Below are 46,809 nucleotides of genomic sequence, written 5' to 3' on the forward strand. Positions count from 1 at the left end.
AAGTCGATACGCATATTGGTACCCACTATTGTATGTTTTAGCTTTTTACCTTTGGTATCTGTAACGGCTTGAATATCGAAACCTAATACACTGTCTTCCATAAACTGTTGTCTACGTAATGTCCCTAAACTCAATTTGGCCGGTTTATCGCCAGAAGAGTTCGAGGTACCGCCACTTCCAAAAGTGCTCGTCATGGCATCCATTGAATCATTACGAAATTTATTCTGATCTAATTGCAACCATAGATATTTAAGAGTGTCGGGAGAATTGTTGTGGTAAGTAATCTCTTGGCTTGCTTCTAATCGACGTTTATCTTCGTCCAATTTAGCCCTAATTTTATAATCAACTTGTTGTTGCCAATATTCATGACCCGGCTCACCAGCCGCATTTCGATAAACGTTAGGCGTAGGCAGTGTTTCATCCAATTGACGAAACTTATCTTCAAAATTGCCCTTGGTTTGACTAATGGCTGCATTTGCGGCCCCAATAGTGGTAAACGACAGCACAGCTATCGTAATGAGTTTTCTAAACATAATGTTCCCTAGTTATCGTAAAAATAAACCGATGATGCTGTTATTATTTTTATTTGCTATCTAACATTTTATAATAAATTTATTAACAATTCTTAGGGAAATTAACCTGTATTAAGAAGGTTTGTTTGTATTATTAGGTCAAAACTACTGTTTTTGAATGATTTGCTTGGTTATTATTTCATTTTTAAACCATAGCTTATAACTACAATAGCTTGTTAATCGGTTGTTTTATCGTAATCTAGAAACAAAATGTAGCGAGGAAAAGTATGTATCAGGCCAATTGGAAGCGGGCAGTCATTAAAGTCGGAAGTAGCCTAATTGCGCCTAACAATAATCAATGTAGCCAAGAGTACCTTGGGCCTATCGCAGAATTTATTAGCACCAGCCGCAAACAAGGAAAACAAGTGATTTTGGTTTCTTCAGGCAGTGTTGCGGCGGGAAGGGGTAAAATTAGGCATAAACACCGTCCTTCAATCACTGAAAAGCAAGCCATGGCGGCTATTGGTCAAACCCAGATGATGGCCAATTGGGCCGGTTTGTTTGATTTTGATTGTGCCCAGATGTTATTAACCTCCGACGATTTACACAATCGTAGCCGTTATGTAAATATCAAAAATACCTTGCGTGAACTACTTAAAAATCATGCACTACCTATAGTGAACGAAAATGACACTGTGGCCATTAACGAACTTAAAGTGGGTGACAACGATAATCTGGCCGCCTACACCGCTTTAGTAGCAGAAGCCGATACTCTTATTATTTGTTCTGATATCAATGGGTTATATGATGCAGACCCCAGATACAACACTAATGCGCAGTTAATACCTGAAGTTGCCACTATTGATAGTCGCATCTACCAGTTAGCGGGCGGTGCTGGCAGTGATATGGGTACAGGTGGCATGCAAACTAAAATTCAAGCGGCGCAAAAGTGTGTGGACTCAGGCATTCAAACCCTAATTGTTAACGGTCGCGATAAAAATGTGTTTACTGAGTTGGCTAAAGGACGCTCACCCGGCACCTTGTTTATTCCCAACAAAAGTTTAGATAATGCCCGTGACAACTGGCTCAGGCATACCTTAAAAGCCAAGGGCAGCATAGAAATCGATCAAGGGGCGCAGCAAGCCTTGTTGCAACACGGAGCGTCTTTGTTGCCATCGGGTATTATTAAGGTAAGCGGCCAATTTTCATCGGGCGAAGCGGTGAACATTACCTACAACAATACCGCTATAGCTAAAGGTATTGTGCTGTATGGCGCCACCGATTTAGCGGCAATAAAGGGCCTAAACAGCCAAAACATTGAAGCAAGCTTGGGGTATTTTTTGGGTGAAGTGGCCATTCATCGTGATGACTTAGTATTACTTTAAATATCACCCTTACCTGTTAGATAAAATTTTTAAATAAGGATCAAGACGATGAGTTTTTCAATTGCCGATGCGGCGCACAGTGCCAAAAGGGCTGCTCGACAGGTTGCTAACTTGTCGGCGCCACAAAAAAATCAACTATTAGCCGACATTGCCCAAGCACTGGTGGCTAACACTCATAGCATATTGATTGCCAACAATAAGGACGTAGCCTTAGGGAAAGAAAACGGCCTAGATGAGGCCATGTTAGACCGGCTGGCACTTAATGCCGAGAGTATTCAAGGCATTGCCGATGCAGTACTTGAGATTGCAGGTCAAGAAGATCCTGTGGGCAATATCGCCAATATCAAACGTATGCCCAGTGGCATTCAAGTGGGTAAAATGCGCATTCCCCTTGGCGTGATTGCGATGATTTATGAATCACGACCTAATGTGACCATAGACGCCGCAGCTTTGTGTTTAAAGGCGGGTAATGCAGTGATTTTGCGCGGAGGTAAAGAATCCCTGCATTCTAATTTAGCCTTGGCGAAATGTATCGAAATGGCTTTAGCTAAGCAGCAACTAGACCCTGCGGCTGTAGTGGTAGTGCCAGACACAGACCGAGCAGTAATGAACGAGTTAATGACCCTTAACGAGTCCATTGACTTAATTATTCCAAGAGGGGGCGAAGGGTTAATTCGCTTTGTATCCGAAAACAGCCGCATTCCGGTTATTCAGCATTTTAAAGGGGTGTGCCATTTGTATGTCGACAGCGCAGCCGATGAAGCCAAAGCCTTAGCTTTACTCGAAAATGGTAAAACCCAACGCACAGGCGTGTGTAATTCTCTCGAAACCTTGTTAGTACATCAAGATATTGCCCCTAGGTTTTTGCCTAAAGCCGCAGCCTTGTTAGCCCAGCACCAAACCCTTGTTCATGCTTGTGAGAACAGCATTAGCTACTTCAATGGCGCACAACACGCCACTAAAGAAGACTGGCATGCCGAATATCTCGCCATGGAAATAGCAGTAAAAGTTGTGGTGGATTTTGACCAAGCCATCGCTCACATAGAAGAATATGGTTCGGGCCATACTGAGGTGATTGTCAGCCAAGATTACTCAAAAACCCAAGCCTTTATCCGCAGAGTTGATTCGGCCGTAGTGATGGCCAATGCCTCGTCGCGTTTCTCGGATGGTGGGCAACTTGGTCTAGGCGCTGAGATTGGTATCTCCACCAGCAAATTGCATGCGTATGGGCCTATGGGTGCGGAATCTCTTACCACTGAAAAGTTTATTGTGATGGGTGATGGTGAAGTACGTAGCTAACTTATTGGCTACCTCAAACATTTATATTGACTCATAAAAAAAGCCCCACCAAAAGGTGGGGCAAAAGTACCTGAGGACACAATTCAGGGTTTAGACACACTTAATATTATTCGAAACGATACGTCACGCGAACACCATAAGTGCGTGGATCAAGGTAAGTTGGTGTGCGGTAACGACCGACTAAAGAGTTGTCCACACCTAAGCCTGTGATGGACGCTTCATCTGAGACATTTTTAACGTAAAGTTCAAACTCCCACTTTTCGTTTGCGAGATCGCGCACAGTTACGCTAACGTCTGACTGAGACCAATCATCTTGCTTATCGGTCTTGATGTTATACAAACGAGAGTAATAGCTATCTTGCCAGTATGTTTGCGCGCGATAGGTGATGTCCCAGTTATCACTTAATTCATGACTGTACTGGATGCCAAATTGCACAGAGCTTTCAGGCGAATACTGTAAAGAATTCCCTTGTAAGTTGACTGGCCCTGAGCCTGAAGGTGATGAAATATCCGGCGAAGTTAGGAAATCATCGACAATTTCAGAATCAAGTAATGAGAGATTAAGGTTAACCCGAAATCCATCAATAGGCGCTGCAACAAATTCAAATTCTGCCCCTTTAACTTCGGCATCAACGTTAGTGTTAAATGTGGTGCCATCACCTAAAATACCTCCAACTTGCAACCCATCATACTTATACATAAATGCGGTTACGTTGGCTTGAAAGGTACGATCTAATAACGTGTTTTTGGTCCCTACTTCTAACGCATTGATATATTCAGGATCAAAGGTTGGGAAAGACGAGTCACTGGCGCCAGGGTTTATACCGCCGCCTTTATAGCCTCGAGATAAGGTACCGAAAAACAAGGTTTCGTCTGTTGCTTCTATATCAGGGGTATAGGCAAAACCAAGCTTACCGGTAAATTCTTCCCATTCGCCTTCACCGTATTTAAAGGTGCTTTCCATATCAAAGTCACTGGTTAGGTATGAGCCCGGTGCCATTGGAAAAACATCTAGGGAAGAATAGGTCCTCGTTTTTGTATACTTCTCTTCTTCAGTGTAGCGGATACCGACAGTTAACTTGAAATCTTCAGAGACATCATAATAACCTTCAGTAAATATTGCCCAAGAGTCTGTTTCGACTATAGGCGTATCAAAGGTAAAGGCGCCAAGTTCATCAGGTAACGCTTTAAATGCTGCAATAGCCGTCACTTCTGGGATATGAAACTTAATTAAGCTTTCGCCTTCATATTTTAGATAAAAGGCGCCGGCAGTATAGTTAAACGGTCCGTCTAAATATGACGCAACCCTAAATTCTTGGCTCCATTGCTTGCTTGCACCGCCATCGGTACGGGTTGAACTATGGCGGGTGGTGAGCTCAGTGCGCCCTTCTGGTAGCAACAACGTCTGAGGAACCAGCATCGCATCTGAACCATCAGAGTTATCAAAATCTCGATAAGCTAGATCTTCTCTATCATGGTAAGCCGATACTGAGGTAAAGACGTAATCACTAAATTCATAATTAAATTCAAATGAAAGGAGCAGGTGTTCGCTATTAAAAGTCGGTTGGTAGTCTGTCCCTACTTTTCTTGGATCGCCGCCGGTAGTTTTGGCAGAGCCATCGAGGTTGGTATTCCAAAAGTCTGGTCGAGTGCCGTAACCAAGAGAAGCATACAATCCAGCTAACGCACCATTGGCTAATGAGCCATCTGTGAAACTTGTGTTAGGGAATTCGTTGCCAAGCGTTTCACTGTTGTCACAACCCAGTACAGGATCGGCTTTACACAATACACCCACAGTACCACTGCGATCACTATGCTCTCTAAAATATTGAGCAAATAAAAATCCTTCAGCTTGATCGCTAAATTCGAACGAAGTTGAACTTCTAACCGACCATTGGTCGCGGCCATCAAGCGTGTCGAAGTCAACATCTTTAGCAATGGTTTCGGAATAACCATCGCGCTTGACTGTATTGAACGCAAAGCGTTGTAACACAGTGTCACTCAAAGGAACATTGACAAAACCTTTGGTTCTTAGGCCATTGTAATTTGCGATATCCGTTGTAATTGATGCTTCAAGTACATCGGTCGGGCGTTTTGTAATAGTGTTAACCACGCCAGCAGTGGTATTACGGCCAAAAAGTGTGCCTTGTGGACCACGTAACACTTCAACTGCCTGTACATCGTAAAACTCATTTTGTGAGGCGTTTCTGGTGACATATACACCATTGACGTGTACACCCATACCCGGATCGGCAGTTGACGATACGGCGGTGTTACCTACGCCCCGTACACTATAAGAGCCTCCGCCTGAGACCATAGCATTAGGTACGGCAAACTGCATATCAGCGGGGTCTTGAATATCTTGATCTTCCAACATTGATTCGTTAAATGCACTGATTGCGATAGGCGTTTCTTGAAGTGAAGAAACACGTTTTTGAGCGGTAACTTGGATCACTTCTAAGCCAGTTGCTTCATCATCAGGGCTAGTCTGAGCTTGGTTAACTTCCTGAGCGATAGCGGAAAGGGCAAATGGTATCGCTGAGGCTGCTGCGAAAAGGCGTTTATAAAGTCTAATGTGCGTCATGATTAAGCTCCAATGGGTTTTCTTAAAGGTATTAATTAAGGGAGTTATTTTGCATTAGAGGCTAATTCTACAGTCGCAATTATTACACCCCGCCAATAATAATGGCTACGTTATTGTAACAATTGACAATAGTCAATAGTTGTTTGTTATAAAAATGTAGAAAATTTATAGTAAACCATTAAGTTGCGTGCCAAAATTTAACTTTTGTCATGCAAAACAATGGTTTATTCCATGGATGCTTTGGGTTTAGTTGTTGCCTTATTGTAAAATAGTGCTAAAAGTTAACGTTTTTGATGGTGCCGCCGTCTACACGTAAATTAGCACCCGTGATGTTTGAAGCCGCAGGACTAGCCAAAAATACTGCCGCATTGGCAACTTCTTGGGAGGTACCTAATCGATTAAATACCGATAATGCAGCAGCCCGCTTAAATAAGTCAGGTTTGTGTTTTTCAACCCCTTGCCAGAAGCCATTCTCATGGTAAATTGGGCCTGGAGAGACTAGGTTAACGCGGATGTTATCTTTGCCTAGTTTGTTGGCAAGCTGGGTGGCATAAGAGATCAGCGCGGCTTTCATGGCACCATACTCGGTTTCGGTAGGCATGTTAGCTGTCATGATCGAGGCTATAGATGCAATGTATACTATTGAAGGGCTGTTACCTTGTTTTAAGTGAGGCAAGGCTAGCTCTGTGGCGCGAATATGCTGCAATAAATCCGCTTCAAAAGCTTGTTTCCAACGTTCAATGCCTTGATATTGATTCATGCTGGTGACGTTACTAACGAAAATATCTAAACCACCAAGCTGCTTTACTGCCGATTCAAACCAGCTTGCAAATGCTTCTGCATCGGATACATCCACAGCGCTACCAAAAGCGGTTGCACCTTGATCACGCCAATGGCCTATGGTCCTTTCTAAGGCTTCTTGGCCACGAGCGCAAGTAGCAATAGATGCACCGTCTTTTAATAAGCTATCAGCTATGGCCATGCCAATTCCACGGCTGCCGCCTGTCACTATGGCCCGTTTGTTCGCTAAACCCAAATCCATATTATTATCCTCGATATTGAGTGATTGAGATATAATTGACTCTATAATTTATTGAACTCGTCGTCAATAAGGTTTACATTAATAACAAATGTTAAAAATATCGTTGAGTTTTCACAGTGAGATTGAAAGTGGCAATAAGAAGTAGTCGAGTTAATGGGTGTTTTGTGTTGCGTATATTTACTGTGTTTGGTTTGGGGTTGTTGGGCTCCATGGCAACACAGGCTTCTGAGCAAAACAAAGGCGAACAAATTTTCCAAGCAAGTTGCTCCGCCTGTCATACTGGGGCTTTATTAGAAGCGCCTAAAGTAGAAGCACTAAAGCTTTATCAGCCAGAAAGGATCGTCAAGTCCTTAGAGTCGGGGTTAATGAGCACTATAGGGATGTCCCTGTCTATGTCGGATAAAGTGGCAGTAGCTGAATACCTAACCGAAAAGAAAGTCTCAGAAGAGAGTCACAAATTATCGGCATACAGCTGTAACAGCACAGATCTTAAAACACCACAGCAACCCTCTGATTTAGTGTGGAATGGCTGGGGAGGAAAAGCTGGCAATAACCGCCATCAAGCAAATGCACCCGGTTTAACAACCAAAAGTGTTGCTAATTTAAAATTGAAGTGGGCCTTTGCCTTTCCAGACACCACCAGAGTACGAGCCCAACCTATAGTCACCGAAGATATGGTGTATGTGGGTAGTCAGTCGGGCACAGTTTATGCGTTAGATACTGAAACCGGTTGTGTGCACTGGGAACACAAATCCCAAGCCGAAATACGCGGTGCCATGTTCTTACAAGGCAACCACTTATTATTTGGTGATTTAGAAGGCAGCGCCCACGCTATCGATGTACAAACAGGTAAGTTGTTGTGGAGTACCAAAGTACACCCTAGCCCACTAGCGGTTGTCACGGGTTCGGTGATTGCCGATGGTTCCAAAGTGTATGTGCCTGTGTCTTCACTAGAAATTATCCCAGCCGCAAGAGCAGATTATGAATGTTGTTCATTTAGAGGTGCAGTGGTTGCCCTTGATATTAAAACTGGCAAAAAAGTGTGGACTAGCTACACAGTGGACGAGCCTAAACCTACTTATAAATCGTCAGTAGGCACCCAACAACATGGACCATCAGGCGCGCCTGTTTGGTCTGGCCCCACTTTAGATGCAAAACGTAATTTATTGTATGCCACCACAGGGCAGAATTATTCATCACCTGCTACTGGTACCAGCGATGCCGTGTTGGCAATGGATTTAACCACAGGTGACATAAAATGGGTTACTCAGGTAACCAAAGCCGACGCGTGGAATGGCGCATGCTCCCGTAATACCCCTAATTGCCCTAAAGAAGATGGCCCCGATTTTGATATAGGTTCTTCGGCGATGTTAAGCACTCAAGCCAATGGCAAGCAGCTGCTAATTATCGGTCAAAAGTCGGGCATGGTGTACGCCTTAGATCCTGACGCCAAAGGCGAAATTGTTTGGAAGCAGCGCGTAGGTAGTGGTGGCACTATGGGAGGCGTTCATTGGGGCATGAGTACTGATAATCAAAAAGTGTTTGTAGGTATATCTGATTTGCCCACTAACAACCCTTACGCCGTAGGTGATGCCCACCCGGGCATTCATGGTTTAGATCTGCAAACAGGTGATATTATTTGGCGTAATGACTTACCCAATGTCTGTCCTAAGAAGATGAAATTTTTATGCTTCCGTGGTATTTCAGCCGCAGTCTCTAGTTCGCCGGAGCTGGTTTATGCTGGTGGATTAGATGGCATGTTTAGAGTGTTCTCAGCAGATAAAGGCGACATTCTGTGGGAATACAACACTAAACAGCCAGTGACCAGTGTTAATGGCGTAAAAGGTTTTGGCGGTTCAATTGAGGCCGATGGCCCGGTGATTGCCAACGGCAAAATATACTTGACTTCTGGCTATGACAAATGGGCCGAAGCTCCGGGTAATTTACTGATGGTGTTTTCTATAGATGGTCAGTAAGTCAGGTTTTAAATTCACGTTTTTAGATTGAATAAAAAACGCTAAACAAGCCTTGTTTTGGGGGCTAGCGTGTTATTAGGAGAATTTTATGCATTTTTTAAAAAAACTAGCAGCGGTGTCTTTGTCGCTAATTATGTTGTCAGCGCAAGCCATAGAAATTGATAAAACCGCCAGTATGAAAGACACCACAACCACTATGATGGGGATAAATCATATTGGTATATCGGTGGCAAATTTAGATGAAATGCTGAAATTTTATCAAGATGCCACGGGGTATGAAGTGATCAGGCGTGAAACCGTTAAAGGCAGCAGTGACGCCGACAAACTTTATGGCCACAAAGGTGTGGAATACGAAATGGCGATTTTAAAAGCGCCAAATATGCTGCTCGAACTCATTGCATTTAAACACAATAAAAATGCAAAAACCTCGACTATGCCGGTGATTGGCCCGGGTATGACTCACACCTGTTTTCAATCACCAGAATCTAACTCGGGTTTTAAGAAATTCCAAAAAGCGGGTGCTGATGTATTATCGCGGGAGGATAAACCAGTAGATTTGGGTGGTTATGGCGTGACATACGCTTACGCCTACGATCCTGAAGGCAATATGATGGAGTTGGAGCAACTCGACGGAAAAATTCTAGCGCGCTCTGGTTATGATTCAACTTGGAAAGCCTTAGAGCATGATTTATGGATGTCTCAAGTAGCACTGGTGACTCACGATCTCGAAGCATTGATGAGTTACTACCAAGGCGTACTTGGTTTTAAACCATATCGCGTAGCTGACTTAAAAAACCGAGTAGAAGTCGACAACCTGATTGATATGGACAATGCCACATTGATTGGTGGTTGGTTCAAGATGAATCAAAAATCTAAAGTGATTGAGTTTTGGCAATACACCTCGCCTAAGACTCCTAAAAACACTGTGGTACGCCAGCCTGCAACTTTAGGCTATAGCTATTCAATCGAAGTAGCCGATATTCAGAAAGAATATAAACGCATGAAAGCCCTAGGGGTAGATTTTATTAGCGAGCCGCAATTGTTAGGGGAGTTTTGGCAAGTCTTTGCTAGGGATCCTGATAGCAATATTTATAGCCTAAGACAGGTCGCCAATCCCAAAAGCACTTACTCCATAACTAGTTTCGATCCTAATTAAATTTGAATTCTTAAAGGTAATACAATGTTTCGCAATTTCTGTATTAGACATCCTAAATCTATTATGAGCCTGTTGCTGGTGGCTGTGTGTTGGCTACCAAATGCCCATGCAGAAACTGCAAAAGACCAAAAAACACCAGAAGAAATCTCATCTTTGGGCTATGACTCTGAATATGTGAGCCTTAATGGATTGAGGTTTCATTATGTACACAAAGGTGAAGGCGACATTATTTTGTTTATTCATGGCTATCCATTTTTTGGTGCGTCCTGGGACAAGCTTCTCTCGCACTTTTCTAAAGATTACCATGTGGTGGCGCCAGACAATCGCGGTTATAACCTTTCTGCCAAGCCTAAGGGAGTTGAAAACTACAAAATTGCATTACTAGTAGAAGATGTAAAAGCTTTGATTGAACATTTGCCAAAAGGAAAAAAAGTCACCTTAGTAGGCCATGATTGGGGCGGTGCATTGGCGTGGGCTGTGGCGCAAAAACACCCCAAAATGATCGACAAAATAGTGGTGATCAATGCACCTCCTTTTAATGTGTTACTGCATATGATTGTCAACAATCCTGAACAGAAAAAATCCTCTGCCTACATGGACAGACTCAAAAGTCCTGAAATGGAAAAAGTCTATGCCAAGTATGGCCCTGAAATGTTGTGGCGCTATGGCTTTGATAAGGGCTATGCCAACGGTCATCTAAACGATAGATTCAAAAATGCATTTTTTAGTGCTTGGAGCCAGCCAGGAGCCCATACTGGAGCGGTAAATTGGTATCGCGCAAATGTGCCAGCGGTGGCCGATATCAATGAAGACTCATATTGGCCTTCCAAAACCGCTAGAGTGACAGTTCCGAGCTTATTAATTTGGACTGAAAACGAACGCACCTTTGTTCCAGCTATGCTAGACGTGATTCCAAAGTATGTGGATGATTTATCGGTGACAGTAATTCCAGGCTCTGGACACAGCCCGTTTTTTGATAAACCACAAGATGTGATCCAAGCGATGGAGATTTTTCTTAAGAAATAAGCTTGTTGTAAGCTTAATAATTCTATTGGCGACGGCGTGTACTGGATACTCTTTTTTGCTGCTGCCAGAAAATTTCGGGATAAATTTAAGAAATACTCTTAAGAGGTTTTAGGGCGGTTTCGTAGTTGCGTTTTAAGCCTCCAATGCTTCCAATCATCATCGCCACTGTAATGTCTTCAACGGTTTGACGGCTTACTTCGTGGCGAGTGAGATAATGCCCAGCTGCAGCGGGTATGCCGAAAGATATATCTATGGCGATTAAGGCAATTTTCATGTCAATGCCAAAGTGCTGGTGTACGATTTTTGCAATATATTCAACCGCAGAAATCCGGCTGTATTCTGTTGGGTCTCCGTGATTTGATAAGCTAGGCTCTGCCGCTAATCTATCTAAAATGAGCCCGCGTTCGTCGATGTAGCTTAAATAGGCTTTTGTGGTTTGTCTCACTAGTTGTTCAAAAGTTTCAGCGCCTTCGGCTGCCTTAGCTTGGCGAATTCTCAAACTTTTATATTCTCGCTTGAGTAAGGTTTGTAATAATTCTTTCATGCTTGGGTAATACGCATACACCAGCGATTTACTGATCCCTGCTTCTTGCCCGAGTCTTTCCATACTCAAGGCAGACACTCCTTCAGTTTTTACTACCTCAGCGGCATGATCAAGGATTAGGTTTTTTCTTACCTCGGGCGAAAGTCGGGTCCGTGTTTTTTTAGGTGCTGCCATAGCGAGAGTACCGATCCTTTATAGTTACGCAGTTATAAACTAATAGTTATGTATCAGCATGCTAAATGCAAGCCTTGTACGTTACGGCATGCCGACTAATCATTCTGAGTATGGGCTAACGCTGTGCCGATTTTCGTACTTTAAAATCCATCTGCACTTTCATTTTTTTGGTGGCGACGGCTTGGCCGTCTGCAAATTTTGGTGCGTAACGCCATTTTTGCAGGGCGTCGGTTGATGTTACAAACTCTTTGTAAACTTGGCTAAATTCGCTTGCCAAGGTTTGCATGCTGAAACACATTACCGTGGCAAAAAGTATAAGGTGGTGAGGTTTCAAATTTAGATCCTTTAAGTCACATAAAAAGTTTATTAGATAGCTGGGGTCTTGACCATAGCGGTTTGTTCAAGCATGGCATAATAAAACTGAATGGCGTTGAGATAATCTTGCACCGCTATTTGTTCGTTTAGCCCATGAAATTGCGTTAACGAATCTTGATTTAGCGACACCATCATAAAACGATAGATATTATCTGATAAGTGCTGAAAATGCCTAGAGTCCGTCGCACCTAATACTAAGTAAGGTGATACTAGGATCTGGTCATTTAAACGCCTTATCGAGCTTTCAATTAATTTAAAACCAATATTATCGGTAGGGGATACGGCTGAGGCTTCATTGGCTTGCTCGCTAGAAAGTACCACCCGTTCATCGTCAATAACCTGCTTCAGATGAGCTTCAATACTGGCAATAGTATCACCTGGTAAAATTCTAAAGTTGACTACTGCACTGGCTATTGTGGGTAGCACATTTGACTTAGTGCTACCTTGCAACATAGTGATGGCAGTAGTGGTGCGCGCACTTGCGGCTGAACTGGGGCTTTTTAAAAGAGTATTAAGTACTAGGGGTTCAAATAACCACATATTTGCTAAAGGCAAACGCTGGGATAAAGGCATTGAATAACCTACGTTTTCAAACATTAAGTCAAAAAACTCGGTTCGCGCAGCAAAAGGGTTGTTCTCTACCCTAACTAAGGCCGCAGCCAAGATACCAGCGGCAGTATGAGCAGGAGGCTGTGATGAATGCCCACCTTCACCCTTTACGGTCAGTCTATAATTCACAAAGCCTTTTTCGGCCACGCCTATTAACGCTATGGGCTGAGTGGTCCCAGGAATAATACCATCGGCTATTACGCCGCCTTCGTCTAAGATAAATTCAAACTCAATGTTTTGCTCTGCAAAGTGCTGAGCTATGGCTTGTGCGCCTGCGCCGCCTGCTTCTTCGTCGTGCCCAAAGGCAAAATAAATGTCTCTTTGGGGGATTTTGCTTCTGGCTAAGAAATATTCTAGGGATTCCATTAGCGCCAGCACACTGACTTTGTCGTCTACGGTGCCTCTTCCCCAGATCACCCCATCTACTACTTTGCCGCTAAAAGGTGGTTGCTGCCATTGATCCTTGGTTTGCTCGTCAACCGGCACAACGTCCATATGGCCCATAAACAGTGCCGGTTTAAGTTGTGAATTTTGACCTTTAAGGTAATACACCATGCTGTAATCATTAAACGTGGTGAGCTGAGTTTTAGCATGGGCTAAGGGAAAGGACTCGGCCAAATGTTGGTGAAAAGCCTGAAACGCAGCATGATCAATACGGCTCGGCTGGTCATAAGAAATAGTGGGAATTTGTAACGCTTGACTAAACCTGTGTATTGCGGCGCCTTCATCCAAAGCGATGGTAGCTAGTGGCTTGGTGACCTGATATTGATTGTTTTCAAAAACGCTGCTGGCGCGAAAAAATACAACAACACATAACAGCAGCACACTAGCAGCAATAAAAAACAGAGTTTTTCTCATAAAATAAGTCACTTATATACATTTACTGGTTACAATTGTGGCCAGTATAACCTTTAGCAACAAGTTATAAATGGTTGCTTTATAAAGGGGTCACTATTTAGATGATTTTGATCAGGTTGGATCAGTGAAATGGGTGAGTTACTTTATACTGCGCAGCAACTAAGTGAGGGTTTATGGGCGAAATTACACAGCTTCTTGAAAATAATCGGCAATGGTCTGAAAATCAGAAAAATTCCGATCCTGAGTTTTTTAATAAATTATCAGAACAGCAAAATCCTGAGTATTTATGGATAGGCTGTTCAGACAGTCGCGTTCCGGCTAATCAATTATTAGGGCTATTGCCCGGTGATATTTTTGTCCATAGAAATGTGGCTAACCTAGTGATTCATACCGATTTTAATTGCTTATCTGTGCTGCAATATGCGGTAGATGTACTTAAAGTCAAACACATTATTGTGTGTGGGCATTATGGCTGTGGCGGCATAGATGCCGCCTTAGGTGATCAACAATTTGGTTTAATTGACAATTGGTTGGGTCATATTAAAGACTTGGCCTATAAGCACAGAAAAGAGTTGTCGGCCTTAAATGGCCAAGATAAAACTGATCGAATGTGCGAATTAAACGTAATGGAGCAAGCTGAAAACGTGCGTCGCAGTAATATTATTAAAGACGCCAAAAAAAGGGGGCAGACTGTACGTATTCATAGTTGGATATACAGCTTACGCAACGGCCGAGTGCAAGATTTAGGTGTTACTAATAACGATGTTTAGTCGACCCTAGTTCCTTCAAAGCTAGAAGGTTATATAAGTGTCGACTTGGGTTGCTTGCCTCTTGCTTTTTATTGGAATGCAAATTATTGAATATTTTCCACGTGCCAATGATTACTAACAATGGCTGTACTTTGCTCCACCTATGTAAATATTTGTTTATTTGATTAATCTTATAATAGGCTTTGTATCTAAATTTTCGACTATATCTACTGTTCTAGAGTGTCTAATTCCGTTTTTCATTTTGTCGTAACTAAAGCTCTTCATTTCCAATTGTTGACAAAAATTATAGAAGGTAGAGAAATCTTTTCGTGAGAAATCATCCTTTTCTCTAGTCATTTGAGTATCGATGTACATTTGATCACCGTTAGCTGTCAATGTCGCTACTGCAGTGTAAGGATCTCCATATCTTTTGACTCGCAATGCTCGTACCATTTTAACTTCAAAAACCCAATCACCGATTGTGGTGAAGCGTGATATTGAAGGCGTCATATTTAATCCTCTGTACTTGAAGTTATAGCAATTAAAAATTTGCCAAACTACTCCATAAGCAATTTTTAAGCCAATTAAACAATCCATTGAAATCAGGTGGTTAGGGAGTACTTTCCATAAAAGGTGTAACTAATTGGTAACAGTAGCTGGCAGTAACAAATATCGAAAGTCAATAATACACTAATTTGCTCGTTTTTTACTGAAAGTAATAATAAAAACAGGCTTAGGCGCTACGATTTACTGTACCCAATTACATACACTGTATAAAATAACTATAGGTTATTTGCGCTTGCTAGTTCAATAGTGTCCCACCCCTAATAAGGTAATCTATCTTAGAGTGGAACACAACTTACCTTAATTTGCCCTAAGCCGTTTCAACTATGGTTTTCATATCAGTCATGTAACCTCGTAGCTTAGCGCCTACGGTTTCAACGCCATGCTCTCTTATGGTTTTGTTGATATCTACCAACTTTTTATTATCTACACTGTTAGATGCTGTTGTGTAGGCTTTTCCTATAAGATCCGTACCTATACTAGGCATTAATTTTTCTGCTAATAATGGGATTGCCGCATTAGCAAATAAGTAGTTGCCGTATTCGGCTGTATCGGAAATCACCACGTTCATTTCGTATAAGCGTTTACGAGCGATGGTATTCGAAATCAACGGTGTTTCGTGCAACGACTCGTAGTAGGCCGACTCGGGTAAAATGCCCGCTTCAACCATCACATCAAATGCGAGTTCAACACCTGATTTGATCATAGCGACTAAAAACACTCCGTGATCAAAATACTCTTGCTCGTCAATACTGCCTTCAAACACAGGTGCATTCTCAAAGCCTGTTTGGCCGGTTTCTTCACGCCATTTTAATAAGTTAGCATCACCGTTGGCCCAGTCTTCCATCATAGTGCGCGAAAACTCACCGCTAATGATGTCGTCTTGGTGTTTACCAAATAGCGGTCTTAGCAAATCAGTTAATTGCTCGGATAATTCAAAGGCTCTTACTTTGGCTGGATTAGACAATCTATCCATCATATTAGTCACGCCACCAATTTTTAGGGCTTCGGTGATGGTCTCTAAACCGTCTTGAATAAGTTTGCCGGCATAACCTGCATCTATGCCATTGGCGACCATTTTCTCGTAACCCAAAACAGCCGCAACTTGTTGCATGCCGCATAAAATGGTTTGCTCACCCATAAGGTCAGATTTCACTTCGGCTACAAAAGACGACTCTAAAACGCCTGCGCGGTCGCCGCCTGTGGCTGATGCTAAGGCTTTAGCAATATCCCAACCTTGGCCTTTGGGGTCATTTTCGGGATGCACGGCTATAAGCGTTGGTACACCAAAGCCACGTTTGTATTCTTCACGCACCTCAGTACCGGGGCATTTTGGCGCACACATCACTACGGTTATATCTGAGCGAATTTGTTGGCCTTCTTCGACAATGTTAAAGCCGTGAGAGTAACTTAAAGTAGCACCTTGCTGCATTAGAGGCATTACCGCTTCAACCACACTTGAGTGCTGTTTATCAGGCGTTAGGTTATAAACGATGTCAGCCGTTGGGATAAGATCTTGATATGTACCTACAGTAAAACCATTGTCACTGGCACGGGTATAAGAATCACGCTTTTCGTCGATAGCAGCTTGGCGTAAAGCGTATGAAATATTCAAACCAGAATCACGCATATTCAAGCCTTGGTTTAGACCCTGTGCACCGCAGCCAACAATGACAATTTTTTTACCTTTAAGAAAATCACAACCTGTTGAAAATTCTGCTCGTTGCATAAAACGACAGCGACCAATTTGGTCTAACTGCTGACGTAAAGATAAGGTGTTGAAATAATTTGCCATGTGTAAATTCCTTAAATTGAAGTGCGTATTGCGTAAAAACTTAGTGGATTGATAGTAATAAAAATCTTATGTTGTTTAAAATGATATATTTGCAATATAATGTTGCATTATTTGCAATCTGGGGCTTGAATGGACATTCGCAGCTTAGAGCTATTTCAACACTTAGCCAGTAGTTTGCATTTTAATAAGACCGCCCAAGCATTATTTGTGAGCCCCTCGACCTTAAGTCGCTCAATCCAAAGACTTGAACAAGAGTGCGGCACGTCATTATTTGTGCGAGACAATCGAAAAGTAAAACTTACTGCAGCAGGGGCAAAATTATTAAGTTTTAGCCAGCAAACGTTATCTGAATGGAAAAAGATAAAAATTGAATTACAGCTAGACCAGCAGCAGCTCCAAGGGGAGCTAAGTTTGTTTTGCTCGGTGACTGCGAGTCAAAGCCATTTACCGAACTTGTTAGATAGTTTTCGCCATAAATACCCGCAAGTAGAAATAAAATTGACAACCGGTGATCCGGCTTGGTCCGCCAGCAAAGTGATGCAACAGGAAGTCGATGCCGCCATAGCTATTTACACCCCGGACTTTCCAGCCGAGCTTAAGTTTTTACCACTAGATAAAATTCCACTGGTACTTATCGCCCCAAAAGATTGGCAATTAACGCGGTTGGAACAATTTGAATGGTCTAATCATTCCTTTATTTTACCAGAGTCTGGGCCGTCAAAACGAATCGTTCATCATTGGTTTGCAGAGCAAGGTATTAGACCGCGAGTGTATGCAACTGTGGCAGGAAATGAAGCCATAGTAAGTATGGTGGCTTTGGGCTGTGGGTTAGGCATAGTTCCCGAGGTGGTTTTAGATCACTCAACCCTTGCCAAAAAAGTCAATCGCATTGAACTCGATAACATCGAACCCTACCAACTTGGCTTGTGTTGTTTACGAAAAAGAGTAGGCGAACCGGCCATTCAGGCGTTATTGAATGTTTAAGTATGAACTAGCCACTAGTCAACTGCGCTAACATACGGTCGAAAGCTCGATAGTGTAAAGCTTCGGCTAAATGTTGTTTTTGGATTTGGGGGTGGTTGCCTAAATCGGCAATGGTACGGGCGACTTTTAAGACCCTGTGGTAGGTGCGCAACGACAAGCCAAGCTGTTCTACCGCATGCTGCAAAAATACTTGGTCGGCTTGGTTCAGCACACAGTATTTTTGAACCTCCTTGCTACCTAACTGAGCATTGGATTTGCCCCCACGGTGTAATTGTATTTGATAGGCCTTAATTACCCTTTGGCGAACTGTTTGGCTGGACTCGCCGCGATTATTAACTTGTTCTGAAAATTCATTGTTAGCCAGTTTTGGAACATCTACCTGCAGATCGATTCGGTCTAAAAATGGCCCCGATATGCGATTTAGGTAACGCAGTATTTGCTCAGATGAGCACCTGCCATCGTGTAAGCTTCCTGTTGGGCTAGGGTTCATGGCGGCCACCAATTGGAATCGAGCCGGAAACTGCGCTTGCCTTGCCGCGCGAGAAATATTCACCACCCCTGATTCTAAAGGCTCTCGCAACACATCTAACACTTTGCGGTCGAACTCTGGTAACTCGTCTAAAAATAACACACCATTATGAGCCAAGCTGATCTCGCCGGGTCGTGGAATGCTGCCGCCTCCCACTAAGGCAACAGCTGAGCTAGTGTGATGAGGATGGCGAAACGCTCTATGCTTCCAGGTACTTGGGTCAACGTGTTTGCCTACTATTGAATGAATTGCGGCACTATCTAGTGCTTCTTCATCGGTCATATCGGGTAAAATAGTGATCAAACGACTTGCTAACATGGTTTTTCCGGTTCCCGGTGGTCCAGTAAAAAGTATGTTATGCCCTCCAGCAGCAGCAATTTCTATGGCACGTTTGCCCGCCATTTGCCCTACTACATCCTGTAGGTCATTCTCGTAACACGCGGCTTTTTTTAAGGTTTTAGTTTGGTAGAATTCCAGTGTCTTCTGACCAGTAATATGGTGATAAACCTCTAATAACTGTGTGACGGGCAATATTTTTGCTTGTTTTATTAATGACGCCTCTGAGGCATTTTTATTGGGAAGAATGGCAGTTCTGTTTGCCTGCGTACATGCATGAGCAAAAGGTAACACCCCCTGTATACTACGTACTGCACCAGAAAGAGCGAGTTCGCCGACTATCTCAACAGTTTTTAACTGTAATTGTGGTGCCTTTAAGGTGGCGGCAATAATGCCAATGGCAATGGCTAAGTCAAAACGACCGCCTTCTTTGGGTAAGTCGGCAGGGGCTAAGTTAACGGTAATACGTTTGGCTGGAAACTCGAATCCAGAATTGATTAAAGCGCTACGAACTCTATCTTTAGCTTCTCTGACAGAGGCCTCTGGTAACCCTACTAAGTTAAAGCAAGGCAAGCCATTGGCTAAGTGTACTTCCACTGTGATTAACGGAGCATCAATACCCACACTTGCCCGCGAGTAAACAATCGCTAATGACATACGGCAACTCCATTTGCTCTCACCAAAGAATAACTTAAGGCTAGTAAAACTATGTGAATATGCGAGTAATTATTATCTGCAAAATGGAATAAGTTGAACAAATAGCTACACCTTTAACTAATTTTTAGGCTAAAAGTGATCTGTGCTACTCGTTCTCTTTTGGGATGGAGTGTTAAGTTATTGTAAAAATTAATTTTAATTAATGTAAAGTTTCAAAAATCCGATATAGTTTTATTGATCTAAATCAACATGGCTACTTGGTTTTTCTTAGGGTTATTTTAAAGCTCGCAACCAAAACCGCTGACTTAATTTTATTTGCATCGTTATTTTTAAGGGTAATAAATGAATTGGTTAAATAATGTATCGTTACGATTGAAAATTATTATTGTTGGAGCCATTCCTCTGTTGTTGATGGTGTGGAGCATGTCTGTCAGCATTTTTCAGGTGCAAAGCATTGGGAAAGAACTAACTTCAATTGCTGAAAGCGACTTACCAATGAGTAATGCTTTAGCGAAAGTCACCGAGCATCAACTAAAACAAACCATAGAATTTGAAAAGATACTTCACTACAGCGCAGTAATGAAGTCTAAGCCAGAATATGAAGAAAAGCGTCATCAAGCTAAAAGCAAGTTTGATGCTTTATCGACAACAGTTTCAAAAGAAATTGCATCAACAATCAAAATTGGGCAACAAGCTTTAACTCATTTTAGTACTGAAGAAGAAACGGCAAAATTTAATCAAGTATTGGAAAGGCTAACCAATATTAGTATCAATTATAAGGACTATTTAGTTCATGCTAATGAAGCTCTTGAAGTCACAACAAAGCAAGGTTTAGATCAAGGTGAGACCTTACTACACAAGGTAGAAAAAGAAGAGTTGTTACTGGAAGATAATATATCCGATGTCGCCCATGAGATTGCAAGTTTCACCGCTGAAGCAGCACTAAGGGCGGAACAACATGAGCAGGATATAATAGTTACTCTTACAATATTAGTGATAGTGGCAACTATATTGGCCGCACTTTCTAGCTTTTTTATTGCTCAATCTATTAATTCACGTCTAAATGAACTTGTAGATATAGTCGATGTATTAGGTTCTGGTGATTTGACAGCAAATTTTCAATACATTGGCAAAGATGAAATTACGCGTCTTAAAAAGGGCGTGGGTCAAATGCGCGATTCAATTGAAACCACAATTGATAATATATCTGAGCAATCGACTACAGTGGACAATGCTGCAAACGAGTTTTCGTCGATTTCGCAAATTAGTTACGACAATAGCAAGTTACAGCAAGCAGAAATTGAGCAGTTCGCTAGCACCATTTATGAAATGACCACCACATCGGCTGATATATCAAAAAACATCAACGAAACTGCTAATGCATCACAACAAGCCCAAAGTGATACTAACGATGCAAAAGCCAAATTATCAAAGTTAATTTCCGAAGTAGAGTTATTGTCTAAACAAATGGTAACCGCAGAAAATGCGATCGCCACAGTTAGAAAAGATAGCGAAGATATCAACTCTGTACTCGAAGTGATTAAAGGCATTGCAGAACAAACAAACTTGCTAGCTCTTAATGCTGCGATTGAAGCTGCCAGAGCAGGTGAGCAAGGCCGAGGCTTCGCAGTGGTGGCGGATGAAGTTAGAACGCTGGCGACTAGAACACAACAATCAACAGCAGAAATCAATGACACCATAGATAGGCTGCAAGAAGGCTCTGTTGCTGCGGTAAAAATTATGCAAAAGAGTACACTCGAAGTGACTGAGATTGTAGACGAGGGGCTAAAAGTAAGTGAGTCCCTTAATCAGGCCACAGATTCGGTGTCAACAATCAGTAATATGAGTACACAAATAGCAGCGGCAGCGGAAGAGCAATCTGTTGTAACCGAACAGATCAATCAAAGTATCGTTAATATCAATGAAATGGGCACAGTCATATTGGAAGGCACTACAGAGGTGCTAACTAATTCAAGTAACTTAGCAAAGGTATCAGAAGAGTTGTCTGAGTTGGTGCGTTTGTTTAAAACACACAAGTCTGAGCATGGGTGATACAAAGCGGCCTAAGTGCCTGATTTTTATATGGGTCATTCATCCTTAACGGGATCGTGAGGGTTAAAAACCGGTAAATGCCAATGCCATTTCATAGCGCATAAGCGACAAGTTAAGGTAATGCCGAAACCACTTAACATTGATATTGCCGTGCTAAGGTTAAGATATAGACACAACATATATGCAACACCGCCTAGCACACAGGCTGTGGCATATAACTCACCTTTTAGCACTAAGGGAATCTCACGGCAAATGACATCTCTAATTAGGCCTCCAAATACACCAGTCATGGTACCTAATGCAATGGCTATGAGTGGAGAGGCACCGTAAGTTAGGGCCTTTTGTAACCCCATTACATTAAAAAATGCCAAGCCAATGGCATCGGCAAAGAGTAAGTATTTTAAAGGAAAGGTATTACGAGTGCGTAACCAAATAATTGTACTAAAAGCCGCAAGAATAATGACATAAAAGAAGCTAGGATCTTGTACCCAAAAGACTGGTAAGTCTAAAATCATATCCCGCAGAGTGCCGCCGCCAATTGCTGTCACCGACGCCAATACCACCACACCAAAACCATCCATGTGTTTTTTATAGGCCATCAAGGTTCCCGCAATGGCAAATACTGCTACCCCTGCCAAATCTACCCAATGTAACCAAGTTTCCATTAACTCTCCGAATTATGTGTGTTTAATATTCTATTTTTCTGGGTATATATCGCGCCAAAAAGGCATATAGCAATACTTGATCAAAATATCTGCTTCATGATATTTCTATATCCAGTGATGATAAATAAAAACTTGCAATGCGCTATTCTTTTTTGTGCAGTGACAACATACCGAGTTAAGCTTCATTGATTTGTTGCAGGAAATAGTGGGAGCACGAAATGACCCTAATTTCTACAACCAGGTTCGAGGTTTTCATGTTATCGGCAATTCGCCTTTACAGCCAATCAGCAATTTAGACAATGACATAAAGAGAGCAAACTATGCCGAAGTTACGATCAGCTACCAGCACCCAAGGCCGCAATATGGCGGGCGCTCGGGCCCTTTGGCGTGCCACTGGCATGAAAGATGGGGACTTTGGTAAGCCTATTATTGCGGTGTCAAATTCCTTTACCCAGTTTGTACCGGGACACGTGCATCTAAAAGACATGGGGCAGTTGGTGGCGCGTAGTATTGAGGCTGCGGGTGGTGTGGCGAAAGAGTTTAATACAATTGCGGTAGATGATGGCATTGCTATGGGCCATAGCGGTATGTTGTATAGCTTGCCGTCGCGGGAAATCATTGCCGATTCAGTGGAGTATATGGTGAATGCCCACTGCGCCGACGCCATAGTGTGTATCTCTAACTGCGATAAGATCACCCCAGGCATGTTGATGGCTTCAATGCGCTTAAACGTACCGGTTATTTTTGTCTCGGGCGGGCCTATGGAAGCAGGCAAAACTAAACTGTCTGATCAACTTATCAAGTTAGATCTAGTGGATGCCATGGTGGCCGGAGTAGACGACAATGTCAGCGATCAGGAAAGCGAACAAGTCGAACGCTCAGCTTGTCCTACTTGTGGCTCGTGTTCGGGTATGTTTACTGCCAATTCTATGAACTGCTTAACCGAAGCCTTAGGTTTGTCGTTACCGGGCAATGGTTCGATGCTGGCTACCCACGCCGATCGTGAAGGCTTGTTTAAACAAGCGGGCACCCAAATAGTAGAGCTGTGCCGCCGTTATTATCAGCAAAATGACGAGTCGGTGTTACCCCGTAATATTGCCAACTTTAAAGCTTTTGAAAACGCCATGACCTTAGATATTGCTATGGGTGGCTCAACTAATACTATCCTGCACTTAATGGCGGCCGCGGTGGAAGGAGAAATTCCATTCACTTTGGAGGATATTGATAGGTTATCTCGCAAGGTGCCGCATTTATGCAAAGTGGCGCCCTCTACCCCTGAATATCATATGGAAGATGTACACCGTGCTGGTGGTGTATTGGGTATTTTAGCTGAGTTAAACCGCGCGGGTTTACTCCATGCCGACTCGCCCCATGTACTAGGTAAAAACATAGGTGAAGTGATTGCCGAGTGGGATATCACCAATCCTGCCAATGAAAAAGCCCTAGAGTTTTATAAAGCTGGGCCTGCGGGTATTCGCACCACTCAAGCCTTTAGTCAAAATTGCCGCTACCCAACAGCAGATACCGATAGAGAAAACGGCTGTATTCGTAGCCGTGCTAATGCCTTTAGTGAAGAAGGTGGCCTAGCGGTATTGTTTGGAAATATCGCCGAGAATGGCTGTATTGTTAAAACCGCTGGGGTGGATGAATCGATTCACAAATTTACCGGCCGAGCGCGCATTTTTGAAAGCCAAGACACCGCCGTAGAAGCTATTTTGGCTGATAAAGTTGTTGCTGGCGATGTAGTGATTATTCGTTATGAAGGCCCTAAAGGTGGGCCGGGTATGCAAGAAATGTTGTATCCCACTACTTACCTTAAAGCTAAAGGTTTAGGCAAGGAGTGTGCGCTGATCACCGATGGGCGTTTTTCAGGTGGCACCTCAGGCTTGTCTATTGGTCACTGTGCGCCAGAGGCAGCCAGCGGTGGCGGTATTGGTTTGGTAGAAGAGGGTGACACTATCCTTATCGATATTCCAGAGCGTAAAATCGACATCGATATCAGTGCAGATGTATTGCAACAACGCCGCGTGCAGATGGATGCCAGTGATAAACCATGGAAACCCGTATCTCGGGTGCGTAAAGTCTCACTTGCCCTTAAAGCTTATGCCTTATTAGCCACCAGTGCTGACAAAGGTGCGGTGCGTGATGCATCAAAATTGGAAGACTAAATGACCCGTTCAGCCAATGATTATCTAAAGAACATATTGTTAGCGCCAGTTTATGATGTGGCGGTGAATTCTGATCTACAAAAGTTAGAAAAGTTATCCGCGTCTTTAGGGAACGACATTTGGCTAAAACGGGAAGATCAGCAACCGGTTAAGTCTTTTAAATTGCGCGGCGCCTATAACAAACTTTGCCAATTATCTAAGGTGCAATTGGCCAAAGGTGTGGTGGCATCTTCGGCAGGTAATCACGCCCAAGGCGTGGCGTATTCGGCGAGAAAAAAAGGTATACAAGCCACAATAGTGATGCCTGATACTGCGCCGGATATCAAGGTTGAAGCAGTACGTGAATTTGGCGGCGAATTTGTCAAGGTGGTGTTGCATGGCAGCAGTTTCGACCAAGCAAAAGATGAAGCCTTACGCCTGTCAAAAGAGCACGGTTACACTATGGTTGCGCCTTTTGATGACGAGGATGTTATTGCTGGCCAAGGCACTATAGCCCGTGAGTTACTGGAACAAAATCCCGATTTAGACACCTTGTTTATCGCTGTAGGGGGTGGTGGTTTGATATCGGGCATTGCGGTGTTTCTTAAACAGCTTAAACCCGAGATAAAAATTATCGCTGTGGAGTCCGATGAATCAGCTTGCCTGCAAGCAGCGATGCAAGCCGGTAAGCCAGTGCCACTTGATCATGTGGGTATTTTTGCCGATGGCGTAGCGGTTAAAATTATTGGCGCCGAGCCGTTTCGCTTATGCCAGCAATATGTAGATGACGTCATTACCGTTAATACCGATGAAATTTGTGCGGCTATTAAAGATATTTTCGACGATACCCGGGTGATTGCCGAGCCCGCTGGGGCCTTGTCGGTAGCAGGCATTCATAAATATCTAAAAACCCATCCCATGCAAGGCAAAAAAATTGCCGGGGTATTATGTGGTGCCAATATTAATTTTCATACTTTACGTTATGTGTCTGAGCGCTGTGAATTAGGCGAGCAAAAAGAAGCGGTAATTGCAGTAAAAATTCCTGAACGGAAAGGGGCTTTTAGGGCATTTTGTCAGCTGTTGGGCGGACGGGTTATTACCGAGTTTAATTACCGCTATTCCAGCGACAAAGAAGCCCATATTTTTGTGGGGATAAAATTAAGAGAAGGCCGCGAAGAGTTAGCGCAACTTTCTCAGTCACTCGACAGTAATGGTTTCCAAAGTTTTGATTTATCCGAAAACGAAATGGCCAAGTTACACGTACGTTATATGGTAGGCGGCAGACCCCCTAGCCTACTCAACGAAAAGTTATTTTCATTTGAATTTCCAGAACATCCAGGTGCGCTAATGAAGTTTTTAGATACATTAGGCGAACGCTGGAATATCACCCTATTCCACTATCGTAATCATGGTGCCGCTGATGGTTTGGTGTTAGCGGGGTTTGATATTGCCGACGGGGATCGCAGGGAATTTGATAAACACCTAACCGAGCTAGGTTATTTATATCAAGAGCAAACTGATAATCCAGCCTACAAGTTTTTCTTGTCGGACTTAAACGGTGTGTTTGAAAAATAGGCGCATGCTAAAGATGCAAAAAATAGTCGATGAAATTGCAGCGCAGATGGCTGCAAAAACTGACAAAGGCACTGTGGCTAGTTATATTCCTCAATTAGCATGTGTTGATCCTAAGCAATTTTCAATTAGTGTCGCGTTAGCCGATGGCTCGGTTTATAGTGCCGGCTGCGCCACAACTTTATTCTCGATACAGAGTATTTCAAAAGTTTTTACATTAACTTTAGCTTTAGGCAAAATGGGTGAACACGTATGGAACCGAGTTGGCCGAGAACCTTCAGGCGACCCTTTCAATTCGATTGTTCAGCTTGAACATGAATTAGGAAAACCACGAAATCCTTTTATTAACGCTGGGGCCATCGCTATCGCTGATGCCATTATTCAAGGGCATGAGCCTAAAGAAACCTTGGCTGAAATCCTTCAATTTATGCGCTATTTAGCCAATGACAACAGTATCGCGATAGACGAAAAAGTAGCTCGATCTGAAGAGCTAACCGGCGATAGGAATGCATCTTTGGCACATTTCATGGCATCATTTGGTCACTTTGAAAATCCAGTAAACGCGGTATTGGGAACCTACTTCCATCATTGCTCTATCGCGATGAATACAATGCAGCTTGCTACTGCTGGGTTATTTTTAGCCAATAATGGTATCAACCACAACACAGGCTATAGCGTTGTGTCACCAGACAGAGCAAAACGTATTAATTCTTTGATGTTAATGTGTGGTCACTATGATGGTTCTGGTGAATTTGCTTTTCGTGTTGGCTTGCCAGGTAAAAGCGGCGTAGGTGGAGGCATACTCGCCATTGCCCCTGGAAATGCGTCTATTGCTGTATGGTCTCCAGGTTTGGATACTATTGGCAACAGTAAACTTGGCACAGAGGCGTTAGAATTACTCACTGAAAAAACTGGTTGGTCGGTATTTGGGCAGTAAATTTATGTATCAACCATCATCTGAAAACCGCCATATATCATGCGACTGCCATCAAAAGGCATTGGGTCCATAAGCGAGTCCATACGTGGATCGCTCATGACTTTTTCCATCCCTGAGTTACGCACGTCTTTTGAAGGCCAAACAATCCATGAAAGCACTACTGATTCGTCTTTTTTGCATTTAACTGCCATAGGAAAGGATGTTAACTTACCTTCGGGTAGGTCGTCTCCCCAGCATTCCACTAACTTTAATGCGCCGTGTTGCTTAAATATCAGAGACGCAACATTCGCATGTTTAATATATTCGGTTTTATTTTTATTGGGTACGGCTGTGACAAACCCGTCTATATAATTCATGTTATTTCCTTCGACTTAAATGATGGGTTAGGTTTGTGAATGCAAACCAATCATATTGCCTTCGGTATCCACTATCAGTGACACATAGCCGAATTCACCGATAGACATTTTACTTTGTTGAATTGCACCACCGGCTGGGACTACACGTGACTCCTCAACTGCGCAGTCTTCACAAGCAAAATATACCAGTGTGCTATTACCGCCAGCTGGGAATCCCGCCATTTTTACTAAGGCCCCTGACGCGCCATATTCTTCCATGTTTGAGGGGAATGATTGCATTTCTATATTCTCATCAGAGTCCGTTGGATCTTTGAGTGTTTCTAAGGTTTTCTGCAAGACCCTTTCATAAAACGTTTTTGCTCTTGGCATATCATTAACGTAAATTTCAAACCAAGTGACAGGGTTTTGATTCATGATTATATCTCCAGTTATGGCTAGATTATCTGTTGCTTAGCCGTATGTTTAAGTTAGCTTGAAATTACTCTTTATACGCGTCAATCCGCTTATTCGTCGCTTGTCGTTGACGCTTCTTCAGCCGCAGGGCGCTTGGCACTTTGAGCCATGCGATACTCTGTAAAAGCGCGATATTCTTGTGGGCTTAAGGCATCATCTTTATTTTTATCAAATGCAGCCAATTGACCGGCTTCAAAAGCCCTGCGCAATGATCTAGGCATTTCATCAGGTGCCAAAGTGCCATTGAAATTGTCATCAAGTGCGCCGTAAAACTGTGCAATCTGGAAGTTCATTTCATCGTGGACAGGGTTTTGTGCCGTGCCATTCTCCCAGCGGAAATAGAATCCGCCATACAACATTTCGTCATGGGATTGCAGCCCCCATGGCACCTCACGTGCTGAGTCGGGGTTCGAAGGATTTGCAGCGCTGTTGTCATACACACTAGTATGCACCAATCGCGCTCCTGCGGGCACTTTTAGAGGCTTAGCCAGCGAATAGCTATGCTGCCAATTAAAATCATAGCGCGGTACATGTAGTAATGGCTCAATGGTGCCGTTAGGCAGATGTATGTCAAATCGGGTTTCGATGCCTCGAAAGTGCGCGTGGGGGAACAGGCTATAAATAATGGCGGGTTGGTCAAACTCAAAATAGCCACGCTCTTCATGACGAGCCTTTCCCGGAGGGATCTGCAAATCAAATCCCACTATCACTTGCTGACGAAGACGATAAGTGGGTACCTCATGATGAAAATACAACGCCACCTTTGATACGTCAGTCACCTCACGTCCATAAGCGGTGTAATGCATTTGCAAATGAATTTGCCCCCCTGCTTTGACCAATACGCCCGTTCCCTGTGGATAGACATAAGACTCAGCTCCTGGTGCGTATCCCATTAGGTAATTGTTAAATACGGCATCCAAACGTTGATTGCCTGCGGGTATATCTTGTTCGCTGGTACCAATGAGTACATGGTGAACCACTTTAGTTTCGCCCGGCTGAATACTGACAGCCCGCACCCACACATCACGATCCAGTGGGTTGTTAATAGCGGGGAATTGATACTCAACAATACCAGTGGCAGGCACTGTAAACGCTGGCGATTCAACAATTAAATCTGGTTCGCCTAAGGGCCATACTTGGTTATCGAAGGGTTTTACGGCCAATAATGGATCTTCGCCATCACCACGTGGCGAGCCCGCTTCTATCCAATGCACCAGTGTTTTACGTTCTTGTAACGTTAATCCTCGCGCATTGTGAATTTTGGGCAAACTGGTGTCGACTTCCCAAGGAGGCATGCGCCGAGTGCGAACGACTTCACGGATCATTGGCGAAAAGCCTTTTATCATTTCATAGCTAGTCATTGCCCAAGGACCTATGCCATTAGGTACATGACAGGCTACGCAACGTTCTTTTAGGATAGGGGCAATGGTATCTTTATAGCTGATTTGAGCATGTGTTTTTTGTTGTTCACGCTCTGGAAAGTTAATAATGCAGCCAAGCGCTTGGCGTTTGGGTTTGGGAACCGGTTTTCCAGCAACAACAGCGGCAAGGGCATCTGCAAGATAGTGCTCTTTGGCATCACTGCGTTGTGTTTCATAACCCACACGATCATTCACAGGCCCTCGGTAAACCACGCGCCAGTCGCGGGTGTCGATCACTAATACTTCACCGCTTCGGTCCAGTTGCAGCGCTTCTCCAATCAACTGTGTATCGTCAACCAAAATTGGAAAGTCGACAGCAAATTCAATGGCTTCTTGACGAATACTCTTGTATGTATCCTGCAGGCTTGAATTGATGAGTTTGAACTCGACATCATCACCGAACTGCGCACGAATCTCTCGCAGGTCTGGCAACAGGTTACGTACAATTGGACAACCGTTCATGGTCACCATAAGCACCACTGCCTTGGCATCTTTGTGATAATAAAGCTCATGGGCAGAATGATCTTGATCGAGCAAACGAAAATTGTCGACCCGATCTGCCAAAGCAAACCCACTGGTAATGTACATAAAGAACAACACAGTCAAAGTCATCAGGCGCATCTAAAATTCCTAGAGAAATTATTTATCTGCGCAAAGAATAGACGATCCAGCTACTCGACTCAATACACCGATTTATTATTTCTGAATCCATACCCTAAAATGCTAGGTTTCATTTAAGTAACTGTATCTGAATGAAAAAACAGTCTGAGTATTGGTTTTAAATCTGCTGTAACCTTTGGGCTATTTCTGGGGCGATTAGGCCTATTACATCGGTTTTTAGTTCAACACTCTGCTCGGTGTGGCGTAGTTGGCCATTGTCATCTGCATCTATTAAGTGACTTTCTTTCAAGGCATTGATAAAGGTGGATAGCACTTTTTTGTCGAAAAACTCTGGCGAGCTGATGCCATGTAGTGCGGCTAACCTTTCGGCAAACTGGGCGCTTTTTTGTTCAAGCTCATTGCGGCTGACTTGCTCTTGTTTTGATAACAAGGTGAGCACTAGGGCATATCGATGTAGGGTTTCTTGAATACTGCGATTCAGTAGCCAAGCGGAATAAAATGCAGGGCTGTTGGCCGATGGTGGTTGAATGTTGTTTTTACTGGTTTCGAGTAATCCCATCTCTAACATTTTGGTGATTAAAGACTCTGTATATTCAGCGGCTTGTTCTGCGCTCATATACATAAACAATTCACGTTTTAATAAGGGATAAAGTTTAGCGACCAAATGCAATATTTGCTGTTTTGTTGAGCCTTTATGGACGAACACTATAGCTGCTATTAGGCCGGGTAGAGCAAATAAGTGCAGAATATTATTGCGGTAGTAAGTAAGCGCCACTGCACTTTGATTTTTGAGTGAAATAATCTTGCCAAAACTGTCTTCAGAGACATTAAATTTATTGAGTCTGAGGGTGTTTTCGAGAAGTTTTTTACCGGATATATTAGGTAGCGTGGCAAGCTCGCTGTACGGGGTGTCTCGTAGCAATTCTAGAAAATGATCAATAGCTTGTTCAAGTTCAGATTGAGTCATTGCATGTTTTTTGGCTGACAATAAACACATGGCGCAAATTGCCATACCACTTACTGCTGCGGCTTGGTTTATTCGACTCATCACGTCTGTTGCAAGGGTGTTTACAACCGGTGTCAGCCATTGTGGCTTTTTATCGCTATTGTTGTCTTGCTCATCTCGCCAATTGGGTTGTTGTTGATCCAAAAAATTGGTTAAGTTGATGGGCTCACCAAAATTCAAAAAGCCGTAGCCATAATTTTTAAGTTTTTTAATCGCCGAGAAAATCTGAAAGAAGGACTCTTTTTTCTTACCTGTACCATTTAGTTCTTTGAGGTAACTGGAAACTTCCATTACGTGTTCGTAACCAATATAAACCGGCACTATGCTCACAGGGCGATTAATGCCTTTGACTAATGCCTGTAATGTCATGGCTAACATACCGGTTTTAGGTGGTAATAAACGTCCGGTTCGGCTGCGGCCACCTTCTGGGAAATATTTTACCGAATAACCTTTATTAAATAACAATTCTAAGTATTCACGAAATACCGAGGTATAAAGTTTGTTGCCAGCAAAACTGCGGCGTAAATAAAACGCGCCTGCTTTACGTAAAATGCCCCCCACAGGGCGAAAATTAAGGTTAATGCCTGCGGCTATATGGGGAGTCACTAGTCCTTCGTGATAAATCACGTAGGTGAGTAATAAATAATCCATGTGGCTACGGTGGCAAGGCACATAGATAATTTCGTGACCATTTTGTGCTAATGCTCTGACCTTGTCTGCATGTCTAATTTCGAGGCCGTTATACACTTTATTCCACACTTTGGTGAGCATTTTTTCGGCTATTCTGATCAGCCCTGGGCGATAATCTGCGGCTATTTCATCAACATACTTTTTTGCTCGTTGTTTGGCTTGTTGATGAGTTAATTGTTTACTTCTCGCCTCTTCAATAATGCTTTTTCGTACAGACTTTGCTCCCAAAACGCCATTGTACAATTGATGGCGTTCCAGAATATTTGGACCAGTGAGTGTTTGTTGGCGACGATAAAAGTGCGTGCCTGCAACCCGAATGAGTTTATGGGCGATCTCTTCATCACTGCCTTTTAAATCGATCATCTTGCGTGAAGATACCGCTTTGCTGTAACACACAAAATTGTCTCTGCCTAAAAACAGCACAATAAAAAACTTACGCAACCAGCTAGGTGACACCTGATTGGCGATGATGTCTGACCAACCCGAAGAGTTTTTGTTGGGCGATCTGCCCCAAAGTATAGAAACGGGCACAATTTGAATATCTAGGTCGGGGTTTTCTCGGTGTAAACTAAAGAGTTTTGCTGCATCCTCTTGTATCGAAGTGCTTTTGATTTTGCTGCTTAGCACCGAGCGAGGTTTTTGTAAAAACAAACACGAAGAATGCCGCTGGCCATCAAAGGTTAAGTTAAGTGTAGGCTTAGGCAAGCCCAAAGAGACTGCAGACATTTTAAGGACTATTTGATCTGTCACCGAACGAGTACGTAACAAATATACAATAGGGCGGGTTTTGTCTATGCCCAGCTCAGACTCAAGATCGCTTGGGATGCTATTTACTTTTACCAACCATTTTAGCGGTACCGTCACCATTGCTAATCGCAATTTATGCAGCCACAACATACTTTTTTGCTCTCAAAAATTAAAACGCGCGAAGGATACCACAGAGATCCAATACCGTTTACTGTTGATAGAGGTTATTGCACTTACCTATATTAAGTTGCTCTTGGCAGCTAAAACAAATTTGAGATTTAGTTATAACTGTATATACTCACACCAACTGTATAGAAAAACAGGCTGTTTATGCGTCCACTAACTGCACGACAAGAAGAAGTATTACAACTCATTAAAGATACTATGTTGAACACAGGTATGCCTCCCACTCGGGCCGAAATTGCCCGAGAATTAGGTTTTAAATCTGCTAATGCTGCAGAAGAGCATTTAAAGGCGTTAGCCCGTAAAGGGGTCATTGAAATTTTACCCGGCACTTCCCGTGGTATTAAATTAAACGCTTCCCTTGAAGATCAACTCGAAGAACAAGGGTTACCTTTGATTGGCCAAGTAGCCGCAGGTGAACCTATTCTGGCTCAAGAGCATATAGAGGGGCATTATCAAGTGGACCCTAGCTTGTTTAAACCCAGTGCTGATTTCTTGCTTAGGGTAAATGGTATGAGCATGAAAGATATCGGTATTTTGGACGGAGACCTGTTGGCGGTGCATCGCACCACTGATGTACACAACGGTCAGGTTGTTGTTGCTAGGGTAGATGAAGATGTCACGGTAAAGCGACTCGAGAAAAAAGGCAGGCAGGTGTTATTGCATGCTGAGAACGAAGAGTATTCTCCCATTAAAGTCGATCTTGCGACCCAACCATTTAATATTGAAGGCATTGCTGTGGGCGTTATTCGTAATGCCGATTGGATGTAGTTTTATTTTATATGTGGCGCACAATTTATGGTTGTGCGCCTTCTTCATGCCTTATCCGTTTCTTATATTTTTCTTCAATTAATCGTTGTTTTCGTTCATATCTCATTGATATTTGAAAATAAACAGCTCAAAGTGTATAAAAAGTAGCCTGTTGTCGTTAAGTTAAACAAAAAAGCTAGACTAGATGCTACTAAATGAGCGAGCATTAACATCCCAGTAGTAAAATTAATAATAAATTAACTAAATTTTAACTTTGATGGTTGTGAATACTGTCTTGGTAATTTATGTTTCAGTGAATAATAAGAAATACGTTTGACGTATACGAGGTGCCATGTGAAGAGAATTTTGTTTAAGGCTGGAGCCATGTTATCTGCATTGATGACAGCGCCGGTATTTGCTGAAACGAAGCATCAAATTGAGCAATACCAATTAAACATGACTAAAGGCGTGACTGACATCAGTGCTGGTGTTTACGACATGCATATGTTGATGTTTATTATTTGCGTAGTGATAGGTGCAGGTGTGTTTATCGCGATGTTTATCTCTATGTATTTTCATCGAAAGTCTAGAGGAGTTAAACCTGCCAATTTCCACGAGCATGTGGGGGTTGAGATTGCTTGGACTGTTATTCCTTTTATTATTTTGATTGTTATGGCAATACCTGCCATGAATTTGTTAATCGATATGGAAGATGCGAGTGAACCCGATGTAACCGTATTGGTGACCGGTTCGCAGTGGAAGTGGCACTACAAATATATGGATAATGACATTGAATATTATTCAAAAATGGCCACACAAGCGGAGCAAATTTCTGGAAAGTTACCTAAAGGTGAAAACTACTTACTAGAAGTTGACCGCCCTTTAGTTATTCCTACGGGCAAAAAAGTACGTTTCCTAATTACCTCTGATGATGTTATCCATGCTTGGTGGGTACCAGACTTTGCAGTAAAACAAGATGCTAACCCAGGCTTTATTAATGATGCTTGGACTATGGTCAATGAGCCAGGTGTGTATCGTGGTCAATGTGCTGAGCTATGCGGAAAAGATCATGGGTTTATGCCTGTTGTTGTGATTGCAAAAGCGCCTGCTGACTACGCTAAGTGGATTGCAGAACAAGAAGCCATTCAGCAAAAAGCCAAGGCAGAAGAACAAAGATTGCTGGCGATGAACATGACTATGGACGAAGCAATGAGTCTGGGCGAAAAAGTTTACAATGCTAATTGCGCAGCTTGCCATATGCCAAACGGTGAAGGCTTACAGGGTGTGTTCCCTGCTCTAAAAGGCAGTCAAATTGCAACAGCCGACCAGCCTAAACACATAGATGTAATAATCAATGGTGTAGCAGGCACGGCCATGCAAGCTTACGCAAAACAATTAACAATGTCTGAAATTGCTGCAGTGGTGACCTATGAGCGTAATGCGTGGGGTAACAATACTGGCGACTTAGTACAAGCCAAAGACATCAATTCAGCCATTAACGGACAATAGGAGTAGGTGACCATGACAGAAACCACTATCGATACGCATCATGATGATCACCACGAGCATCATATTCCAACGGGTATAAAACGTTGGCTTTATACCACTAACCATAAAGATATAGGTACCCTATATCTATGGTTTGCTTTTATTATGTTTTTAACTGGCGGTGCCATGGCTATGGTGATCCGCGCTGAATTATTTCAGCCGGGACTACAAATAGTCGATCCTCACTTCTTTAATCAAATGACCACAGTGCATGGCTTGATCATGGTATTTGGTGCGGTTATGCCAGCCTTTACGGGCTTGGCTAACTGGTTAGTGCCTATGATGATAGGTGCGCCAGATATGGCCTTGCCTAGAATGAATAACTGGAGCTTTTGGATTTTACCTTTTGCTTTTGCGATTCTTTTATCTTCGCTACTGATGGAAGGTGGCGGCCCAGCCTTTGGTTGGACTTTCTATGCCCCGCTTTCTACCACATACAGTAACGACGGCACCGCACTATTTGTATTTGCTGTTCATATTATGGGTGCTTCATCTATCATGGGTGCGATTAACGTGATAGTGACCATTTTCAATATGCGTGCACCGGGCATGACCTGGATGAAAATGCCATTATTTGTATGGACTTGGTTAATTACAGCGTTTTTGTTAATTGCCGTTATGCCAGTGCTGGCAGGTGCGGTGACTATGGTATTAACCGATAAATTCTTTGGTACCACTTTCTTTGATGCCGCCGGTGGTGGCGACCCGGTAATGTTCCAGCATATTTTCTGGTTCTTCGGGCATCCAGAGGTGTACATCATGATTTTGCCAGCCTTTGGTATTATCTCGCAAATTGTACCTACCTTCGCACGTAAGCCGTTGTTTGGTTATGCTTCTATGGTTTACGCCACAGCTTCTATTGCCTTGTTGTCGTTTATCGTTTGGGCGCACCATATGTTTACAACGGGTATGCCGGTCGCGGCAGAGCTGTTCTTTATGTTTGCCACTATGCTGATATCCGTTCCCACTGGGGTAAAAGTGTTTAACTGGGTAGCCACTATGTGGCGCGGCTCTATGACGTTTGAAGTGCCCATGTTATTTGCTCTGGCCTTTATTGTGTTATTCACCATTGGTGGGTTGTCAGGCTTGATGTTGGCCATAGTGCCGGTAGATTTCCAATACCACGACACCTATTTTGTGGTTGCACACTTCCACTATGTTTTAGTAACAGGGGCGATCTTCTCCATTATGGCGGCAGTATATTACTGGTTACCTAAATGGACCGGAAAGATGTTCCATATTGGCTTAGCAAAATGGCATTTCTGGTGTTCATTAGTGTCGGTCAACGTATTGTTCTTCCCTATGCACTTCGTTGGTTTAGCGGGTATGCCACGTCGTATTCCAGATTACGCTTTGCAATTTGCTGATTTTAATAAATGGATCAGTATTGGAGGCTTTGCATTTGGTTTATCGCAGTTGATTTTCTTGGCTCTATTAATCAAAGCCTGTAAGAAACAAGGTGAACCGGTTTCTGACCAAGTATGGGAAGGAGCCGAAGGTTTAGAATGGGAAATCCCATCACCTGCGCCGTACCATAGTTTTGAAACACCTCCTGAGGTTAAGTAAAAGCTAGACCATGGAAAATTCGAAGGTAGAAAACAAAAACAACAAAATGGTGGCTAAGTTATTAGTCATCGTTGTTGCTATGTTTGGATTCGGCTTTGCCTTAGTACCGCTTTATGACGTGCTTTGTGATGCATTAGGTATTAATGGGAAGACCGCCGATACTGCGGCTGTTTATCAAACCGTTGAAGTAGATGAAAGCCGTTTAGTAACGGTGGACTTTATTACTCGAATTAATACCGGTATGCCTTGGGAGTTTAGAGCCGAAACGCGCCGAGTCAAAGTGCATCCTGGGCAGCTTGAGCAAGTTAATTTTTATGTGAAAAATCCAGCCAAAACCGCAATTGTGGGTCAAGCTGTGCCATCAGTATCCCCTGGCCCAGCGGCGTTATATATGAACAAAACCGAATGTTTTTGTTTTGAACAACAAAAACTACTAGCGGGAGAAGAGGTGTTGATGCCAATGAAGTTTTATGTCGACCCACAACTACCTAAAGATATTACTTATTTTACTGTGCAATATACTCTTTACAACGTCACCGCATCGTCTGATGTAGTGGCCATGAATTGAGAATAGAGGAGAACACAATGTCAGAAAAAGAATACGAAAAATACTATGTTCCCGCAGAGAGCCCTTGGCCATTTGTAGGAGCTGTTGCGCTATTTTTATTAGCCGTTGGAGCAGGTAATTTTGTTATTGAAAGCACCCGAGATAAGGAAGGTTACGGCTCTTATATTTTAATAGCAGGCTTTGTGGTGTTATTTGTGATGTTATTTGGTTGGTTTAAAGACCAAATAGAAGAGTCAATGAGCGGCATGTACAGCACGCAACTAGGGCGTTCTTATCGTCAAGGTATGTCATGGTTTATATTTTCTGAGGTGATGTTCTTTGGGGCTTTCTTTGGGGCATTATTTTATGCAAGATTTATTTCTGTCCCTTGGTTAGGTGGTGCGTCAAACAATGATATGACAGGCGAAATTTTATGGCCAGCATTCGAAGCTATCTGGCCTTTGGTTGAAACACCTGGGGGCACAACTACAGAAGCGATGCCTTGGACTGGATTACCCCTCATTAACACCGTTTTATTACTGACCTCATCGGTTACTTGTCACTTCGCCCATGTCGCTCTTGAGCAAGAAAATCGCGGAAAACTCAAGTTAATGCTTGGTTTGACTGTGTTATTGGGCGCAATCTTTATGGTGATGCAGGTTGAAGAATATATCCATGCATATACAGAAATGAATTTAACCTTAGAGTCAGGCGTTTACGGTAATACCTTCTTTCTTCTAACGGGGTTTCACGGATTCCATGTAACTTTAGGTGCAATTATTTTATTCATCATGTTACTTAGAATTATGAAAGGGCATTTTACTCCAGACAATCATTTTGCCTTTATGGCCGCAAGTTGGTATTGGCATTTTGTAGATGTGGTGTGGGTTATCTTATTTGCCGTTGTATATATCTTTTAGCTAGGTATTAAATGAGCAATAAAAGCCGCTGAATTGCAGCGGCTTTTGTATTTTTGTTGTGATGGCGATTAATGTGGTGTGGGATTTGGGGTAATAAGCCCAGTTGCTACGGCTAGTAGTATCAGGACCACAATAATAGCCGATGTCATCACCCTGCGACCAATAAACTTGCTCATGGGTGGCGCATTGGGATCGTCTTTGAGCATAATCATCATGGCTTTAAATAAATTAACTACCATAAATAATAGTAACCCCCCGACAAGTAATTTGATTAACATCTATGAACTCCTAAAGACATACTGAACTGTTATGTGGACTTTTTTATCACGTTTACCTTTTGTGGCTACCTTAATCACTTTTGTGAGTGTTGTCATTATGTTTGCCTTAGGTAATTGGCAACTGCAACGGGCCGAACAAAAAACGCAGCGACTCCTAGCTATTGAGCTCGCTGCCAATGCTGAGCAAATTGATTTGCATCAAGTGCTTGGCAGTAGTATCAGCGAGATGTTAGATATGCCGGTTAATTTTGAAGGAGTTGCAGTTTCAGAGCGTTATTTTTTACTGGACAATAAAATTTACAAAGGTCGGGTGGGTTATCAAGTGTTAGTGCCTATTCAAACCGATGCAGGGACGGTCATGGCTAACTTTGGCTGGGTAGCCGCTACTAATAGCAGGGATATTTTGCCTCGCATTGAGCTTAACGATGCAAGAATACCCTACGCAGGGATAGTATCCTTGCCACTGCACAATGCCATGATAAAAGAAACAGCGTTACTTGATGGCAAATGGCCCAAAATTTTGCAGCAAATTGACCTAGAAGTGATTCAGCAACATTATCAACAACAGGTTTTACCTTTTGTGGTAAGGCTAAATGCACAACAAGAATTGAATTTTGTAAGAGATTGGCAGCCAGTTGTTATGGCACCAGAAAAACATTTAGCATATGCAGTACAATGGTATTTGTTGGGGCTGGCTGCGTTAGCGGTTTTTGTCATCGCCCAAAGAAATAAGTTAAAAAGGAACAACAATTGAGTACAACTAAAAAAAATAACAAAACAATGATGCTACTGTTGGCGGCGGTTTTTATCCTTCCTGTATTACTGGCTAAATTGGCGTTAGACAACGGCTGGTTTAATCAAGCTGCAACTAATAAGGGGGAATTGTTATCTCCACCGATAGATATGGGCGTTCTAAACACCACTAAACCGGAGCCAAAATGGAAGTTTTTATACATCTTGCCAGAATCCTGTTCCCTTGAATGTGAAAATGCACTTTATAGCGTGGTACAAATACATAGTGCACTTGGTAAAGAAAGTGACAGAGCTGAGGTAGTGGTGATAGCTCATGAAAAAAGTAATGCTAGCCAGCTAGTTTTACTTCAAAAAAATCCACAGGTCCGTTTACTAATAACTGATCTAAAAAGCCTACAGCAGGTGTTTAAAGGTAATAGTACCAATGCTATTTTCATCGCTGATACCCTTGATAATGTGATTTTACGTTATCCTTTGTTCATCGATCAGGAACAAGCCATCCTGCATAGCCGTGATATTTTAGCGGATATGCGTAAGGTGCTTAAACTGTCACGTATCGGCTAAAGGAAACCCAAATGAAGAAGCTCGTGCTGTTAAGCATAATATTAGCAATGGTTGTGATTGTGCTTGGTGCTTATACCCGTTTGACTGATGCTGGTTTAGGTTGCCCAGATTGGCCTGGTTGTTATGGTCATATTAGTTTTTCAAAGACCACAGAAAATATTGAGCTTAACCAGCAGGCCTTCCCCGATCGCCCTTTTGAAGAGCATAAAGCGTGGAACGAAATGATCCATCGCTATTTTGCTAGTGGCTTAGGCTTTTTAATATTAGTAATTTTTATTAATAGTTTTTTTAGTAAATCTTATAACAAGCCAATAAAACTTCCTTTATTTTTAGTTTTTTTAGTGTGCTTTCAAGGCGCATTGGGGATGTGGACAGTCACCCTTAATCTATTGCCAATCGTTGTGATGGGGCATTTGCTAGGTGGATTTACTGTGTTATCCGCCCTGTTTTTATTATATTTACGGTTAACCCCTTATCGTATTCCAGGTGGTGACGCAAACATGCGTCAATATGGAAAGTACGCGATTTTGGGTGTCATCGTTCTAACGGTACAAATTGCATTAGGAGGCTGGACGTCTGCAAATTACGCTGCTTTAGCCTGTACAGATTTGCCTGTATGCCAGGGAAATTGGCTTGAGCGCCTCGACTTTTCGGGTGCCTTTAGTATTCCTGAGGCCGATAATTACGAGTTTGGTACTCATGACTATGATGAACGTATGACTATGCATATCATGCATAGAATGGGTGCTTTGATTACCTTTTTGTATTTGTGCTGGCTAGGTATTAAATTGTACGCTGCGGCTAGTTCAAACTTGATGAAAAAGTTGCCTGTCATCATGATTTTGGTTTTAGGTGTACAAATTATGTTAGGTGTTAGTAATGTAGTCTTTAGTTTACCTATTGCTGTTGCGGTACTGCACAACGCTGTGGCAGCGTGTTTGATGTTGGTGTTAATCTGCATTAGTTATACGCTGTATCGAAAAACTTAGGAGAACAAGGTGGGGAAGGTCGTGGCTGCAGAGCAACCGAACAAACAATTTAATTTATGGACTACTTGCCAAGATTATTACGAATTAACTAAACCTAAGGTTGTGTTATTGCTATTACTAACTGCCGTTGTAGGTATGTGTTTAGCTAGTGATACCTGGATTAGTTGGCAAATTTTTATTGCAGGATTAACGGGTATTGGATTTTTGTCTTCTGCCGCCGCGGTGGTCAATCATGTGGTTGACCGTAATATCGATAGCAAGATGGCACGTACATTTAATCGCCCAGTAGCCAAAGGTAAGGTCAGTGCAGAAAAAGCTTTAATTTTTGCAGCTATTTTGACTGTTGTGGGTTATGTGGTACTCGAAGTGTGGGTTAACCGCTTAACCGCTGTATTAACTCTAGCCGGATTATTGGGCTATGCGGTGGTATACACCATGTATTTAAAGCGCGCGACACCACAAAATATTGTGATTGGTGGCTTGGCGGGCGCTATTCCACCATTATTGGGTTGGACAGCTGTTACAGGGGAAATTCACGCTCATGCTTTGTTGCTAGTACTGATAGTGTTTATCTGGACACCTCCCCATTTTTGGGCTCTAGCCATTCATCGTGAGAAAGACTACGCCAAAGCAGAAATACCTATGTTACCGGTTACGCACGGTATTGAATTCACCAAAACCTCTATTCTTTTATACACAGTGTTACTTTGTGTGGTGTGCTTAATGCCTTATCTAATTGGTATGACTGGGTTAATATATTTGCTTGGATCAACCATACTTAATGGTGGATTTCTTTATTATGCTTGGAAATTAAAATTTACCGCGACCGAGCAAACGGCTATGCAAACCTTTAAATTTTCAATTATTCATCTGATGGTACTCTTTGTTGTATTATTGGTTGACCACTACCTACCCTTCTACTTATGAATAAATTACAAGCTGGCTTAATTGCCTTTATCGCTTTGATTGTTGGCGTGATAGTTGCCATTACCATAGCGCCACCTGCGGCCGATAAAACTCAACATGTGAGTTTATATCCTCAAGCAAGAGCTTTACCAGATTTTCGGTTGGTAGATCACAATAATCAAACATTTACACCTGCTGATTTAAAAGGACATTGGAGCTTGGTGTTTGTTGGCTATACCTATTGCCCAGATATTTGCCCTACTACCCTGGCGGAGTTAAAAAGCATATATCCAGAGCTACAAAAAATTGTATCCGACTTTCCCATTCAAGTGGTGTTGTTATCGGTTGATCCTAAACGTGATACACCAGAGCGGCTAAATGAATATATTAATTTTTTTGACCCAGAGTTTATAGCGGTTAGTGGTGAACATGGGCAGTTATTCCCGTTAGTACGGGCAATGGGCATGATGTACTCCATGTCTGAAAGCACAGACAATCCGAATTACTTGGTTGATCACAGTTCTTCTGTAGTAATAGTAAATCCAGACGCTCTAGTCATTGGGCGTTTTAAACCAGAGTTTGTTGTAGGCGAACTACCTGTTAGTGAAGGGCAAAAAATACTGGCCGATATGCCGCTGATTGTATCGCAATAGACTGTGTACCTAGATGAACATAAGAAAGGCCAAGCAACAGGATGCTACCATTTTAGCGCCACTGGTTTTCTCTTCTGCACCTATTGCATTTAGTGCCACATTTGACATAGATCAGAAGCTGTCAGCGATTAATTTTCTACAAGCTTCTCTGGCCAGCGCAGATGGCCAATATGGTTATGCCAATCACTGGCTGGTTGAAAAAGACGATTGCCTATTGGGTTGTGTCAGTGCTTGGCATAGTGACTTAGCTGATTCTTTCCATCAAGCCACCTTAACTAAACTGATCGATTTTTACGGTATGGCACAAGCATTGGCTGTGGTGCAAGTGAGCCTTACCATGCAAGACTGCATTCCTAAACCACTACAGCATGAATGGTGTATTGGGCATTTTGCTGTAGATGAGAAATTTCAACGTCAAGGCGTGGGACGTGCCCTGTTAGAGTTAATGCAAAAACAAGCCATGATCGCGGGTAAGCATGCTTTGAGCCTAGATGTAGACAGTAGCAATTCCCAAGCTTTAGACTTTTATATGGCTCAAGGATTTAGCATAGAAAGTCAATCAAGGGTTAGCGACAGCATGCTATCTTTGGGCATAGGCTGTCATTTTCACTTAACTAAAATATTAGTCTAACCATTCCCCTGCGGCTGTTGGCGCAAAGAAAGGCTGAGAAAACCAATAAAATCGATCTTTTTCACCTAAGCTTGGGGCCGTGCAATTTATTCTATGTCTACCGGGTTGAGTAATTGGGCTTATATCTACGTAGATGGTTTTTCCATTAATGGTCTTGCTAAGAGTTTGACCATTTTGAAAGCAGTTAATCTGGCGTGGTATTAAGTCTGTAGAATTCACCGTTAATCTAAGTTGTTTATCAGAAAAAGGTAATCTAATTTTTGGTTCATCAGGAACAACCCCATTGACTGGCATAGATAGGCTACTTAATTTTACTCGTAAAGAATTCATTTCACTATAGGCGCCTGCGGCCGGAAAACGAGGTAAAGCAGAGAAGTCGCTAAAAGAGGCTATCGCACCGCTATGCTGAGCAAATCCAATGTAACCTAGTGATCTTAGATGTAATTTTAGTGATTTATCAAATTCTCCATATGGAAAAGCCAAATATTTAAGGCTATAGCCTATATGTTGCGCCAGCATTTTTTCGGCTGCTTGAATATCATCCGTGACTCGGTCAAGCCACTCTTGTTGTGACTCTTCGGCGTTTGTATCTAGCATGTGCTGATGTTGTTTGCCATGATTGGCAAAGGTAGCGCCTTCGGCTGCCATCTGAGTGACTTGATGCCAATCGAGTTGACTAGCCATATTTCCTATAAGGGGTGGATTGACAAATACCGTATAGGGAAATGAAAACTCCTGAATAATAGGATGGGCATTTGTAAAGATATTTTCATAGCCGTCATCAAAGGTAATAACTACGGTTTTGTCTGGTAATGGTTGTTTGTTTTGTAGGGCGTCGATAACATCCTTTAAGGGGAGCACTTGATGGTTGTCAGCCAAATATTGCATATGCTGGCGGAAAGTCACTGGAGATACCGAGGTAACTGTGGGCGTCGCGTGACTAACATGGTGGTAAAGCAAAATGACTGCATTGTCCTTTGCCCAAGTGTTTAAGCAAAATAGCGCACATGTTATGGTCAACAAATCAATGCACCTTTTTTTCCTCATTTGATTCCTTATAAAAACGTAAATAGATGATATTCAATATTCTACCAAACTTTTTTCAAAATCGATTACACCAAAAAATAATTGTCATTGCGATACCGATGATTTTAAGCAATATCACTACGCCTTTGATGGGACTTGTTGATACTGCGGTGTTGGGGCATATGCAAGGAGCACATTTTCTGGCTGGCGCATCGGTAGCTGCGATAATCATCTCTCAGTTGTATTGGTTATGTGGATTTTTACGGATGACCACTACTGGACTTAGTGCCCAAGCAAAGGGTAGTGAGGACAAAGAACAACTTAATCAAAGTTTGTTTCAAGGGCTAGTCATAGGATTTACCTTGGGCTGTATTTTATTGATAGCTCAAGATGGCATTCTCGCTTTAGGGTTATATTTTGCCGACGCCACACCCATTATTGAGGGGGTCATTTCCGAGTATTTTTCTACACGCATATGGGGGGCGCCTGCTGCAATAGTCAATCTAGCGCTAATTGGCTGGTTAATAGGTCAGCAAAAAGCAAAACAAGTTTTGATTATTCAAGTGCTGGCAAACCTACTAAACCTAGTGCTTAATCTATGGTTGGTACTTGGGTTAGGCTTAGAAGTGTTCGGTGTGGCGCTTGCGAGTGTGCTTGCAGAGTATTTTATAGCTATAGTGAGCTTAGTCGCCGCACTACATATCATTGGCAAACCCATCATACTTAAAAAGTGGTTCTCAGTGGGTTTTATACGGCCACTACTTTCCTTAAACGGCCACACGTTTCTTAGAAATTTGATATTGCAAGCTTGTATTGCGTTCCTTATTTTTAAAGGTGTAGGTTTTGGATCAACTGCGGCGGCCATTAACGCTATCTTAATGCAGTTTTTTACATTAATTGCCCTTGGTTTAGATGGGGTTGCTTACGCCGCTGAAGCTTTGGTGGGCGAACAAAAAGGCAAAAAAGATATAAAGGGAATTGTTCAAGTGACCTTACATGGATTGGTGTGGTCGACCCTAGTTGCAGTAATTTACGCTATGGTTTTTGTTGTTTCTGGGGGGGATATAATTGTACTAATAACAAATCAAGCTGATCTTCAACTCGCCATGAATGACTACTTAATATTTGTATATTGTTTGCCGCTTATTGCCCATTGGTGTTTCTTTTTTGATGGCGTATTTGTTGGGTTAACGCGAGCTAAAGCCATGGCGAATAGCATGTTGTTGTGTGGATTAGTGATTTACTTCCCTGCTTTGTGGATATTATCAGCGTATGAAAACCTAGGGTTATGGGGCGCTATGATGCTGTTTCTACTAGCTAGAGGTATCAGCTTAGGAGGCTATTTTATTTATCTTTATCGAACTGAGAAGGTGGCGGTTTAAAGCTAGTCGTCAAGCGGTGCGCCAAAATGCCTAGGTAGCCTCTAAAGGCATATAAGCTACCTATAGTTAACAATATTAAACCTGAAATTTGAATAATAGGCACAAACTTTGTGCCTATTAATATGATGATCGCACCTAGGCAAAATAGGCCTAAACCACGTTTAAATAATGCCCAACTCTTATTAGGTTCGTTGGCCAAGCGTTGTAACCAGTTAATATTAATAACCCACTTGAGTTGAAAAGTTGGCAATATTTAGTAATAAGAATGATCGCCGGCTTGGTGTTCAGTCGCATCTCGTACCGCTGTTAACTCTCCAGGAAACTGCTCAAGCATTTGTTTTTCGATGCCCTCTTTTAATGTAAGATCGACTTGAGCACAACCATTACAACCTCCACCAAACTGCAACACAGCTTCTTTCTCTTCGGTGATCTCAACTAGCATCACTTTACCACCATGACTGGCAAGTTGTGGATTGATTTCGGCTTCAATCATATAACTAACCCGTTCGGCTAAAGGTGCATCGCTGTCAACTTTACGAGCCTTGGCATTAGGTGCCTTTAATGTCAGCTGCGAACCCATTTGATCAGTCACAAAGTCTATTTCGGCTTCTTCGAGAAAAGGTGCACTTTCTAAATCCACCACGGCATCAAAACCATTGAACTCTAGGACAGTGTCTGAACCTTCTACTGCATCTGGTGGGCAATAAGACACACCGCATTCGGCACTTGGTGTGCCAGGGCTCACCACAAATACTCTAATATTGGTATCTGGCTCTTGGTTAGCTAACAACTTGCAAAAGTGTGCTTGAGCGGTGTCTGAAATGGTGATCATGTGCTTTCTACCTCAAAAATAAGTCTATTTGAATGATACCAAAATTACTTGACTAAAACACTCAAGTAATTAGTTTTCGTTATGTTAATTTTGACTAAAACATGCGACTATTTTGGTAATTACTGTATGACTGGACGGCTACCTTGAACAAATTATTACAAGTTTTTATTTTCTGTTTTTACTGTATTAACACATCGGCTCTAGCCGTTGTTGACTCTGCCTACTTACCTGCGGGTACCGAGTATAACAGTAGTATAACTACACCCACACAAGCATTAGGCGCTCCAGTTGGTGAGTGGCATGTACGCCACGATCAACTGGCTAACTATATGCAAACTTTGGCTACCCAATCTGACCGCGTTAGCCTGATAGAAACGGGGCGAACCCATGAGAATCGCCCTCTTTATTTACTGGCTTTTAGCTCTGTCGAGAATCAACAAAACTTAGTTGATATTCAAGCCAAACATATAAAAAACTTAGGGAAAGTTACCGATAAAAACGATCCTCTGGTTTTATGGATGGGTTACAGCGTACATGGAGATGAACCATCAGGCTCTAATGCCGCACTTCTGATTGCATATTACCTAGCGGCCGGTGAAAGTGAATTAGTCAATCAACTGCTCAAAGATAATATTATTTTGCTCGACCCTAGTGTTAATCCCGATGGGCTATCGCGTTTTGCACAATGGGCTAATATGCATAAGGGTAAAAATCTGGTTTCTGACCCAAATCACAGAGAGCACCAACAAGCTTGGCCATCGGGTCGCACTAACCATTATTGGTTTGACTTAAATCGTGATTGGCTATTGTTAACTCACCCTGAGTCACGAGCAAGGATTGCGCAATTTCATCAATGGCGTCCTCATGTGTTAACCGACTTCCATGAAATGGGCACTAACAGCACTTACTTCTTTCAGCCGGGTATCGCTTCTAGAAAAAACCCTTGGACCCCCTTAAAAAACGTCGAATTAACCGCAGCTCTGGGGGATTTTCATGCTGCGGCACTTGATGAAACTAAGCAGCTTTATTTTACCCAAGAGAGTTTTGATGATTTCTATTATGGCAAAGGCTCTACCTACCCTGATGCCCATGGCAGTATTGGTATTTTGTTTGAACAAGCCAGCAGTAGAGGGCACTTGCAGGACTCAAGTCACGGTAAATTGAAGTTTGCTGACACTATCCAAAATCAGGTAACCACCTCTCTTTCAACTTTCAAGGGGGCTTTAGCCAACAAACAAGCCATTCTTGATTACCAAATAGATTTTGCTAAACAAACTCAAAAACTAATTACAGATGACGATTTAGCTGGATATGTATTAAATGAAAAATTGGATCAATCTCGCTTCTCAAAAATGTTAGAAATATTAGCGGCTCACCAAATCCAGTATTGGCCCCTTAGCAAAGCAGTCAAGGTAGATGGGCAGACATTTGATACTAAACACAGTATGTTTGTACCTTTA

40 protein-coding genes and 1 pseudogene are annotated in these 46,809 nt (G+C 42.6%); 24 read left to right on the top strand and 17 right to left on the bottom strand.

All coding sequences use genetic code 11. The features are described 5' to 3' along the window. Positions 1-533 (bottom strand): annotated as a pseudogene (locus tag Q0688_RS19800) (aminopeptidase); the annotation flags it as partial. 266 nt (positions 534-799) lie between these two features. Here Q0688_RS19800 and proB point away from each other — a divergent pair. After that, the gene (gene proB, locus Q0688_RS19805; RefSeq protein WP_299081392.1) at positions 800-1,897 is read left to right on the top strand and encodes a glutamate 5-kinase; all 1,098 of its coding nucleotides are present in this window, start codon (positions 800-802) and stop codon (positions 1,895-1,897) included. A 48-nt stretch (positions 1,898-1,945) separates the two neighbouring features. After that, entirely contained in the window at positions 1,946-3,196 is a 1,251-nt protein-coding gene (locus tag Q0688_RS19810; RefSeq protein ID WP_299081395.1) for a glutamate-5-semialdehyde dehydrogenase, read from the top strand. Positions 3,197-3,302: 106 nt separating this feature from the next. Here the strand turns inward: Q0688_RS19810 and Q0688_RS19815 are convergent, their stop codons facing one another. Continuing rightward, positions 3,303-5,780: a TonB-dependent receptor gene (locus tag Q0688_RS19815; protein WP_299081398.1), complete on the bottom strand. Its 2,478-nt coding sequence runs from the start codon at positions 5,778-5,780 to the stop codon at positions 3,303-3,305. A gap of 274 nt (positions 5,781-6,054) precedes the next feature. Next, positions 6,055-6,822 carry an SDR family oxidoreductase gene (locus Q0688_RS19820; RefSeq protein ID WP_299081401.1) on the bottom strand — a complete coding sequence of 256 codons (768 nt, stop codon included), beginning with the start codon at positions 6,820-6,822 and terminating at the stop codon, positions 6,055-6,057. A 167-nt stretch (positions 6,823-6,989) separates the two neighbouring features. Between Q0688_RS19820 and Q0688_RS19825 the strand changes: the two genes are divergently transcribed. From Q0688_RS19825 to Q0688_RS19835, 3 genes are all read left to right on the top strand, one after another. Further along, positions 6,990-8,798, top strand: a complete 1,809-nt coding sequence (locus Q0688_RS19825; RefSeq protein WP_299081404.1) for a PQQ-binding-like beta-propeller repeat protein — start codon at positions 6,990-6,992, stop codon at positions 8,796-8,798. An 88-nt stretch (positions 8,799-8,886) separates the two neighbouring features. Then, positions 8,887-9,954: a VOC family protein gene (locus Q0688_RS19830; protein WP_299081407.1), complete on the top strand. Its 1,068-nt coding sequence runs from the start codon at positions 8,887-8,889 to the stop codon at positions 9,952-9,954. 24 nt (positions 9,955-9,978) lie between these two features. Next, positions 9,979-10,980, top strand: coding sequence for an alpha/beta hydrolase (locus Q0688_RS19835; protein WP_299081410.1), 1,002 nt, complete (start codon positions 9,979-9,981; stop codon positions 10,978-10,980). Positions 10,981-11,065: 85 nt separating this feature from the next. Here Q0688_RS19835 and Q0688_RS19840 read toward each other — a convergent pair whose 3' ends face one another. The 3 genes from Q0688_RS19840 to Q0688_RS19850 all read right to left on the bottom strand — a co-directional run bounded on the left by Q0688_RS19840 (position 11,066) and on the right by Q0688_RS19850 (position 13,540). Then, complete coding sequence (locus Q0688_RS19840; RefSeq protein WP_299081413.1) at positions 11,066-11,698, bottom strand: TetR/AcrR family transcriptional regulator; 633 nt, start codon at positions 11,696-11,698, stop codon at positions 11,066-11,068. 115 nt (positions 11,699-11,813) lie between these two features. Continuing rightward, on the bottom strand, positions 11,814-11,984 hold the full coding sequence (locus Q0688_RS19845; protein ID WP_299081416.1) for a hypothetical protein: 171 nt from the start codon (positions 11,982-11,984) through the stop codon (positions 11,814-11,816). Positions 11,985-12,064: 80 nt separating this feature from the next. Beyond that, positions 12,065-13,540: a M20 family peptidase gene (locus tag Q0688_RS19850; RefSeq protein WP_299081418.1), complete on the bottom strand. Its 1,476-nt coding sequence runs from the start codon at positions 13,538-13,540 to the stop codon at positions 12,065-12,067. A gap of 173 nt (positions 13,541-13,713) precedes the next feature. Here Q0688_RS19850 and can point away from each other — a divergent pair, with 173 nt between their 5' ends. Beyond that, complete coding sequence (can, locus tag Q0688_RS19855; RefSeq protein WP_299081421.1) at positions 13,714-14,310, top strand: carbonate dehydratase; 597 nt, start codon at positions 13,714-13,716, stop codon at positions 14,308-14,310. 156 nt (positions 14,311-14,466) lie between these two features. Here can and Q0688_RS19860 read toward each other — a convergent pair whose 3' ends face one another. Both Q0688_RS19860 and ilvC read right to left on the bottom strand, forming a co-directional pair. Then, positions 14,467-14,799 (bottom strand): hypothetical protein, encoded by a 333-nt coding sequence (locus tag Q0688_RS19860; RefSeq protein ID WP_299081424.1) that lies wholly within the window; start codon positions 14,797-14,799, stop codon positions 14,467-14,469. A 364-nt stretch (positions 14,800-15,163) separates the two neighbouring features. After that, on the bottom strand, positions 15,164-16,648 hold the full coding sequence (ilvC, locus tag Q0688_RS19865; protein WP_299081427.1) for a ketol-acid reductoisomerase: 1,485 nt from the start codon (positions 16,646-16,648) through the stop codon (positions 15,164-15,166). A gap of 129 nt (positions 16,649-16,777) precedes the next feature. On the opposite strand from ilvC, the gene ilvY reads away from it, so the two are divergent. After that, positions 16,778-17,632 carry an HTH-type transcriptional activator IlvY gene (ilvY, locus tag Q0688_RS19870; RefSeq protein WP_299081430.1) on the top strand — a complete coding sequence of 285 codons (855 nt, stop codon included), beginning with the start codon at positions 16,778-16,780 and terminating at the stop codon, positions 17,630-17,632. 7 nt (positions 17,633-17,639) lie between these two features. Here the strand turns inward: ilvY and Q0688_RS19875 are convergent, their stop codons facing one another. After that, the gene (locus tag Q0688_RS19875; protein ID WP_299081433.1) at positions 17,640-19,154 is read right to left on the bottom strand and encodes a YifB family Mg chelatase-like AAA ATPase; all 1,515 of its coding nucleotides are present in this window, start codon (positions 19,152-19,154) and stop codon (positions 17,640-17,642) included. 342 nt (positions 19,155-19,496) lie between these two features. Here Q0688_RS19875 and Q0688_RS19880 point away from each other — a divergent pair, with 342 nt between their 5' ends. Beyond that, positions 19,497-21,206 (top strand): methyl-accepting chemotaxis protein, encoded by a 1,710-nt coding sequence (locus Q0688_RS19880; RefSeq protein ID WP_299081436.1) that lies wholly within the window; start codon positions 19,497-19,499, stop codon positions 21,204-21,206. A 35-nt stretch (positions 21,207-21,241) separates the two neighbouring features. On the opposite strand, the gene Q0688_RS19885 is transcribed toward Q0688_RS19880, so the two are convergent. Beyond that, the gene (locus Q0688_RS19885; RefSeq protein ID WP_299081439.1) at positions 21,242-21,871 is read right to left on the bottom strand and encodes a trimeric intracellular cation channel family protein; all 630 of its coding nucleotides are present in this window, start codon (positions 21,869-21,871) and stop codon (positions 21,242-21,244) included. Between the two features lie 320 nt (positions 21,872-22,191). On the opposite strand from Q0688_RS19885, the gene ilvD reads away from it, so the two are divergent. The 3 genes from ilvD to Q0688_RS19900 are packed head-to-tail and all read left to right on the top strand — an operon-like array spanning position 22,192 to position 26,527. Next, positions 22,192-24,039, top strand: coding sequence for a dihydroxy-acid dehydratase (ilvD, locus tag Q0688_RS19890; protein ID WP_299081442.1), 1,848 nt, complete (start codon positions 22,192-22,194; stop codon positions 24,037-24,039). After that, positions 24,040-25,593, top strand: coding sequence for a threonine ammonia-lyase, biosynthetic (gene ilvA, locus Q0688_RS19895; protein WP_299081444.1), 1,554 nt, complete (start codon positions 24,040-24,042; stop codon positions 25,591-25,593). 13 nt (positions 25,594-25,606) lie between these two features. After that, positions 25,607-26,527: a glutaminase gene (locus Q0688_RS19900; RefSeq protein ID WP_299081447.1), complete on the top strand. Its 921-nt coding sequence runs from the start codon at positions 25,607-25,609 to the stop codon at positions 26,525-26,527. A 2-nt stretch (positions 26,528-26,529) separates the two neighbouring features. Here Q0688_RS19900 and Q0688_RS19905 read toward each other — a convergent pair whose 3' ends face one another. The 4 genes from Q0688_RS19905 to plsB all read right to left on the bottom strand — a co-directional run bounded on the left by Q0688_RS19905 (position 26,530) and on the right by plsB (position 31,971). Further along, positions 26,530-26,883 carry a DUF1428 domain-containing protein gene (locus Q0688_RS19905; RefSeq protein WP_299081450.1) on the bottom strand — a complete coding sequence of 118 codons (354 nt, stop codon included), beginning with the start codon at positions 26,881-26,883 and terminating at the stop codon, positions 26,530-26,532. Positions 26,884-26,910: 27 nt separating this feature from the next. Further along, positions 26,911-27,297: a VOC family protein gene (locus Q0688_RS19910; RefSeq protein ID WP_299081453.1), complete on the bottom strand. Its 387-nt coding sequence runs from the start codon at positions 27,295-27,297 to the stop codon at positions 26,911-26,913. Between the two features lie 89 nt (positions 27,298-27,386). Then, positions 27,387-29,378, bottom strand: a complete 1,992-nt coding sequence (locus Q0688_RS19915) for a redoxin domain-containing protein (RefSeq protein WP_299081456.1) — start codon at positions 29,376-29,378, stop codon at positions 27,387-27,389. Between the two features lie 157 nt (positions 29,379-29,535). Then, positions 29,536-31,971, bottom strand: a complete 2,436-nt coding sequence (gene plsB, locus Q0688_RS19920) for a glycerol-3-phosphate 1-O-acyltransferase PlsB (RefSeq protein WP_299081458.1) — start codon at positions 31,969-31,971, stop codon at positions 29,536-29,538. Positions 31,972-32,151: 180 nt separating this feature from the next. Between plsB and lexA the strand changes: the two genes are divergently transcribed. From lexA to Q0688_RS19945, 5 genes are all read left to right on the top strand, one after another. Beyond that, entirely contained in the window at positions 32,152-32,775 is a 624-nt protein-coding gene (gene lexA, locus Q0688_RS19925; protein WP_299081461.1) for a transcriptional repressor LexA, read from the top strand. A 378-nt stretch (positions 32,776-33,153) separates the two neighbouring features. Beyond that, positions 33,154-34,263 (top strand): cytochrome c oxidase subunit II, encoded by a 1,110-nt coding sequence (gene coxB / locus Q0688_RS19930; protein ID WP_299081507.1) that lies wholly within the window; start codon positions 33,154-33,156, stop codon positions 34,261-34,263. Between the two features lie 12 nt (positions 34,264-34,275). Beyond that, complete coding sequence (ctaD, locus tag Q0688_RS19935) at positions 34,276-35,868, top strand: cytochrome c oxidase subunit I (RefSeq protein WP_299081464.1); 1,593 nt, start codon at positions 34,276-34,278, stop codon at positions 35,866-35,868. 10 nt (positions 35,869-35,878) lie between these two features. Continuing rightward, positions 35,879-36,436, top strand: a complete 558-nt coding sequence (locus Q0688_RS19940; protein ID WP_299081467.1) for a cytochrome c oxidase assembly protein — start codon at positions 35,879-35,881, stop codon at positions 36,434-36,436. A gap of 17 nt (positions 36,437-36,453) precedes the next feature. Further along, positions 36,454-37,335: a cytochrome c oxidase subunit 3 gene (locus tag Q0688_RS19945; protein ID WP_299081470.1), complete on the top strand. Its 882-nt coding sequence runs from the start codon at positions 36,454-36,456 to the stop codon at positions 37,333-37,335. Between the two features lie 68 nt (positions 37,336-37,403). Here Q0688_RS19945 and Q0688_RS19950 read toward each other — a convergent pair whose 3' ends face one another. Next, positions 37,404-37,613: a DUF2909 domain-containing protein gene (locus Q0688_RS19950; RefSeq protein ID WP_299081473.1), complete on the bottom strand. Its 210-nt coding sequence runs from the start codon at positions 37,611-37,613 to the stop codon at positions 37,404-37,406. A gap of 31 nt (positions 37,614-37,644) precedes the next feature. Here Q0688_RS19950 and Q0688_RS19955 point away from each other — a divergent pair, with 31 nt between their 5' ends. The 6 genes from Q0688_RS19955 to Q0688_RS19980 are packed head-to-tail and all read left to right on the top strand — an operon-like array spanning position 37,645 to position 42,109. Further along, positions 37,645-38,367 carry an SURF1 family protein gene (locus Q0688_RS19955; protein ID WP_299081476.1) on the top strand — a complete coding sequence of 241 codons (723 nt, stop codon included), beginning with the start codon at positions 37,645-37,647 and terminating at the stop codon, positions 38,365-38,367. Then, the gene (locus Q0688_RS19960; protein ID WP_299081478.1) at positions 38,364-38,930 is read left to right on the top strand and encodes a hypothetical protein; all 567 of its coding nucleotides are present in this window, start codon (positions 38,364-38,366) and stop codon (positions 38,928-38,930) included. The genes Q0688_RS19955 and Q0688_RS19960 overlap by 4 nt, the downstream gene beginning before the upstream one ends. A gap of 11 nt (positions 38,931-38,941) precedes the next feature. Beyond that, complete coding sequence (locus tag Q0688_RS19965; protein ID WP_299081481.1) at positions 38,942-39,919, top strand: heme A synthase; 978 nt, start codon at positions 38,942-38,944, stop codon at positions 39,917-39,919. 9 nt (positions 39,920-39,928) lie between these two features. After that, positions 39,929-40,846 carry a heme o synthase gene (cyoE, locus tag Q0688_RS19970; RefSeq protein ID WP_299081484.1) on the top strand — a complete coding sequence of 306 codons (918 nt, stop codon included), beginning with the start codon at positions 39,929-39,931 and terminating at the stop codon, positions 40,844-40,846. Continuing rightward, positions 40,843-41,478, top strand: coding sequence for an SCO family protein (locus tag Q0688_RS19975; protein ID WP_299081488.1), 636 nt, complete (start codon positions 40,843-40,845; stop codon positions 41,476-41,478). Before cyoE ends, Q0688_RS19975 begins: the two co-directional genes overlap by 4 nt. Positions 41,479-41,491: 13 nt before the next feature. Further along, positions 41,492-42,109, top strand: coding sequence for a GNAT family N-acetyltransferase (locus Q0688_RS19980; protein WP_299081491.1), 618 nt, complete (start codon positions 41,492-41,494; stop codon positions 42,107-42,109). Here the strand turns inward: Q0688_RS19980 and Q0688_RS19985 are convergent. Then, positions 42,101-43,132, bottom strand: coding sequence for a polysaccharide deacetylase family protein (locus Q0688_RS19985; RefSeq protein ID WP_299081494.1), 1,032 nt, complete (start codon positions 43,130-43,132; stop codon positions 42,101-42,103). The two genes, Q0688_RS19980 and Q0688_RS19985, sit on opposite strands and share 9 nt — an antisense overlap. A gap of 50 nt (positions 43,133-43,182) precedes the next feature. Between Q0688_RS19985 and Q0688_RS19990 the strand changes: the two genes are divergently transcribed. After that, positions 43,183-44,517, top strand: a complete 1,335-nt coding sequence (locus tag Q0688_RS19990; protein WP_299081497.1) for an MATE family efflux transporter — start codon at positions 43,183-43,185, stop codon at positions 44,515-44,517. A gap of 253 nt (positions 44,518-44,770) precedes the next feature. Here Q0688_RS19990 and nfuA read toward each other — a convergent pair whose 3' ends face one another. Then, entirely contained in the window at positions 44,771-45,349 is a 579-nt protein-coding gene (gene nfuA / locus Q0688_RS19995; RefSeq protein WP_299081500.1) for a Fe-S biogenesis protein NfuA, read from the bottom strand. Between the two features lie 143 nt (positions 45,350-45,492). On the opposite strand from nfuA, the gene Q0688_RS20000 reads away from it, so the two are divergent. Further along, positions 45,493-46,809: M14 metallopeptidase family protein (locus Q0688_RS20000; protein WP_299081504.1), on the top strand; the 1,317-nt coding region annotated here is incomplete at its 3' end.

Source organism: uncultured Paraglaciecola sp., from assembly GCF_937123705.1.
Taxonomy (GTDB): domain Bacteria; phylum Pseudomonadota; class Gammaproteobacteria; order Enterobacterales; family Alteromonadaceae; genus Paraglaciecola.

Coding starts and splice junctions, on each gene's coding strand:
- proB (WP_299081392.1), top strand. CDS start 800: ATGTATCAGGCCAATTGGAAGCGGGCAGTCATTAAAGTCGGAAGTAGC.
- Q0688_RS19810 (WP_299081395.1), top strand. CDS start 1,946: ATGAGTTTTTCAATTGCCGATGCGGCGCACAGTGCCAAAAGGGCTGCT.
- Q0688_RS19815 (WP_299081398.1), bottom strand. CDS start 5,780: ATGACGCACATTAGACTTTATAAACGCCTTTTCGCAGCAGCCTCAGCG.
- Q0688_RS19820 (WP_299081401.1), bottom strand. CDS start 6,822: ATGGATTTGGGTTTAGCGAACAAACGGGCCATAGTGACAGGCGGCAGC.
- Q0688_RS19830 (WP_299081407.1), top strand. CDS start 8,887: ATGCATTTTTTAAAAAAACTAGCAGCGGTGTCTTTGTCGCTAATTATG.
- Q0688_RS19835 (WP_299081410.1), top strand. CDS start 9,979: ATGTTTCGCAATTTCTGTATTAGACATCCTAAATCTATTATGAGCCTG.
- Q0688_RS19840 (WP_299081413.1), bottom strand. CDS start 11,698: ATGGCAGCACCTAAAAAAACACGGACCCGACTTTCGCCCGAGGTAAGA.
- Q0688_RS19845 (WP_299081416.1), bottom strand. CDS start 11,984: ATGCAAACCTTGGCAAGCGAATTTAGCCAAGTTTACAAAGAGTTTGTA.
- Q0688_RS19850 (WP_299081418.1), bottom strand. CDS start 13,540: ATGAGAAAAACTCTGTTTTTTATTGCTGCTAGTGTGCTGCTGTTATGT.
- can (WP_299081421.1), top strand. CDS start 13,714: ATGGGCGAAATTACACAGCTTCTTGAAAATAATCGGCAATGGTCTGAA.
- Q0688_RS19860 (WP_299081424.1), bottom strand. CDS start 14,799: ATGACGCCTTCAATATCACGCTTCACCACAATCGGTGATTGGGTTTTT.
- ilvC (WP_299081427.1), bottom strand. CDS start 16,648: ATGGCAAATTATTTCAACACCTTATCTTTACGTCAGCAGTTAGACCAA.
- ilvY (WP_299081430.1), top strand. CDS start 16,778: ATGGACATTCGCAGCTTAGAGCTATTTCAACACTTAGCCAGTAGTTTG.
- Q0688_RS19875 (WP_299081433.1), bottom strand. CDS start 19,154: ATGTCATTAGCGATTGTTTACTCGCGGGCAAGTGTGGGTATTGATGCT.
- Q0688_RS19880 (WP_299081436.1), top strand. CDS start 19,497: ATGAATTGGTTAAATAATGTATCGTTACGATTGAAAATTATTATTGTT.
- Q0688_RS19885 (WP_299081439.1), bottom strand. CDS start 21,871: ATGGAAACTTGGTTACATTGGGTAGATTTGGCAGGGGTAGCAGTATTT.
- ilvD (WP_299081442.1), top strand. CDS start 22,192: ATGCCGAAGTTACGATCAGCTACCAGCACCCAAGGCCGCAATATGGCG.
- ilvA (WP_299081444.1), top strand. CDS start 24,040: ATGACCCGTTCAGCCAATGATTATCTAAAGAACATATTGTTAGCGCCA.
- Q0688_RS19900 (WP_299081447.1), top strand. CDS start 25,607: ATGCAAAAAATAGTCGATGAAATTGCAGCGCAGATGGCTGCAAAAACT.
- Q0688_RS19905 (WP_299081450.1), bottom strand. CDS start 26,883: ATGAATTATATAGACGGGTTTGTCACAGCCGTACCCAATAAAAATAAA.
- Q0688_RS19910 (WP_299081453.1), bottom strand. CDS start 27,297: ATGAATCAAAACCCTGTCACTTGGTTTGAAATTTACGTTAATGATATG.
- Q0688_RS19915 (WP_299081456.1), bottom strand. CDS start 29,378: ATGCGCCTGATGACTTTGACTGTGTTGTTCTTTATGTACATTACCAGT.
- plsB (WP_299081458.1), bottom strand. CDS start 31,971: ATGTTGTGGCTGCATAAATTGCGATTAGCAATGGTGACGGTACCGCTA.
- lexA (WP_299081461.1), top strand. CDS start 32,152: ATGCGTCCACTAACTGCACGACAAGAAGAAGTATTACAACTCATTAAA.
- coxB (WP_299081507.1), top strand. CDS start 33,154: ATGACAGCGCCGGTATTTGCTGAAACGAAGCATCAAATTGAGCAATAC.
- ctaD (WP_299081464.1), top strand. CDS start 34,276: ATGACAGAAACCACTATCGATACGCATCATGATGATCACCACGAGCAT.
- Q0688_RS19940 (WP_299081467.1), top strand. CDS start 35,879: ATGGAAAATTCGAAGGTAGAAAACAAAAACAACAAAATGGTGGCTAAG.
- Q0688_RS19945 (WP_299081470.1), top strand. CDS start 36,454: ATGTCAGAAAAAGAATACGAAAAATACTATGTTCCCGCAGAGAGCCCT.
- Q0688_RS19950 (WP_299081473.1), bottom strand. CDS start 37,613: ATGTTAATCAAATTACTTGTCGGGGGGTTACTATTATTTATGGTAGTT.
- Q0688_RS19955 (WP_299081476.1), top strand. CDS start 37,645: ATGTGGACTTTTTTATCACGTTTACCTTTTGTGGCTACCTTAATCACT.
- Q0688_RS19965 (WP_299081481.1), top strand. CDS start 38,942: ATGAAGAAGCTCGTGCTGTTAAGCATAATATTAGCAATGGTTGTGATT.
- Q0688_RS19975 (WP_299081488.1), top strand. CDS start 40,843: ATGAATAAATTACAAGCTGGCTTAATTGCCTTTATCGCTTTGATTGTT.
- Q0688_RS19980 (WP_299081491.1), top strand. CDS start 41,492: ATGAACATAAGAAAGGCCAAGCAACAGGATGCTACCATTTTAGCGCCA.
- Q0688_RS19990 (WP_299081497.1), top strand. CDS start 43,183: ATGATATTCAATATTCTACCAAACTTTTTTCAAAATCGATTACACCAA.
- nfuA (WP_299081500.1), bottom strand. CDS start 45,349: ATGATCACCATTTCAGACACCGCTCAAGCACACTTTTGCAAGTTGTTA.